At 45.3% G+C, this 57671-nt stretch carries 54 protein-coding genes, 2 pseudogenes and 1 other annotated feature (2 of these 57 only partly in view); of the genes and pseudogenes, 38 read left to right on the top strand and 18 right to left on the bottom strand.

Going from position 1 to position 57671, the window contains the following annotated elements; all coding sequences use genetic code 11:
- Together ACMX2I_RS20850 and ACMX2I_RS20845 are read right to left on the bottom strand one after the other, a co-directional pair.
- Window positions 1-805, bottom strand: the 5' portion of a protein-coding gene (locus ACMX2I_RS20850) for a serine/threonine protein kinase (RefSeq protein ID WP_414958226.1). It extends 11 nt beyond the left edge of the window; only the first 805 of its 816 coding nucleotides appear in the window; its start codon is at window positions 803-805; its stop codon lies beyond the left edge, outside the window.
- Between the two features lie 123 nt (window positions 806-928).
- Entirely contained in the window at window positions 929-1786 is an 858-nt protein-coding gene (locus ACMX2I_RS20845) for a hypothetical protein (protein WP_414958225.1), read from the bottom strand.
- Window positions 1787-1918: 132 nt separating this feature from the next.
- Between ACMX2I_RS20845 and ACMX2I_RS20840 the strand changes: the two genes are divergently transcribed.
- The 4 genes from ACMX2I_RS20840 to ACMX2I_RS20825 all read left to right on the top strand — a co-directional run bounded on the left by ACMX2I_RS20840 (window position 1919) and on the right by ACMX2I_RS20825 (window position 5343).
- A complete protein-coding gene (locus tag ACMX2I_RS20840) occupies window positions 1919-3103 on the top strand; it encodes a DUF4885 domain-containing protein (RefSeq protein ID WP_414958224.1) in 1185 nt (394 codons plus the stop codon).
- A gap of 284 nt (window positions 3104-3387) precedes the next feature.
- The gene (locus ACMX2I_RS20835) at window positions 3388-4776 is read left to right on the top strand and encodes an amino acid permease (RefSeq protein ID WP_414958223.1); all 1389 of its coding nucleotides are present in this window, start codon (window positions 3388-3390) and stop codon (window positions 4774-4776) included.
- Window positions 4777-4887: 111 nt separating this feature from the next.
- The gene (gene csgA, locus ACMX2I_RS20830) at window positions 4888-5136 is read left to right on the top strand and encodes a sigma-G-dependent sporulation-specific acid-soluble spore protein CsgA (protein ID WP_003234887.1); all 249 of its coding nucleotides are present in this window, start codon (window positions 4888-4890) and stop codon (window positions 5134-5136) included.
- A gap of 15 nt (window positions 5137-5151) precedes the next feature.
- Entirely contained in the window at window positions 5152-5343 is a 192-nt protein-coding gene (locus ACMX2I_RS20825; RefSeq protein ID WP_414958222.1) for a DUF5370 family protein, read from the top strand.
- A gap of 30 nt (window positions 5344-5373) precedes the next feature.
- Here ACMX2I_RS20825 and ACMX2I_RS20820 read toward each other — a convergent pair.
- Window positions 5374-6147: pseudogene (locus ACMX2I_RS20820) on the bottom strand (penicillin-binding transpeptidase domain-containing protein).
- A 61-nt stretch (window positions 6148-6208) separates the two neighbouring features.
- Here ACMX2I_RS20820 and ACMX2I_RS20815 point away from each other — a divergent pair.
- On the top strand, window positions 6209-7462 hold the full coding sequence (locus ACMX2I_RS20815) for a cytochrome P450 (RefSeq protein ID WP_414958221.1): 1254 nt from the start codon (window positions 6209-6211) through the stop codon (window positions 7460-7462).
- 40 nt (window positions 7463-7502) lie between these two features.
- Here the strand turns inward: ACMX2I_RS20815 and ACMX2I_RS20810 are convergent, their stop codons facing one another.
- A complete protein-coding gene (locus ACMX2I_RS20810) occupies window positions 7503-7763 on the bottom strand; it encodes a hypothetical protein (protein WP_039075993.1) in 261 nt (86 codons plus the stop codon).
- 362 nt (window positions 7764-8125) lie between these two features.
- Here ACMX2I_RS20810 and ACMX2I_RS20805 point away from each other — a divergent pair, with 362 nt between their 5' ends.
- Complete coding sequence (locus ACMX2I_RS20805) at window positions 8126-9754, top strand: Na/Pi cotransporter family protein (protein WP_176365284.1); 1629 nt, start codon at window positions 8126-8128, stop codon at window positions 9752-9754.
- 16 nt (window positions 9755-9770) lie between these two features.
- Here the strand turns inward: ACMX2I_RS20805 and ACMX2I_RS20800 are convergent, their stop codons facing one another.
- Entirely contained in the window at window positions 9771-10670 is a 900-nt protein-coding gene (locus tag ACMX2I_RS20800; protein WP_414958220.1) for a glycerophosphodiester phosphodiesterase, read from the bottom strand.
- A 100-nt stretch (window positions 10671-10770) separates the two neighbouring features.
- Complete coding sequence (gene glpT, locus ACMX2I_RS20795) at window positions 10771-12105, bottom strand: glycerol-3-phosphate transporter (protein ID WP_087991785.1); 1335 nt, start codon at window positions 12103-12105, stop codon at window positions 10771-10773.
- 292 nt (window positions 12106-12397) lie between these two features.
- Here glpT and ACMX2I_RS20790 point away from each other — a divergent pair, with 292 nt between their 5' ends.
- The 3 genes from ACMX2I_RS20790 to ACMX2I_RS20780 all read left to right on the top strand — a co-directional run bounded on the left by ACMX2I_RS20790 (window position 12398) and on the right by ACMX2I_RS20780 (window position 14905).
- Window positions 12398-12646, top strand: coding sequence for a YbeF family protein (locus tag ACMX2I_RS20790; RefSeq protein ID WP_003241403.1), 249 nt, complete (start codon window positions 12398-12400; stop codon window positions 12644-12646).
- A 91-nt stretch (window positions 12647-12737) separates the two neighbouring features.
- Entirely contained in the window at window positions 12738-13655 is a 918-nt protein-coding gene (locus ACMX2I_RS20785) for a bifunctional helix-turn-helix transcriptional regulator/GNAT family N-acetyltransferase (RefSeq protein ID WP_414958219.1), read from the top strand.
- Window positions 13652-14905 (top strand): MFS transporter, encoded by a 1254-nt coding sequence (locus ACMX2I_RS20780; RefSeq protein WP_289348996.1) that lies wholly within the window; start codon window positions 13652-13654, stop codon window positions 14903-14905. The genes ACMX2I_RS20785 and ACMX2I_RS20780 overlap by 4 nt, the downstream gene beginning before the upstream one ends.
- Window positions 14906-14924: 19 nt before the next feature.
- Here the strand turns inward: ACMX2I_RS20780 and ACMX2I_RS20775 are convergent, their stop codons facing one another.
- The 6 genes and pseudogenes from ACMX2I_RS20775 to ACMX2I_RS20750 all read right to left on the bottom strand — a co-directional run bounded on the left by ACMX2I_RS20775 (window position 14925) and on the right by ACMX2I_RS20750 (window position 21170).
- Window positions 14925-15350: a hypothetical protein gene (locus ACMX2I_RS20775; RefSeq protein WP_414958218.1), complete on the bottom strand. Its 426-nt coding sequence runs from the start codon at window positions 15348-15350 to the stop codon at window positions 14925-14927.
- Window positions 15351-15485: 135 nt separating this feature from the next.
- Window positions 15486-16405 (bottom strand): annotated as a pseudogene (locus tag ACMX2I_RS20770) (DMT family transporter).
- A gap of 2 nt (window positions 16406-16407) precedes the next feature.
- Window positions 16408-17235 (bottom strand): AraC family ligand binding domain-containing protein, encoded by an 828-nt coding sequence (locus tag ACMX2I_RS20765; protein ID WP_414958217.1) that lies wholly within the window; start codon window positions 17233-17235, stop codon window positions 16408-16410.
- Window positions 17236-17398: 163 nt separating this feature from the next.
- Window positions 17399-18409: an ADP-ribosylglycohydrolase family protein gene (locus ACMX2I_RS20760; protein ID WP_414958216.1), complete on the bottom strand. Its 1011-nt coding sequence runs from the start codon at window positions 18407-18409 to the stop codon at window positions 17399-17401.
- Between the two features lie 12 nt (window positions 18410-18421).
- On the bottom strand, window positions 18422-20464 hold the full coding sequence (locus ACMX2I_RS20755) for a T7SS effector LXG polymorphic toxin (protein WP_414958215.1): 2043 nt from the start codon (window positions 20462-20464) through the stop codon (window positions 18422-18424).
- A 121-nt stretch (window positions 20465-20585) separates the two neighbouring features.
- A complete protein-coding gene (locus ACMX2I_RS20750; protein WP_414958214.1) occupies window positions 20586-21170 on the bottom strand; it encodes a helix-turn-helix domain-containing protein in 585 nt (194 codons plus the stop codon).
- 515 nt (window positions 21171-21685) lie between these two features.
- On the opposite strand from ACMX2I_RS20750, the gene purT reads away from it, so the two are divergent.
- The 11 genes from purT to ACMX2I_RS20695 all read left to right on the top strand — a co-directional run bounded on the left by purT (window position 21686) and on the right by ACMX2I_RS20695 (window position 31282).
- Window positions 21686-22840, top strand: coding sequence for a phosphoribosylglycinamide formyltransferase 2 (purT, locus tag ACMX2I_RS20745; RefSeq protein ID WP_414958213.1), 1155 nt, complete (start codon window positions 21686-21688; stop codon window positions 22838-22840).
- Window positions 22841-22984: 144 nt separating this feature from the next.
- Window positions 22985-23923, top strand: coding sequence for an extracellular metalloprotease Mpr (gene mpr, locus ACMX2I_RS20740; RefSeq protein WP_414958212.1), 939 nt, complete (start codon window positions 22985-22987; stop codon window positions 23921-23923).
- Window positions 23886-24284 (top strand): YbfJ family protein, encoded by a 399-nt coding sequence (locus ACMX2I_RS20735; protein ID WP_414958211.1) that lies wholly within the window; start codon window positions 23886-23888, stop codon window positions 24282-24284. Before mpr ends, ACMX2I_RS20735 begins: the two co-directional genes overlap by 38 nt.
- Before the next feature lie 174 nt (window positions 24285-24458).
- Window positions 24459-25343 carry an alpha/beta fold hydrolase gene (locus tag ACMX2I_RS20730; protein WP_414958210.1) on the top strand — a complete coding sequence of 295 codons (885 nt, stop codon included), beginning with the start codon at window positions 24459-24461 and terminating at the stop codon, window positions 25341-25343.
- 199 nt (window positions 25344-25542) lie between these two features.
- Complete coding sequence (gene pssA / locus ACMX2I_RS20725) at window positions 25543-26076, top strand: CDP-diacylglycerol--serine O-phosphatidyltransferase (protein ID WP_087991794.1); 534 nt, start codon at window positions 25543-25545, stop codon at window positions 26074-26076.
- Window positions 26067-26555, top strand: a complete 489-nt coding sequence (locus tag ACMX2I_RS20720) for a DedA family protein (RefSeq protein WP_087991795.1) — start codon at window positions 26067-26069, stop codon at window positions 26553-26555. Before pssA ends, ACMX2I_RS20720 begins: the two co-directional genes overlap by 10 nt.
- Window positions 26548-27339 (top strand): phosphatidylserine decarboxylase, encoded by a 792-nt coding sequence (locus ACMX2I_RS20715; RefSeq protein ID WP_414958209.1) that lies wholly within the window; start codon window positions 26548-26550, stop codon window positions 27337-27339. Before ACMX2I_RS20720 ends, ACMX2I_RS20715 begins: the two co-directional genes overlap by 8 nt.
- Window positions 27340-27394: 55 nt before the next feature.
- Window positions 27395-27685 (top strand): hypothetical protein, encoded by a 291-nt coding sequence (locus ACMX2I_RS20710; protein ID WP_414958208.1) that lies wholly within the window; start codon window positions 27395-27397, stop codon window positions 27683-27685.
- Between the two features lie 93 nt (window positions 27686-27778).
- Complete coding sequence (locus tag ACMX2I_RS20705; RefSeq protein ID WP_414958207.1) at window positions 27779-29119, top strand: erythromycin esterase family protein; 1341 nt, start codon at window positions 27779-27781, stop codon at window positions 29117-29119.
- Between the two features lie 107 nt (window positions 29120-29226).
- Complete coding sequence (locus ACMX2I_RS20700) at window positions 29227-30114, top strand: helix-turn-helix transcriptional regulator (RefSeq protein ID WP_414958372.1); 888 nt, start codon at window positions 29227-29229, stop codon at window positions 30112-30114.
- Window positions 30115-30313: 199 nt separating this feature from the next.
- Window positions 30314-31282, top strand: a complete 969-nt coding sequence (locus tag ACMX2I_RS20695; RefSeq protein WP_087991800.1) for a rhodanese-related sulfurtransferase — start codon at window positions 30314-30316, stop codon at window positions 31280-31282.
- A 140-nt stretch (window positions 31283-31422) separates the two neighbouring features.
- Here the strand turns inward: ACMX2I_RS20695 and ptsG are convergent, their stop codons facing one another.
- Window positions 31423-33318: a glucose-specific PTS transporter subunit IIBC gene (gene ptsG / locus ACMX2I_RS20690; protein WP_414958206.1), complete on the bottom strand. Its 1896-nt coding sequence runs from the start codon at window positions 33316-33318 to the stop codon at window positions 31423-31425.
- Between the two features lie 20 nt (window positions 33319-33338).
- Window positions 33339-34088: a glucosamine-6-phosphate deaminase gene (gene nagB, locus ACMX2I_RS20685; RefSeq protein ID WP_414958205.1), complete on the bottom strand. Its 750-nt coding sequence runs from the start codon at window positions 34086-34088 to the stop codon at window positions 33339-33341.
- Window positions 34089-34306: 218 nt separating this feature from the next.
- Between nagB and gamR the strand changes: the two genes are divergently transcribed.
- The 3 genes from gamR (at window position 34307) to ACMX2I_RS20670 (ending at window position 36625) form a co-directional block, all read left to right on the top strand.
- Window positions 34307-35014 carry a transcriptional regulator GamR gene (gamR, locus tag ACMX2I_RS20680; protein WP_087991803.1) on the top strand — a complete coding sequence of 236 codons (708 nt, stop codon included), beginning with the start codon at window positions 34307-34309 and terminating at the stop codon, window positions 35012-35014.
- 56 nt (window positions 35015-35070) lie between these two features.
- Window positions 35071-35346: a DUF1648 domain-containing protein gene (locus ACMX2I_RS20675; protein WP_087991804.1), complete on the top strand. Its 276-nt coding sequence runs from the start codon at window positions 35071-35073 to the stop codon at window positions 35344-35346.
- A 211-nt stretch (window positions 35347-35557) separates the two neighbouring features.
- Window positions 35558-36625 (top strand): branched-chain amino acid aminotransferase, encoded by a 1068-nt coding sequence (locus ACMX2I_RS20670; RefSeq protein ID WP_333519106.1) that lies wholly within the window; start codon window positions 35558-35560, stop codon window positions 36623-36625.
- 36 nt (window positions 36626-36661) lie between these two features.
- Here the strand turns inward: ACMX2I_RS20670 and mmuP are convergent, their stop codons facing one another.
- From mmuP to ACMX2I_RS20650, 4 genes are all read right to left on the bottom strand, one after another.
- On the bottom strand, window positions 36662-38074 hold the full coding sequence (gene mmuP / locus ACMX2I_RS20665; RefSeq protein ID WP_414958204.1) for an S-methylmethionine permease: 1413 nt from the start codon (window positions 38072-38074) through the stop codon (window positions 36662-36664).
- Between the two features lie 118 nt (window positions 38075-38192).
- On the bottom strand, window positions 38193-39140 hold the full coding sequence (gene mmuM / locus ACMX2I_RS20660) for a homocysteine S-methyltransferase (protein WP_414958203.1): 948 nt from the start codon (window positions 39138-39140) through the stop codon (window positions 38193-38195).
- A gap of 125 nt (window positions 39141-39265) precedes the next feature.
- The gene (locus ACMX2I_RS20655; RefSeq protein ID WP_414958202.1) at window positions 39266-40702 is read right to left on the bottom strand and encodes an alanine/glycine:cation symporter family protein; all 1437 of its coding nucleotides are present in this window, start codon (window positions 40700-40702) and stop codon (window positions 39266-39268) included.
- A gap of 23 nt (window positions 40703-40725) precedes the next feature.
- Complete coding sequence (locus tag ACMX2I_RS20650; RefSeq protein WP_414958201.1) at window positions 40726-41709, bottom strand: glutaminase; 984 nt, start codon at window positions 41707-41709, stop codon at window positions 40726-40728.
- A gap of 296 nt (window positions 41710-42005) precedes the next feature.
- Between ACMX2I_RS20650 and ACMX2I_RS20645 the strand changes: the two genes are divergently transcribed.
- From ACMX2I_RS20645 to ACMX2I_RS20575, 15 genes are all read left to right on the top strand, one after another.
- Complete coding sequence (locus ACMX2I_RS20645) at window positions 42006-43238, top strand: ATP-binding protein (RefSeq protein ID WP_333519240.1); 1233 nt, start codon at window positions 42006-42008, stop codon at window positions 43236-43238.
- 9 nt (window positions 43239-43247) lie between these two features.
- Window positions 43248-44183: a DNA-binding domain-containing protein gene (locus ACMX2I_RS20640; protein WP_394716514.1), complete on the top strand. Its 936-nt coding sequence runs from the start codon at window positions 43248-43250 to the stop codon at window positions 44181-44183.
- 229 nt (window positions 44184-44412) lie between these two features.
- Window positions 44413-45339 (top strand): 5-dehydro-4-deoxyglucarate dehydratase, encoded by a 927-nt coding sequence (gene kdgD / locus ACMX2I_RS20635; RefSeq protein ID WP_414958200.1) that lies wholly within the window; start codon window positions 44413-44415, stop codon window positions 45337-45339.
- Window positions 45340-45371: 32 nt separating this feature from the next.
- Window positions 45372-46838: an alpha-ketoglutaric semialdehyde dehydrogenase GucD gene (gene gucD, locus ACMX2I_RS20630; protein ID WP_414958199.1), complete on the top strand. Its 1467-nt coding sequence runs from the start codon at window positions 45372-45374 to the stop codon at window positions 46836-46838.
- An 84-nt stretch (window positions 46839-46922) separates the two neighbouring features.
- Window positions 46923-48290 (top strand): glucarate transporter GudP, encoded by a 1368-nt coding sequence (gene gudP / locus ACMX2I_RS20625; protein WP_414958198.1) that lies wholly within the window; start codon window positions 46923-46925, stop codon window positions 48288-48290.
- A 36-nt stretch (window positions 48291-48326) separates the two neighbouring features.
- Window positions 48327-49694, top strand: a complete 1368-nt coding sequence (gene gudD / locus ACMX2I_RS20620) for a glucarate dehydratase (protein WP_414958197.1) — start codon at window positions 48327-48329, stop codon at window positions 49692-49694.
- A 69-nt stretch (window positions 49695-49763) separates the two neighbouring features.
- Window positions 49764-50465: a FadR/GntR family transcriptional regulator gene (locus tag ACMX2I_RS20615; RefSeq protein WP_087993087.1), complete on the top strand. Its 702-nt coding sequence runs from the start codon at window positions 49764-49766 to the stop codon at window positions 50463-50465.
- Window positions 50466-50557: 92 nt separating this feature from the next.
- A complete protein-coding gene (gene garD, locus ACMX2I_RS20610; RefSeq protein WP_414958196.1) occupies window positions 50558-52090 on the top strand; it encodes a galactarate dehydratase in 1533 nt (510 codons plus the stop codon).
- A 276-nt stretch (window positions 52091-52366) separates the two neighbouring features.
- Window positions 52367-53287, top strand: a complete 921-nt coding sequence (mphK, locus tag ACMX2I_RS20605; RefSeq protein WP_289346383.1) for a macrolide 2'-phosphotransferase MphK — start codon at window positions 52367-52369, stop codon at window positions 53285-53287.
- Between the two features lie 56 nt (window positions 53288-53343).
- Window positions 53344-53591, top strand: a binding site (T-box leader).
- A gap of 96 nt (window positions 53592-53687) precedes the next feature.
- Window positions 53688-53846, top strand: coding sequence for an anti-TRAP regulator (gene rtpA / locus ACMX2I_RS20600; RefSeq protein ID WP_414958195.1), 159 nt, complete (start codon window positions 53688-53690; stop codon window positions 53844-53846).
- Between the two features lie 20 nt (window positions 53847-53866).
- Entirely contained in the window at window positions 53867-54802 is a 936-nt protein-coding gene (locus tag ACMX2I_RS20595) for a DMT family transporter (RefSeq protein WP_414958194.1), read from the top strand.
- A 96-nt stretch (window positions 54803-54898) separates the two neighbouring features.
- Window positions 54899-55579 carry a response regulator transcription factor gene (locus ACMX2I_RS20590; protein WP_202328878.1) on the top strand — a complete coding sequence of 227 codons (681 nt, stop codon included), beginning with the start codon at window positions 54899-54901 and terminating at the stop codon, window positions 55577-55579.
- Window position 55580: 1 nt separating this feature from the next.
- Window positions 55581-56516 carry a HAMP domain-containing histidine kinase gene (locus ACMX2I_RS20585; protein WP_087993090.1) on the top strand — a complete coding sequence of 312 codons (936 nt, stop codon included), beginning with the start codon at window positions 55581-55583 and terminating at the stop codon, window positions 56514-56516.
- A gap of 94 nt (window positions 56517-56610) precedes the next feature.
- Entirely contained in the window at window positions 56611-57534 is a 924-nt protein-coding gene (locus ACMX2I_RS20580) for an ABC transporter ATP-binding protein (RefSeq protein ID WP_414958193.1), read from the top strand.
- Between the two features lie 18 nt (window positions 57535-57552).
- Window positions 57553-57671, top strand: the beginning of a protein-coding gene (locus tag ACMX2I_RS20575; protein WP_414958192.1) for an ABC transporter permease. 568 nt of this gene lie beyond the right edge of the window; only the first 119 of its 687 coding nucleotides appear in the window; the start codon lies at window positions 57553-57555; its stop codon lies beyond the right edge, outside the window.

Here is a 57671-nt window from a genome sequence, read left to right as displayed (position 1 = left end):
AAGTTCTTGTTCCGCTTTTGGGACAAGGGTTTTTTTGTGTGGCCGATTGAATGGCACGGTTTAGGTCTTCACGGATGGAAGCGGTGTGCTGATACTCTTCATCAATGCCCAATAATTTTTTCAGCAGCAAGGTTACTTCTTTTGTCAGCGTTAATTCCTCCAGCCAAGTACCGTTTTTCTTCTTTTTTCCTTTATATTGAGAGTACAGCAGGAATAATAGTGTTTCTCCGAGATCAAAAAAGTCATCCTGTTTCCTCACTTTTACTTCCTCCGTTTCTTCAGTAGTCAATTGCTTTGCAAGGCCGAAATCGATGAGGCAGAGCCTGCCATTATTGATGATGATATTAGGCGTTCTGATATCGCTGTGAAAAATCAGGTGATCATGCAGGTATTCTACAATCTCAAGCAGCTGCGAAATCAGCAGTAACGCCATAAGCTCTGTAAATGGCTGTTTTCGAAAAAATAATAATTCTTCTATATTATCTCCTTCAATGAACTGCATGGCGTAATAAGCCTGTCCGTCTATGATGAAATCTTCTATGAAGGCTGGGATTTGCGGGTGGTGAATGCTTTTGAGCAGCTTCATTTCCTGCTGGAAGCGGACTCTTTCTTTTTCCTTTTTCGCTTTTGTCGGCCGCAGCTGTTTTAAGACATAAGGTGTTTGCGTATGGAGATCCGTGCACAAATAAACCAAGCCATAGCCGCCCATGCCGAGGCATTCTTCAATTTTGTATCGGTTGTTCAGGATAACGCCGTCCTTTAGAGGGCGGTCAAATAACAGTTTTTTCAGCTGTTTTAATGCCATGTCTGCACTTCCCTTGGTTGTACTGATTTTAGTTTATCAAAACAATGGCATTCTGGGCTAAATAATGGGGAGCTTAGCATAAAAAAGAGCCGGCCCATGGAACTTGAACCAGCTCTGTATGAATTAAAACTGTTTTGTGACATCGTATTCATAATCTATTTTTGCTTTGACATTACTCATCGTCGATCTAGCAGTCGCTAATGTATTGTATTTAAAACTCCATACTTTTGCGACACTGAGTTGATCTGACAAAGAGATATCATAAGACCCTGATGTTGAGCTATTCACAAGGGCACGGCGCCATTCGTTGTTTTCGCTCGTCATGATCATATGGCGTGTATTTCCCTGGCTTGGTGTTTGAGTGGCGGTTGTTTGTACTCTAGTTACAATGGCATCGCGCGGTATTCCGGATTGGTTTGTTAAATCAACCTTGATCACGCTGGAGTCAGAACCTGAGGGGCTAAGGGCTGTATTTCCTTTATTATCGGCAACACTGCTGAATGAGAACGTTCCGCTGCCGGATTTGATCCGATTTTCAATTGAAAGTGTAAAATACATGTTCCCGGTATAAGTGCCGCGTGACACTTTGACATAGAAGGTATCCGTGGTGTTTTGGGCGTCAGCATTGGCATAAATAAAAGAAGAGAAAGTATTGGGGTTAATGACTTCTGTGCCTTGCGAAACAGGAACTCTGTTCTTATCGTAAATTTCGATTTTCATCCCTGTGTACGCGTTCTGGTATGTACTTCTTACGTATACTTTTTCTCCCTTATAAGCTGTAAAGGTAAAATAGGCTTCATCTTTTCCGGCTTCCAGTATCGTTGTATCGATATTCTTATATTTCCAATAACCGATTGGCGTTGCGGTATCAAATGAATTGTTTCCTGTAATAGCAGTGACTCCGGCGGCTGATGCCGAATGCGTAAAGGTGAAGAAGACAGACAGCATAATAGCGAATGGAATGAGCCATTTTTTCGTCATGTAAACAACCTCCTTTTATTTCCATCATACATAATAACGCTTTGGGTGTAAATAAATGTTTTTTGAGGTTAATATATACATTGGTATTGCCGATAAAAAAGAGTAAGAGAGAATTGTTCAGGGGGGAATCCAATGCGTCTGAATCGGCAATTTATCCGCACACAGCTGATGGTACAGAACATATTGAAACAGGATCCGGCTGCCAAGCGCGAGAATACGTCTGAAAATACAGCGGCGGTGCTGGAAAAGGCATACAGCAGGCTTGAGTCACGATCTGCCAATAAGGGAATCAATCAGTTCAATTATTCTAAAACCAGCGTGGCTGGAAACAGCGGAACGTTCAGCAAAGTGTATCAATCAGCAAATGATCGAACAGTGAGGGACACAGGGGAAGAAACAGTGATTCAATCCAATAACCCCTATGAATCTGAGAGTGATATCAGAATCAAAATACTGGATGAAAAATACAGCAGGATAAATGCGATTAACAAAACAAAGTCTGATCCATTAGGCTATATTAAGGATAAATATCAAAATTCAAAGTCGCCTTATTTCAGAAGTGATCTGTCAGCTGCGGAAAGACAGGCTGCTTACGATAATGAAACAGAGTGGCTATTCAAAGGGAAGGCGCAAAACTATAACCTGCAGGCTGCTGCGTTTCGCAATGTCACGTTTCATGGGGAAGTGGAAGCTGAGAATGAAAAGGTGTATCAGCGGAGCCAGGTCAACCAGCAGCTGCAAGTGCTGTTGAATCGAAACGATATTCACATTCCGGAGGGGACAGAGCTGACGTTTACGATTACGCCGATTGACTATAAGGTACAGGTGAGCGGGACGAAAGATGAGGCACTCATAAAGCAAATTGAGCAAGCGCTGCAAGCTGGAGACAACAGCAAAGAGCTATTTTTACATATCATGAAAAGCCAAAGTATTGACTCGACACAATATTCCGAAGAGGCATATCAAAAGTATCAAGCTGCTCGTGAGATGTACGACGTCACAGGCTATCAGTTGAAGGATCTAGAAGTGATCGACGGGCGGTACGTAACACCTGATGGACGTGACTTATTAGACGTATATAAAGAAGAGCTCGAAAAAGATCCTGTGCAAAAACAAACGGCTTCCTATGCTATATCTCACTATCGTTCGGAGCTCAGTAAAATGGCGGAAGCCGGGTATGATGCCATTCCGGATTTCATCCTATCAATTGATTACAGCAATGGATCTCTTAGAGATGTGGGGCAAAGCAAGAGCTACGGCACCGGAGATACCGAGTGGCTTGAAACATTAAAGCGTCAAACTGGCGCGACTTATTAGAAAGCTGTTCATTGTGAACAGCTTATTTTTTATGAGAATTTTAGGGATAATAACATTCAAACAATTTAATTATATTTATATAAAAGATTTTAAATGAAGTGTAGATGAAAAACTCTGACTAAAGGTGTTTACCTGAAAAAAACAATTGTATTTTCCAGAGAAATTTATTATGATGAAATAAGTAATTTTGGAGATTATATAACAATATTAAGTTTGAATTTTCAGATTGTTATAATTGATTGTTGAGAAAGATGTCGAGTATTTTGTTAAGAGGAGGAAGAGGAGTGGCAAATCAAGAATTAAAGAGGGGCTTGGGCGCGCGTCATATTCAGATGATCGCCTTGGGAGGTACGATTGGTGTTGGCTTGTTTATGGGTTCTGCCAGCACGATTTCATGGACTGGTCCGTCTGTCCTTTTGGCTTATGCAATATGCGGAATTTTTATCTTTTTTATCATGCGTGCGATGGGTGAAATGCTGTATGTCGAGCCGAGCACGGGTTCTTTTGCGACATTCGGCCATAACTATATTCATCCGCTGGCAGGTTATATGACAGCCTGGAGCAACTGGTTCCAGTGGGTTATCGTCGGCATGTCAGAAATTATCGCTGTCGGTTCGTATATGAAATATTGGTTCCCGGATTTGCCTGCTTGGATACCTGGTATCGTGGCAATGGTGATTCTCGGGGCGGCGAACTTAATTTCTGTTAAGTCGTTTGGTGAGTTTGAGTTTTGGTTTGCGATGATTAAAATCGTGACGATTATCTTGATGATTATTGCCGGAATCGGGATCATTTTCTTCGGATTTGGCAACGGCGGAGATGCGATCGGATTGTCGAACCTGTGGTCTCACGGAGGATTCTTTACTAACGGCTTCTCTGGCTTCTTCTTTGCGCTGTCTCTCGTTATTGCGGCCTATCAAGGGGTTGAGCTGATCGGGATTACAGCCGGTGAAGCGAAAGACCCGAAAAACACGCTAAGAAGTGCGATTCAAAGTATTATCTGGCGTATTTTGATTTTCTATATTGGTGCTATCTTTGTGATCGTGACAGTGTATCCTTGGGATGAGCTCAATTCACTTGGAAGTCCGTTTGTGTCTACGTTCGCGAAAATCGGAGTTACGGCAGCGGCCGGCATTATTAACTTTGTCGTGATTACAGCGGCAATGTCCGGCTGTAACAGCGGTATTTTCAGTGCAGGACGCATGCTCTATACACTTGGGGTAAATGGACAAGCACCGAAATTCTTTACGAAGATTTCACGCAATGGAGTGCCGCTCTACGGCACAATTGCTGTAATGATCGGTTTGGCTGTCGGTGTTGTGCTGAACTATATCGCGCCGCCGAAGGTTTTTGTGTATGTGTACAGCGCAAGCGTGCTCCCTGGTATGATTCCTTGGTTTGTCATCTTGATCAGCCACATTGGATTCAGAAAAGCGAAGGGCGCTTCATTAGATAAACATCCATTTAAAATGCCGTTTGCACCTTTCACAAACTATGTGACGATTGCTTTCTTGCTGATGGTTCTGGTCGGCATGTGGTTTAACGATGATACTCGTATTTCTCTGATTGTAGGCGTGATTTTCTTAGCGCTTGTGGTTATTAGTTATTATGGGTTTGGGATTGGCAAACGTACGCAGGCGAATGTGACAAAAAGCGATCAAGCGGTTGAATAATATGGAAAAGAGACATTGACGGATGTCTCTTTTTTTCATTTTTGGCGTATGGATTTTTCCTATTTTAGCAAGCTATAGGATAAAGATAGCGGAAGGAAAGGTGTTCATAAAATGGATGTTACACTCGGTTATTTGCGTGAATCACTTTCGAACCATCTTGAAAATGAAGTCTGCCAGCGGATTTGCAAGAAGATGCTGGCGAAGCGGTATGCGAATGAAGAGGAATTTGTAAAAGACTTAGATGACAATGAAATGTCTTTTTTGAATCATGTGTTAGAAAAAGAAATTAAGTATGCCCAGAATGAACAGGATCAAAAACGGGCCAAGGAATTAAACGAGGTGTATGAATTACTGCTTTGAAAGGCGGGGTAAGAAATGGGAGCAATTGAACGAAGCGGATATACATTTCAGCCGGAGTTTAGCGTCGTCCGTCAAAATGGGGCCATCCATGTGTATCATCACGGCGAATTTGTGGAAGAAATTGAATTTGAATTTAACGGGGAATTTCCCGATCATGATTTGATTGAAGAGCTTGTGAATCATTATTGTTTTGGGCATGAGATTTAGAGCCTTGCCTATTTGCTAGGGCTCTTTCATTTATGATGTGATCAGGCCATGCTTCACTGTGATGTTTTTAGCTTTTGTGCCGGAATCAAACATTGGTGCAAAAATACATGAGCCATGCTCTATGTTGATGAATCCGATAAACCAGCCTAACCCCATATCTGTCAGGCGGGTGCAGGTTTTCCCATAGAACGTGTAATGATCGCCTTCTTCTTGAATCATCATGAGCATAACTGTTTTCATCACTGATTGATCAAATGGAAGCGCCACTTTTTAAAAGCTTCTCCAAAAAGGCTTCTTGTGCCAGCGGAGAAATTGTCAAAGAGCTTTGCAGCCAAAATTGCGTTGTCGTAAGACAATGTATGAAGCCATGTTTTCATTCTTTCCTCGCCGATGTCTCTCGCTAATCCTGATAATACCAGACTGCGGATTCGCGCTTGGCCGAGCCAAGCGTATGGTCTCGGTTCCATGATTCAAATTCACGATTGACCCCGTCCCGCCGTTTGACATCGTATTCATCCCGAACAGTTTTTACCTGCAACTTGATTAAGGGTTTACGACTTTAAAGGTGGACTGCGGAGTTTTTGTCTTTTGTTTGACCGTTCTCTGTTGCAGCCAAATGTCTGATCCTTTTGCATATCGTGCAGGATGAAGGTTCCATCCGTATTATTAAATTCGTCATCGACATTCAGAGAAAGCTGTGTGGATGGAAAAGCTGCCGATCCCTGCAATGCGCAGAGCAAGTACAACTTTTTGCTTTTCTTCTTTAAAAATAATGAAAAAATGCTTAGAAGCAAATACTGTCATTGGGTTTATCATCGTGAGATAACGTGAAAAAAGAGGGTAAAAAGGAAGGTAGGGTTGCGGGATGAATGAGCAGATTCCACATGACAAAAGCCTCGATAACAGTCTGGCTTTGGTGCGGGAAGGATATTTGTTTGTAAAGAATAGAAAAGAGCATTACCAATCGGATTTGTTTCAGGCGCGTTTGCTTGGAAAAACATTTATTTGTATGAGCGGCGCGGAGGCCGCGAAGGTATTTTACGATACGGAGCGATTTCAGCGGCAGGGTGCTCTCCCGAAACGAGTGCAGAAATCCCTGTTTGGCGTTAATGCAATTCAGACAATGGATGGTGAAGCTCATCTTCATCGGAAGCTGCTTTTTCTGTCATTAATGACACCGCCGCATCAAAAGCGTTTGGCTGAGCTGATGACAGAGGAATGGGAAGCGGCAGTCACGAGATGGGAGAAGGCAGATCAGGTTGTGTTATTTGAAGAAGCAAAAGAAATCTTATGCCGGGTAGCGTGCTATTGGGCAGGTGTTCCGCTGAAAGAAACAGAAGTTAAAGAGAGAGCTGATGATTTCATTGATATGGTCGACGCGTTCGGTGCGGTGGGGCCGCGTCATTGGAAGGGACGAAGAGCAAGGCCGCGTGCTGAAGAGTGGATTGAAAGAATGATTGAAGATGTTCGTGCCGGCTTGCTGAAAACATCTGCCGGAACAGCGCTGCATGAAATGGCGTTTCACACACAAGAAGATGGAAGCCAGCTGGATTCCCGGATGGCAGCCATTGAGCTGATGAATGTACTGCGGCCTATCATCGCTATTTCTTATTTTCTTGTGTTTTCAGCTTTGGCGCTTCACGAGCATTCTGCGTATAAGAAATGGCTGGGTTCTGGAAGCAGCCGGGAAAGAGAAATGTTTGTGCAGGAGGTCCGCAGATATTATCCGTTCGCACCGTTTTTAGGAGCGCTTGTTAAAAAGGATTTTGTATGGAATAACTGTGAGTTTAAGAAGGGTACATCTGTATTGCTTGATGTATATGGAACGAATCACGATCCCCGCTTATGGGATCATCCTGATGAATTTCGGCCTGAACGATTTGAGGATCGGGAGGAAAATCCGTTTGATTTGATTCCTCAAGGCGGAGGTGACGCGGAGAAAGGGCATCGTTGTCCGGGGGAAGGGATAACAATTGAAGTCATGAAAGCAAGCTTGGATTTTCTCGTGAATAAGGTACAATACGACGTTCCGGAACAGTCGCTGCATTACAGTCTTGCCAGGATGCCGTCATTGCCTGAAAGTGGATTTGTGATGAGCGGGGTCAGACGAAAAGGGTAAATTTAAAAGCTCTCTTCCTTTATCGAAGAGAGCTTTTAGATTACTTCTTTTTTTCATCGTAATATTGGACGGGATACATGGAGCCTTCGGATACCATTTTGTTATCCTCGATATCTTGCGGGTGCGGGTGGCCGGCTTTATCGACTGGGAACTTCTCCATTTCAGGCTGTTTTGTCATTTTCATTTTCATGCTGTGAATGAATTCTCTTGCTTTTTGGCGATTTGACGGGTCCTTTAATAGATAAGAAGTGATGCCGACAGTTGAAACAGCGAGACCTGAAAGTAACAGCTTTTGTTTCATGGTGATACTCCTTTCTATAATTGAAGAGTAGTGTTTCCTGTATCATTCCCGTTCTCATTATTGTTAAACCTTGCCGGTTGTCTTACTCAGGAGAACTGTAAAGCGAATGTTGTTTCTGTATACGGAAAGCTGGAAAGGGAAAGAATAATTGCCATGATAAAACCTTGTGATGATGTAAGAATTTTGTAGTCGATTGGTCATGTTCATCGGCGAAATATTACACGAATGTAAACGTTAAATAGGACCATAAGGCTGATTGTTAAGTTATTGTAAATTCAGCGGTTGTTTTATTTACAACCAATTGAACTTGAAACATAATCGAAGTGAGTTTGCTGAATAATGTCTAAACAGAGGTGAACATGTTGGCGATTGATTTACAAACATTACTGTTCGAATTTCTCGGAGGTCTCGGTATTTTCTTGATTGGGATTAAGTTCATGGGAGAGGGACTTCAGAAATCGGCTGGAGATAGATTAAGAAATATTTTAGACCGTTTTACAAGCAATCCGCTGATGGGCGTATTGGCGGGGATCATTGTGACGGTTTTGATTCAGAGCAGTTCCGGAACCACGGTTATTACCGTAGGGCTCGTCAGTGCGGGCTTTATGACGCTTCGCCAGGCCATTGGGGTCATTATGGGGGCCAATATTGGAACGACGGTTACCGCGTTTATTATCGGAATCGACATAGGGGCCTATGCCTTGCCGATTATTGCTCTCGGCGGATTTTTACTGTTTTTCTTTAAACATAAAAATATACAAAATGCTGGCCAGATTGTGTTTGGATTCGGGGCTCTGTTTTATGGATTGGAGTTAATGAGCGGCGGCATGAAACCGCTCCGTTCACTTGAGGCCTTTCATGATTTAACGGTTAGTATGAGCACCAATCCGGTTTTAGGTGTTGTCATTGGGACTTTGTTTACGGTACTCGTGCAAAGCTCCAGCGCCACGATCGGTATCCTGCAAGGTTTATTTTCAGATGGTCTGATTGATATTAACGGCGCACTTCCGGTGTTATTCGGGGACAATATCGGAACGACGATCACAGCGATTCTCGCGTCTCTAGGTGCATCTGTTGCCGCGAGACGTGCTGCGGCTACTCATGTGCTGTTTAACCTTATCGGGACAGCGATTTTCCTGATTTTGCTCAAGCCGTTTACCTCTTTGATTCTATGGTTGCAGGCTTCAATGGGGCTTGATCCCAAAATGACGATTGCCTTTGCGCACGGAATCTTTAATACGTCCAATACACTCATACAGCTTCCTTTTGTCGGGATATTGGCTTTGATCGTAACAAAACTGATTCCAGGCAAGGACTCAATGGTGGAATACAAGTCGCATCTTGATCCGATTTTTATTGAGCAATCTCCATCTATTGCTCTCGGGCAAGCAAAAGAAGAAGTTCTGCAAATGGGGAACTTTGCGGTGCAGGGGCTGGAGGTTACAAAACAGTTCTTGGTCACAAAACAGCCGAAATACGCGGCAAATGCTTACCAGTTAGAGGATGCGGTTAACAATCTTGATCGGAAAATTACTGATTATTTGATTGAGCTTTCTTCAAGCTCTCTCTCAGAGCACGAGTCTGAGGAGCATCATATGCTGATGGATACAGTCAGAGACATTGAAAGAATCGGAGATCACTTCGAAAATGTGATTGAACTGATTGAATATCAGCAGGCGCATCGTGTGGTTCTTACTGAATCTGCCATGGCGGATTTAACGAAAATGATGGATTTGACGATTTCTACTGTGAAGGCGTCCATGGATGCTCTGCACCAGAATGATGTGAAGATCGCTGATCAAGTCATTGAAAAAGAAGATGAAATTGACAAAATGGAACGGAAGCTTCGCAAAAAGCATATTATCCGTCTGAATGAAGGGCTGTGCACTGGACAAGCGGGCATTGTCTTTGTCGATATGATCAGCAACCTGGAGCGTATCGGCGATCATGCGGTCAATGTTGCAGAAGCTGTTATTGGTGAAAATCAATGAGAAAAAGCTTAGAATCCTAGGATTCTAAGCTTTTTTTGTAGTCTTTTTTCACATGCTGAAAGACATCAGGATAATTTGTGAACACTCCTGTCACTCCCCAGTCAAGCAGGCGGCGCATATCTGCTTCCGTATTGACTGTGTAAGGATGAAGCAGGAGGCCGTGGCTGCGGATCATGCGGACGTTTTCTTGATTCAAGGCTTTATAATCCGGACCTGCACCGACAGCGTATGTTTTGATTTCTTCTAGGTCAGCATCTGTCATTGACGCCATTTGTTTGGCTTCCAGCAATTGAACAGTTGGCAGGTTTGGCTGTAATTGCTTGACTTTTACCAGGCTTTCTTTGCTGAACGATTGAATGATCACTTGGCCGGGCTTAGAACGTTTGCCCAGTAATTTATGCTTCTGCAAAGAAGCGATCAGTTTTTCTTCCATACCTGGGTAGGTGTCAGGCGATTTTGTTTCGATGTAGTAGTTTGCGTGTTTTCCGAAACGGTCTAATACTTCGTCTAATGTAGGAACTTTAAGGCCGGCGTACTGCGGCTTTGCTTTTTTCGGATAGGCTTCATTAAACCAAGAACCGGCGTCAAGTTTCTTAATGTCTGCGAGTGTATGGTCTTTCACCCAGCCTGTTCCGTTTGTGGTGCGGTCCAGTTTTTCATCGTGCATGACAATCAATTTGCCGTCTTTTGTCATTTGCAGATCCAGTTCAATATAATCTGCTTTCAATTTCTGAGCGGTTTCGTAAGACAGGATCGTGTGTTCAGGCACATATCCGGAAGCCCCTCTGTGCGCGACCGTCAGGATACGGTCAGGTGACAGCAGGTTTCCTTTTGACGCTGCCGACACTGGTGTTACCATAAATGAGAGTAAGCCCAGCGACAGAAGAACCAAGGCTAGTATTCTATTTTTCCGCATAATTTCTCCTCCTTATAGATAAGCCATACCTCTGCCTTTCATATTAAAAAACAGATGTAAACAGCGTGTTGGAAAACGATTAATCTTTTGTTTTTCTTTCTTAAACGTGCTCCGCCCGTTTTCCTGTATTCCACGTCAAAGCTAAGAAGACGATGGCAAGAATGCAGGAAGAGACCAGCATGATAAAGCCGCCGTTCCAATCATATCGATCAACGACAAAGCCCATAATGGCGTTGGCGAAAGCGGATCCGCCGATGTATCCGAAAAATCCGGTCAGACCAGCCGCCGTTCCGGCTGCTTTTTTCGGCGCAAGATCAATCGCTTGCAGGCCGATCAGCATAACAGGTCCGTAGATTAAGAAGCCAATGCTGATCAGGGCGATGTTGTCTACAAGCGGATGACCGGCGGGATTCAGCCAGTACACCAATACGGCAATGAAAACGCCCGCCATAAACAAAACGCCTGCCGGTGCCCGTCGGCTTCTGAAAAATCGGTCGCTAATCCAGCCGCACAGGATCGTTCCCGGTATGCCGGCGTATTCGTAAAGAAAATACGACCAGCGCGAGTCCTCAGGAGAAAAGCCTTTGGCTTCTGTTAGGTAAGTAGGTGCCCAGTCAACAACGCCGTACCGCACAAAATAGACAAATACATTCGCAAACGCGATGTACCAAAGAAATTTGTTGTTCAGCACGTATTGAAAAAGGATTTCTTTTGTTGTTAATTCTTTTTCCTGATTTTTAAAAGCGTGTTTGGGATAGTCATTACGATACTCTTCAATTGGCGGGAGTCCGCAAGATTGAGGCGTATCGCGAACCAATAAAACAATCAAAAATGAAATGATAATGGCGATGATGGCTGGGAAGAAAAACACGCTTTTCCAAGTCGCGAACATCGCAATGCCAAGAGTGACAAGCGGAGCAAGAATACCGCCGCCTATGTTATGGGCGACATTCCAGATCGACATTTTTGTCCCGCGTTCACTAATGGAAAACCAGTGGGCCATTGTCCTGCCGCATGGCGGCCAGCCCATTCCCTGAAACCATCCGTTGATAAACATAAAAATGAACATGATGGTGACGCTCGAAGTCACCCAAGGCATTGAAACGAAAAGAATGTTAACGATTGCTGATAAAAATAGGCCTGTCGCGAGAAAATATCTCGGATTGCAGCGGTCAGACACCATGCCCATGATGAATTTACTGAAGCCGTACGCAATGGACACAGCGGCCAGCACCAAGCCCAGTTCCGTTTTTGAAAATCCCTGTTCCTGCAGATAAGGAATGGCAAAGGCAAAGTTTTTCCGCAGCAGGTAGTAGCCTGCGTAGCCGATAAAAATACCAATGAATACTTGGAGCCTAAGCCTTTTATAAGCCGCATCCGTCTTTGAATCATCCAGTCTCTCAATGTGAGGAGCCGGTTTAAACATGTGAAACATCAAAATCATCCCCTTTGCTGTTTGTGCTGGATGTGTGGCGTGCCTCCTTTCCGAAAAACAAAAAGAGCCAGAAAACACCCCTTGTTTAAAAGGGGGTGGATTCCTGGCTCTCCTCATCTCCATCCAAGCTATTAACTTATCATGATAGCGCTTTCTTAAATTATCATAGTCCGGAATGAATGTAAACGGGTAATTTTCAAATGTAGATATAGGAAGTGTAAATTATCCTTTTACTAATTGCGGGTATGTTTTTTTACAAGCAGCATAAAAATCTGGAGGGAGGCTGTTGCAGGTGGATGAATTAGATATTGCATTCGGTATTTTACCGTTAGGGATTATATTGATATCGGTTGCCGGGACTTGTGTTTGTAAAAACGTGTATCTCATGCCAATGCTTAGTCTGCTCATTTCTTTAGTGCTCACTTTTACCATTTTTAACGAATCATTCTTAGGGTGGGTTGTTGTCTATAGCTTGGTTTCGCTGGCTTTATCCTATATCACATTGATTGTGATCAGGAAAAGAAAAGCTTCAGGAAAATGAAAATGCCCCACTTTCTAATATATTGTTGACTATGGCAACTATATTTGATTATAATTGACTTAATCAACGATATAAGAAAGTGGGGATGAGTTTGAAAACCAGCGAATCAACTGTCGGTTTAAAATTCAGAAAGTTCAATCGATTCTATACAAATGTTCTTGGCTTCCTTAATGAGCACATTTACGACAGTCCGTTTTCCTTAACAGAAACACGGATTTTATTTGAAATTTATAATACGCCCAATTGTACGGCAAAAGCCCTTCAGGATAAGCTTGGGCTTGACCGGGGATATGTCAGCAGGATGTTGAAACTGTTTGAAAAAGAAGATTTGATCTATAAACAGAAGAGCAAAGCTGATGCGCGCCACCATTATATTTATGTCACGGAATCAGGAAAAACGATTTATAAAAAGTTGGAGGAGAAAGCGAACGAACAAGTAGAACTGATGCTGAAGGAAATTGACCAAAAGGACCAGCACAAGCTTGCGGAGGCGATGGCAGAAATTGAAGCGATCCTTTCACAGTCACTAACTTCCAGAACGTCAGACATATCGATTAGAGATTATTTTCTTTCGGATGATCTTCAAATCCTCATTGAAAAACATAGACAATTTTATGCGGAGGCGCATGGCTGGGACGACACGTTTTTAGCTTATCTTCATGAGACATTTGATGCGGAAATCGAAAACATATGGATCGCGGAAAGCGGCGGGAAATTTGCCGGCTGTGTGGGCTTGGTCAAACATGATGAAAAGACTGTGCAGCTCAGATGGTTCCTGGTTGATGACGATTTTCGGGGCAGACGGCTCGGCACTCAATTGCTTGAGCATCTGGTTGCATACTGCAGGGAAATGAGGTTTGAACGCATTTTCCTTTGGACGGTGAGCACCATGGCTGAGGCCCGTCCGCTCTACGAAAAATTTGGATTCAGGGTAAGTGAAGTGAAAGAAGAAGCGCCATTATGGGGGCAGCGTCTGACAGAAGAACGGTGGGATTTGGATCTATCATGAAAAGGCTGCATTATGCTTGGATCATCGTTTCCGTCACCTTTTTGATCTTATTGGCCGTTCAGGGGGTGCGCTTGTCGTTTGGTGCGTTTGTGGAGCCGTGGGAACGGCAATTTTCAATGGATAGAGGCACCATCTCGCTGATTTCTACGATAAGCTTTATTGTCTATGGCATATCTCAGCCTGTGATCGGGCGGCTTGTGGATAAATGGGGTGCTCGGGCTGTTTTGTCATGGAGTGCGCTGCTGACAGGAGTCAGTATTTTCTTAACATACTTTGTCACTTCGCCTTGGCAGCTGTTTTTGCTTTATGGATTAGGTGTCTCGCTTGGAGTTGGCGGGGCATCAAATGTGGCAGCAAGTGTGTTGGTCGTCAATTGGTTCAGCAAAAAGCGGGGACTAGCTTTTGGGATCATGGAAGCAGGCTTTGGCGCTGGGCAAATGCTTCTCGTTCCCGGCTCACTCATGCTGATCCATTGGTTTAGCTGGAAGTTGACGGTTGTGGTGTTAGGGCTGCTGTTAATCGTGATTGTCTTTCCGGCTGCAATGCTGATGCTGCGAAACAATCCTTCAGAAAAGAATGCAGAGCCGATAGGCGGGCTTGCGGCTGCGGAAAAAGAAACAGCGCCCAAAACAACTGCTCTTTCAGTGACCGGGATGTTTCGGATGAGGCAATTCTGGTTTTTGATGTTGCCGTTTTTGATCTGCGGATTTACGACCGTGGGGCTGATGGATACTCATTTGATTCCCTTTTCTCACGATCACGGCTTTTCAACGACAGTCACCAGTGCCGCTGTCAGTCTGCTTGCCGGCTTTAATATCGCTGGCATCTTACTGTCCGGAATTGTAGCGGACCGGTGGAGCAGCCGGAAAATCCTGTGCTATTTATATGCGGTGCGCGCGCTGTCGATTGTGATTTTAATTTACAGCCACGAGCCTTACTTGCTTTTAGGCTTTGCGATTTTGTTTGGATTAGTGGACTTCGCCACGGTAGCGCCGACTCAAATGCTCGCCACCCAGTACTTTCAAAACTACTCGATCGGCCTCATGATCGGCTGGCTGTCGCTCGCCCATCAAATCGGCTCGGCACTCGGCGCGTATATACCTGGCGTCATCTATACGGTAACGGGTGAATATACACTGGCTTTTTATTTGTCGATCGGGATGCTTGTGCTGGCGAGTGTGATGAACGTGTTGCTGAGGGAGCCCGCGGCGGTCACGCGTGACAGTGCGGCTGTGGTGGAGAAGCTGTAAGAGAAAAGCATCTCTTCTTTTATTCAGAGATGCTTTTTTTGTATTTCTGTTCTAATACGAAGTCAATCATTCCGACAATGCGGGTGTTTTCGGATTTTTGTTTGAAGCGGTCAGAGATTTGAACTTTTCTTGAAAATGGGAAAACAACAAAAACCCAAAAAAGGCCGATCAAGGCAAAAAACATTTGTACAGTTAATTCTATTAATTCATTAAAACGAGTGCTGAAAAAATAAATATATAACGTTACGAATGTCACGAAACAAACGATTTTGACGGTGTGTTTGAATGTGAGTTGTGGTTCGCTAAAGAATACTTTTAATTGATTCAGCATGATGGAGTCATGTTTGTTTAGGAAAATCAAAAGTTCTTTATCATCTTTTGCATGTTCTAAAATAAACTTCGCTGCTGTATCGGTTTCTTTATATGTGTGTAGGTCTTTATTCAATACATACATCTCCTAAGTATAGAAATTGCGCATTTTATTTTCTTATTTCAAGGTGAAACAATTTGATGTTAACTAGTATAATAAGCAAAGCCAGTAACATAGCAGATAGTTCGGTAGAATAAAAAATAGATGCCGTTAAGCATCCATATGACATCCGTTCTCCACCAGCTTCGCTTTCGGTTTCAGCTCTGAAATGTAGAGGCCTAAAAGTGTAAGCGCACCTCCTGCGAGAGCGATCCAGGTCATGTTTTCGTGCAGGATCAGGATGGAGGCGGCGATTGTGATGACTGGGACCATGTAAATATACGCGCTGGATTTGACGGCGCCGAGCACGCCGACTGAGTAATTCCATGTGGCAAAGCACAGGGCGGAAGCGCCGATGCCGAGGAAGAGCATGTTGAGTACATTTGAAGCAGATGAAAATCGGCTCAGGTCAAAATGAAAATCGAACAAAAATAAAGCGGGAACCATAAACAACAAACCGTACAAAAACACTCTCTGTGTCAGCTCGATGATATGAAAATCGTAAGCGCTTAATTTTTTCATGAATATCGAATAGCCTCCAAACACGATAGCGGCTCCGACTGCCATGATGTCACCGAACGGATTCAGCCGCAGTACGACATTGCCATTGAACGTAATCAATAAAAGCCCGATCAGTGCCGCCCCAAAACCAATGAAAAAAGTCAGCCGCAGTTTTTCGCCTTCAAGCAGAAAGTGGGCCAGTACAGCCGTGATCATCGGGATAATGGACACGATCATGCCGACATTTGAAGCGTATGTATACGTAAGGGCTATATTTTCTAATAAAAAGTAAAGTGTTACGCCAAATAAACCTGCCCCGGCAAATAACAGCTCCTGCCGCCAGTTTTTGAACGGTATCATTTTGGGACGTACGAGAATAAGAGCAATAAAGCCCATCAAAAACCGGTAAAATAATATTTCCATTGGCGTAAAGTCAGTCAGCAGAACCTTTGTCGAAATAAAGGTGTTCCCCAAACCAGAATGGTCGCAATGGCTGCGGTATGCCCGGCCGTTTCTCTTTGTGTGCTCAAGCTCATCTTTGAAGCTCCTTTTCAAAAATCTTCATGTATTGCTTCGGCGTCAGCCCCACCTGCCGTTTGAAAAACTTCGTCATATGGCTTTGATCGCTGAATCCTGTCTGAAAAGCCGCATCGATCGGTCTTACCCCTTGTTCAAGGAGTTTTTTCGCTTGATTAATCCGGATTGTCTCCAGGTAACTATTAGGCGTAATTCCTTTTTGTTTTGTAAATGAACGCAATAAATGATATTTGCTCCATCCTGTTAATTCACTCAAATCATTGAGCGTAACGTTCTCAGCGTAATGTTTTTCTAGAAATCCGCAAACCATTTTGACCTCGTCGGACGGTTCGGGAATGCTGCTGAGGAACGTGACGTCAGAATAACGGCGGATCAGCTCTTCCAGCAGGTGAAGAAACAGCTCCTCCTTGCGCAAAGCCTGCTTTTCTCTGGATATCAACATATGCAATTCCTGCAGGCTGGCTGTCAGCTCGTGGCGGAATAACACATGCTGGGAGAAATACGGGAGATGTCCTGTGCCAGTAATCTCTTCCACCGCCTTCTCCATGACATCAGGCATCACATTGATACACCGATAATCAAGCGTCCGCCCGTCAATCTGCTCACAGCTATGCGTGTCACGGGGGTTAAAGAGGAGAAGATCACCTGGATTGATGACGTATTCTTGACCCTGACAGGCCAGATACCGCTGTCCTTTTTCAATAAAGCCAATCACATAATAATCGTGAAAGTGGTTCGGGAATTTTTGCATAATCCCTTTAAAGCGGTAGGCTTCTATATGAAGGTGCGGGTCAAGCTGCAATGTGCGTGTTTCGTTTTGCATGGGATGCCTCCTGTCGGTGTGATGGTCTTGGGTTAAGTGTAGCATGATTTTTGGGGATTTCTTGTATGATGTTGCTGTTTGGAATAGAGAAAGCAGACCGTGATTGGTCTGCTTTCGTTACCTTGTATGATTAAGTGTTTTAACAAAAATCAATATTTCCATATTACTCGATAATCGCTTTATCTGCACAATACTCGTAGAAATTGTTTATTAACTTATCAATATCTTGCTTACGAGCCATTTCGTTTAACCAATCTTCTGGGATTGCATCCATCTTATAATACATACCCGCTATCGATCCTGTTATAGATGCTACCGTATCAGTATCTTCTCCTAGGTTGACTGCAGTCAGTACTGCTTCGGTAAATGAAGAGGTAGTGCCGAAACACCATATTGCCGCTTCTAAAGTATGAACGGCATACCCGTCTGATCGAATTTCTTCTCTTGGTGTATTCAAAAAACGTTTGTCAAAAATTCTTTCATAATGGGTTAGCTCTTTATGGTATATATGTTCCTTTGCAAAATTCTCATCGAAAAGCTCTTTCACTTCTCTTAAAGATGTATCAATTGAATTGTTATAGTATAGCCTTAGTAATAGCTCAACATAAATAATGGAACCAACTATAGCACGCGGATGGGCATGGGTTATTTCAGTGTATTTCTTGATCATCTCCGCTTTTTTTACAAAATCAAATTCTTTATGTAAAATAAACACTAATGGTGAAATTCTCATTAATGCTCCATTTCCGTTATCAAACTCTGACTGACCGCCGCATTCTTCTGACAGAACACCTTTCCTAAATCGGGTAATCGCTTCAGCAGTCGTCCTTCCAATGTCAAACATTTCGCCATACGGCGTCCAATAGCCTTCGTCTTGATACTGTTTAAATTTCTGCATCAAATTGTTGGTACTTCCTTCTTCAACTACATTCTCCATCAGACACAAAGTCAGCGATGTATCGTCAGACCAGGTTCCGGGAGGTTGATTATATGTGCCGTATCCAACTATATCCTGTATATGAAATTCTCCTCTTGTTTTAAATTCAACTGGAACTCCTAACATATCTCCAATAATGCCACCGTATATTGTTGGGAGTACTTTGTTTTTTATATTCAGTTTAAGGAAGCTCTTATTGTCATCTTCCCATCTATCTATCATTCTTCTGCCTCTCATTTTTTCACCCACTTAAATTAAGTCTAAAACAATATGTAACTTATTGCTGCTGTCAACATGTGCGCTTTTAATTACCATCTCTTGTCCAAAATTTAAAAGTAACTCAGCTTCATTTGGGAAATGACTTATCTTTCCGAGATAAGCTGCATTAGCTCCTGCTGGAATATTTATTTCCCATGAGACTTTCATGTGTTCAAAGGATGATTCTTTAACAATTGCAGTACTTACAAAACCGTTGTCTCTAAAAGTCTTCCCAATTAGTGATTCAGCATTAATGTCTCCATATTTGTCAACTTCAATTAATGACTCTAAAGGTCTGAGGTCTGTCCCTCTATAAACTTGTAAATTGTGTGGAACTCTCGCTTTATCCAGCCCATTCTTTATATTATAGATTGTATCTAAATCAATGCCATCTAAAGAATCACTAATTCCTCTTAAATAATCATTTATTTTCTTATAATCGTCACCAGTATATTGCTTAATAGCATGTTGTTCACGTGGAGTTAATGAATTAATCCAATCGTCATAATGCTTGCTTCCCCATTGGTGTGCTTGTTCTACTGTATTAATATCACGTGTAATTTTAGAATTTTCACTTGGTCCTACGCCACCTGATTTGCTTTGATCGCTACTATTAATATTGACAAAGTTTTCATGTTTGTTATCAAAATTCTTCTCAAGTTTCGATATAGGGTTTTCAATATTCCCAGCACCCTGTATTGCAGGTTCTAGATGATTGTTACTTGGCAATGTGAAATAAGGTTTTGTTTTATCAGTAATGTTCTTTGCTAAAGATTTATGATCGTTCACAAAAGCTTTTGTTTCCTTTGTCACGAATTTCCCGGCTTTTGTTGCTGATGCCACTTTTCCGAGTCCTTTGGCTCCAAAAAGGGAAGCAACTGCGTAAGTGATGTAGTGGGAGCGGCTGTAAACATCACCATGAACCATATTGTCGTTCCAAGATGTTTTGAATGAATCGACCATGTATTCAAAAGTTTCGGGCGCGCTATAAATGACATTTTGGAGTTCCTGTCCGGCTTTGACTTGTTCTTCGATGCCCATCCTACCCTGTGCTCTATACGACCATACAGCAAGATCGTAAGCACCGACTGCGAGGTTGCATGCACCGGTGACGATATCTTTTCCGGCATCCCAGAGCCCGACAATTACACCTTTTCCGCCTTCGACAAGCATTCTTCCTGTTTCCTGCTGGGCTTTCATTTGAACAATGCTTGAATAATATTGTAATTGCTCAGCGCTCAGGTTGTCAGTGCCAATCTTGTCTGCAATTTTCAAGTATTCATCAGGGTCAGTAGTTTTGTCGAGTTTTTTCTTGAGATACTCGATTTCTTCCTGTTTTTTTGCTTTGATGAACTGCTGGGCTTGTTTGTGAATATCTTCTTTGTTTTGATAAGCGTCTGTTTCGTGAAAGGCTTTTGCGTTAAAGCTCATTGGATTTGTGCTTCCGCCTTTGCTGGTGGCGCCTGTCAGTGCTTCGAAAAATGCCTGAACCTCATGTTCCACTGCTTCGGAGGCCTCGTAATCACTGTTTAGTTTCTCATCAAGGTCATGCAGATGTGTAATCGTTTTTTTTCGTTTTTTATCTGTTTTATCCAGTTGATAAGTGACTGTGGAATTGTCAAAGAGGGACAACGGCAAAATGTCATCAATTGAATTCAGGATTGATTTTATTTCTTTATGCTGTGCATCTATAATGCCGTCTGCTTTAACAAGACCGTTATGCAGTTCATTATCGAGATAGGATTCCTCAACGTATGCATCGTCACCGAATGTTGCTTTCTCAATTGCGGCTGGCATGTTTTTGAAAAAGGCGATTCTCATGTCAATGAGGTCCAGCCACAGATCCGCTCCTGCCGCTTGTTCCTTATAGAATGCTTTAATTGCGTTAGCACCCTTGCCTGTCATGGCATCATCCAAGTTTGCCATCTCTTTGAACTGTTTCTTTAGAACAGCCATATGCTCTCTCAATGTTTGATAGGCTTTAAGGCGCGTTTCGGCAGTTTCTAAAATCGTATTTGCTTCAAATATTTTCAATGTACTGTGTCCTTTCGCCTGAATTTCCCTGTAAATATGGTACCATGGTGAATTCAGGAAAGGAGTGAAAACTGAAAAAACAAGAAAAAAGGTACTTTTTTACTGATTCTTTTTAATCATTTTACTCATAGACAGGAAAAGCTGCTGGAATCAACATCCGCACCAATTTTCGCCGGCTTCCCGCCCTGGTTTTTGTGAAAATGGATTTCAGGTGATCCTGCACGGTATATGCGGAAATGTGCAGTTCACCTGCGATTTCTTTTGTGGAAAGCCCTCTGATCACACAGCTGGTGATGTCTTTTTCACGTTTTGTCAGATTGAATGCATCAGATAATATCATCAAGGTTTCGGCTGGGGACGCTGGTTCGAATGAGACGGCGATTTGTTCCGTGATTCCAGTCAGCCGGCTTGCTTTCAAGGAGAGGCAGGGCTGGCCGGGGATTGTCATGAGAACCTTGGCTGTTTCAGTTGTTCTTGCTTTCGTGCTGACGGCGCGAATCGGTTTAGGCAGTATATCTTCGTTTATATTCTCCCACTCACGCAGGATATTGAGCCAATGGCGGGCAGGCTGGTTATAGGAGAGGATGTCAAGTGCGTGAGAAAGAATCAAAATACCCGCATCAGGTGTTTGCTCAGATATATTTGGAGAAAGTGCGAGCCTGAACCGGCGCATCGCTTGGCCGATTAGCGGGACCAGATCTGCCATAACACGGCGTTCTTCTTTTTGAAAGTGAGGTTCCTTAATCCCGCGGAACAGGGACAGATGACCCCAGTATTCCCCTTGGTCCATGAAGACAGCCCGGAGCTCATCGCCAAACCCGGCAGGCTGTAAGATATCCGTATAGCGCTTGCTTTTCTGTAAATCACCGCCTGTCGCTTCACTTAAAACGGCCGCCGTTTGTTTTGTGTGTATGAGCGCTGTGTACTGGTTATAGTCCTGCTGCCCATACTCGGATTCAAACAGCTGCGGATGGATGCTTTCGATCTGGCTGTCTGTGATGGCTCCGGTCGAAAGCAGTGTATCCGGATCAACGGCGGTGAAGCAGGATGCGGCGAATGGGATAGATGTTTTGAGTTCAGCAATGACCGCTTGTATATAGGGTGGAAATGATGCGGAAACCTGCTCCAGCTTAAGTTTTTCTTATTTTGTCTTTTTTAATAAAAATTTATTTTTCGAATATTTCAGTTATAATGGTTGGGAAACAGATAGGAGGGGCAGAGATGTACCAATCGAAGAAGGTTTTGTTGTTAGGTTCAGGTGAGTTAGGAAAAGAGGTAGTGATTGAAGCACAGCGTCTTGGGGTGCATACGGTGGCGGTTGACAGTTATGAGCATGCTCCGGCGATGCAGGTCGCGCATAACAGCTATGTCGTTGATATGCTGGATCGCGAGCAGATCAGAACTATCGTTGAGAAAGAAAAGCCGGATTTGATTGTGCCTGAGGTTGAGGCGATCGCGACGGATGAATTGCTGAAGCTTGAAGAGGAAGGATTTTACGTCATCCCAAATGCGCGTGCGGCGAAGCTGACGATGGATCGGGAAGGCATCAGGCGGCTTGCGGCGGAAACGCTCGGACTTGCGACGGCTGGCTATGAATTTGCGAATACATATGACGAATTTGTACAAGCGGCAGCTCAGATCGGCTTCCCTTGTGTCGTTAAACCATTGATGAGTTCTTCTGGAAAAGGCCAAAGTGTATGCCGCTCTGAAGCGGATTTAGCAAGCTGCTGGGAGACGGCGATGGAAGGCGGACGGGTGAAAAACGGTCGCGTGATTGTTGAGGAGTTTATTCCATTCGAATCAGAAATCACGCTCTTAACCGTACGTGCTGTCAACGGGACGACATTTTGCGAGCCGATCGGCCATGTGCAAAAGGACGGAGACTATATCGAATCATGGCAGCCGCATCATATGACAGAGCAGCAAAAGGTAGAAGCGAAGCATATTGCGAAAGCCATTACGGATGAGCTTGGCGGATACGGTCTGTTTGGCGTTGAGCTGTTCCTTGCGAAAGATAAAGTGTATTTCAGTGAGGTATCTCCTCGTCCGCATGATACGGGTCTTGTCACGCTGGTGACGCAAAATTTGTCAGAATTCGCGCTGCATGTCCGGGCGATTCTCGGTTTTCCGATTACAGAAATCACCCAGCTTTCTCCTGGCGCCAGCCGGCCCCTCAAAGCACCGGAAGAATCAGCGGACTACACTGTTGAAGGCCTGGAAAACGCGCTGGCAGTACCGAAGACACAAGTTCGCGTCTTTGGCAAGCCGATAACGAAAGCCGGACGCCGTATGGCGGTTGCGCTTTCTGGGGCAGATACAGTCGAAACAGCGAGAGAGAACGCAAAGAAAGCGTTGGATCAGCTATCTATAAAGTAGAGTTTAAGCGGGCCTTTGTCATGTACAAGGCCTGTTTTTTTCATCCTCCATAAAAGTTTTATCATAAGAATCAGAAATGTGATTATAATGTAAAAGTCTTCCATGTATAAGAGTGGTTGACACAAAGGGAGGGAGATGGCTAAAATGAAATTAGTTTCAACATTCAGAAAAAAATGGTTCACTGGTTTAACGGTTTTATGTTTGGCATTGGCAGCAGCGGTATCTTTCGGCGCACCGGCCAAAGCGGCAGAGAATCCGCAAACTTCTGTTTCCAATACCGGTAAAGAAGCTGATGCCACGAAAAATCAACCATCAAAAGCAGAACAGGTTTCCGCCCCTTATGAGGGAACCGGGAAAACAAGTAAATCGTTATACGGCAGCACGGAACTGGCAAAAGACATTCAAGCCTTACAGCCTTCAAGTATCATCGGAACCGATGAACGCACCAGAATCTCCAGTACTACTTCTTTTCCTTACAGAGCAACTGTTCAACTTTCAATCAAGTATCCCAACACTTCAAGCACTTATGGATGTACCGGATTTTTAGTCAATCCGAATACTGTCGTAACGGCTGGACATTGTGTGTACAGTCAGGATCACGGATGGGCTTCAACGATAACAGCCGCGCCGGGCCGCAATGGTTCGTCATATCCATATGGAACTTATTCTGGCACGATGTTTTACTCCGTCAAAGGGTGGACGGATAGCAAAAATACCAATTATGATTACGGAGCTGTTAAATTAAACGGTTCTCCTGGAAACACGGTTGGCTGGTACGGCTACCGGACAACAAACAGCAGCAGTCCCGTGGGTCTTTCCTCGTCAGTGACAGGATTCCCGTGTGACAAAACATTTGGCACGATGTGGTCTGGTACAAAGCCGATTCGATCCGCTGAAACGTATAAGCTGACCTATACAACTGATACGTACGGCTGCCAAAGCGGCTCGCCTGTGTATCGAAACTACAGTGATACAGGACAGACAGCTATTGCGATTCACACGAACGGGGGATCGTCATATAACTTGGGAACAAGGGTGACGAACGATGTATTCAATAATATTCAATATTGGGCAAATCAATAAATACAGCAAATTAGCTATTTTCATGTCTATTTTGTTTTTATGCGGATGCAGTTCACAGACGCATTCTGCTCAGAAAGAAACCCCTATACCTGTCACTCTTCATGTGGAGGATGCCAAGGGGCTGCCGGTTGAAGGGGTTCAAGTGACGATTGTCGCAGCACCGGTCTCAGATCAGGAGCCGAGTATAGAGATTGGCGAGATACTTGGCAAAACAGACAAAAATGGAGACATCAAATGGGATACCGGCAAAAAAGGTGACTACTCAGTCGCTTTGACGAAGGGTGAAAAATCAGTAACCCATCACATCTCATTAACTGAGGATAAAAAAGATAAGGTCATTCCATTAGTTTTCAAAGAATAGGCGGTTTCCTTGATTTCGAGGAAACGGCCTTTTTTTATCACAGAAAGCCAAACTATATATATATACTGGAAATTTATAATATGAGATAATGATAAATAGGTATTTTTTCTTACGAGATAAAAGGAGCATTATCCTTTATTTTATATCAATCAAACCCGGAGGAAAAAGAAGAAGATGACACAAGATTCGATGCAGCTTGCCTCGGCTGAAAGCGGTCTTCGCTTTTACCAGGCATATGATCAAAGCCTTTCTTTGTGGCCGATTGAGTCGGAAGCATTCTATGTTTCTACTCGTTTTGGCAAAACACATATCATGGCAAGTGGGCCAAAGGACGCACCTTCGCTCGTTTTGCTTCACAGGGGGCTCTTCAGCTCTCTTATGTGGTATCCGAATATCGCGGCGTGGAGCAGTCAATATCGTACATATGCGGTCGATATAATAGGAGACAAAAATAAAAGTATACCGTCAGCTGCTCTGGATACGAGAGCAGGTTGCGCAGAATGGCTGAAAGACGTCTTAGATTCGCTTGAACTTGAGACCGCACACTTGGCAGGCCTCTCGCTGGGGGGTTCCCATATCGTGAATTTTTTGCTCCAATCGCCTGAAAGAGTAGAGCGGGCGGTTGTGATGAGTCCTGCTGAAGCATTTATATCATATTATCCAGATGTCTATAAATTTGCTGCGGGCCTTACGGGATCAAGAGGAACTGAGGCCTATATCGAGTGGATTACGGATAGCCGTTATGATCTGCATCCTGCGCTGCAAAGACAAATTGTGGCGGGTGTGGAATGGCAGGATGAACAAAGAAGCCTGAAGCCGACAGAAAACGGCTTTCCGTACGTGTTCACAGACCGGGAATTGAAATCGATTGCGGTCCCGATGCTGCTGATGTTCGGTGAGCACGAGGTCATGTACCATCAGCAAATGGCTTTAGAGCGGGCTTCAATATTGGTGCCGGGAATTCAGGCTGAAATCGTGAAGAACGCCGGGCATTTGTTATCTCTGGAGCAGCCAGAGTACGTCAATCAACGAGTCTTGTCCTTTTTGAACGAAGAATAAAATTGTCAGAAACATGAAAAGAATGGCATTCATTGTTCAAAAGGTAAAAAATGTTGTATAATAATAGAATTTGAATGCTGCTTTTTGCGGGGCATTTTATGTTATCATGCTTAATAGAGAAAATTTTTCCTGTAACGCTATTCGATCCATAACGTCGAATAATGATAGATGGTTTTACAATTGGAGGTTTGGTTACACTGTGAATTATATCCCCTGTATGATTACGATAGGAAATTTTATTTGCGGACTGCTGGCGATTCATTCCTTGTTATATCACAACATTCATTCAGCAGTGCTCTTCATTTTTACCGGCATGCTTCTCGATTTTTTTGACGGGATGGCTGCACGTAAGCTGAATGCCGTTTCTGATATGGGAAAAGAACTGGATTCGTTTGCCGACCTAGTGACGTTTGGCGTGGCTCCTTCAATGCTTGCTTACAGTGTCGCATTATACTCTCTTCCATTTATCGGGATTTTATGCGCATTGACGTACAGCATTTGCGGAATGCTTCGCCTCTCTAAATTTAACATTGAACAAAGTAAGCTTCCGACATTTATCGGAATGCCGATTCCATTTGCGGGCATGTGTCTTGTGATTCTCAGCTTTACCTATAACCCGATCCTGCTGGCGATCGGCACTTGCGGACTTTCATATTTAATGGTGAGCAAAATTAAATTTCCTCATTTTAAAAAACACGCGGCAGAAAACCTGGAGTCCGGGAGATGGAATTAGTTCAGCAGCTCATAGCGGATTACGGTTATCTCGCTATTTTTTTGATGCTCGTATTAGGGATTGTTGGATTGCCGATACCCGATGAAGTGATGATGACTGTCGTCGGCTACTTTACGCATACGGACGTGCTGAATTATGAGCTTTCGATATTCATCAGTTTTGTCGGGGCTTTGTCAGGTATGCTGATCAGCTACATGATCGGCAGAAAAGCCGGTCGCCCATTTATCGACAAGTACGGCAAGTGGGTCGGATTAAAAGAAAAGAGAATGATGAAAGTGGAAAAATGGATGAAGAAATACGGTCCATATTCGCTTATTTTAGGTTATTTCATACCCGGCGTCAGACATATGACGTGCTACTTTTCGGGAATCGGCAAAATGGAGCTGAAAACGTATATTGCGTTTGCGGCAATCGGCGCCTTTTTATGGTGCTTTATTTTTATTACAATCGGAAGGGTTATAGGGATTATTCATGTTTAACACAGCTGTAAAGATTCTGTATCGTTCATTGATAGAGCTGACGAATCATCGTCTGTCATCCTATCTGATTAAAGGATTTTGCGAGTCTAAAATCAGCAAACCGGTCATTCCGCTTTTCTCAAAACATTTTCGGCTAAATTGGGATGATGTTGACGGTACGGCCGCTGATTACGGTTCGCTGTCCGAATTGTTCATTCGACATATTAATCTGGAGCGGCGCCCTGTTTCAAAAGAGTTGCAGGCGGTGGTCAGCCCTGTTGACGGTGTGGTGCAGACGGTGGGAAAAATCAACCCGAATCAAACCTTTACGGTAAAGGGAAAAGATTATTCATTCGCTGAGCTGACCGGCTGTAAACGCGCGGACCATCAATACAACGGCGGTTACTTCGTCGTGCTGTATCTAAGCCCGCGGCATTATCACCGTTTCCATTCCCCAATCAGCTGCAGGTATCAAAAGCTGGCCGAGCTCGGAAATCGTTCATACCCGGTAAATCAATTAGGGTTAAAATACGGAAAAGATGTGCTGTCGAAAAATTACCGGTTTGTGTACGAGCTGAATGGCGGCAGTCGAAGTGTCCTGATGATTCCTGTCGGCGCGATGAATATTAATTCTATCGTGCAGACGAGTACACGGGACGAGCTGGAGATCGGCGAAGAGCTGGGATACTTTTCATTCGGCTCAACCGTCATTTTGATTTTTGAAAAAGACGCGTTCAAGCCGGCCGCCAATTTAACAGAAGACCAGGAAGTCCAAGTCGGAGAACTGATAGGTTACGAAGAGTAAAAAGAGGGGCTCGTCTAAACGAAGCGCCTCTTTTTTTTGGAAGGAAGTGAGACTCATGGAGAAACAAATCGCCAGCTGGATCACAGATTATCAGAAAACAGGAGATGAAGCCGTCCTGCGGAAAGTGCGGGAGGCGTGCTGGCCGATCATTGAAGCGATTCTGCAAGAAATGGCAACGGATGAGGCACTGGCGAGCGACCTGCACAAGAAAGGAATCGAGCGGTTTCCGTTTATCATCAGCAAATACCAAGCGGATGTGCAGCTTTCAGTAGAAACATTTTTACGAAATACGTATCGGTTTTACTTTCATCAGGTGATGAGAGAATCCAGTGAAAGCTTCTTTTAATAAGAGAGGCTTTTTTTGCTGGTGGAAAAAGGAAACTTTTTCTATATCAATCTCGTAACTACTAGAGAACCTTGCAGAAAAGGAGAGATAGAATTGAAACGAATGATAGTGAAAATGGCTCTGCCGCTGCTGATTGTCTGTCTGGTGTTTTCTTTTTTTTCAGCCTCAGCCCGTGCTGCTTCTGAAGAAAAACATTGGGAGCGCTGGATTGAACGATATGCGCGTCCACTGGATTCTTCCGATGCTTCAAACAAAGACCTTCGCTTTCTGAAGAAGGTGCTGAAGGGAAAACGAATCGTTCAGTTAGGAGAAACCACACACGGCGCTGGCGAAATCAATGCAACAAAGGTCCGCATGATCAAATACCTCCATGAAGAATTAGGATATGATGTTTTGGCATTCGAGTCCGGATTTTCGGATACAAATACATCCTACCTTAATATGGGCCAATCCACCTCTAAGAGCACGATGAAAAACTCCATTTACGCCGTTTGGCACACAGAAGATGTCGTTGAACTGTTTGATTACATGAAAGAGCAAAAAGAGAAAGGCGATCCGCTGATCCTCACTGGCTTTGATATTCAAAGCATGAAGAATTCATTCAATGATGCTGCGAATCAATGGGTGAAGGCGGTGAACCCGGAAAAAGCTGAGCTGCTTTCCCAATCAGAAAACGATTTTTCAGAATTGGTGACTGGCAGCAGCACCTTTGAGGAATTTACGCAAAAGAAGGAAGTGCTGGTGAAAAACTACGGTGAGCTTATTCAATTCGCAGAAACACATGCATCGAAGTTAAAAACACAACTACCGAAAGAGCCGAAAGCTTATGAGATGTTTATGCATTCTCTCCAGCTGCGAATTGACGTAATGGAAACGTATATGCCTCAAGAAATGAAACAAAAGCTAGAGGATTATCCGGAGAATTTAGAGGAGTTTCCTTTCGTTTTAAGAGACCGCATGATGGCTGAACAATTTCAGTGGGTAGCGGAAACCCTTTATCCGAAAAAGAAAATCATTGTCTGGGGCCACAATTACCATCTCCGCAAACAGAATACGAAAATGGTTAAGGATATGACACAGGCAAACACTCCTAATATGGGTGATTATTTGCCGGAGCGGCTGAAAAAACAAACATATACGATTGGCATTTATGCATATTCAGGCGCCAGTCTTGATAGCTCAGACAATAAGACCGTTACGCCGGTCACAAGCCCGCCGCCGACTGGAAGTCTCGAAGCATTGCTGAAGGCTGCGGACCATCCAGCTGTGTTTGTTGATTTTCTCCATACAAAAAACAAGAAAGGCACTTCGTGGATGTATACCCCGCGGACAGCACTCTATTGGGGGTTCATGGAAGAGCGAATGATCCTAAAGGAGCAATATGACGGTGTCATTTGGCTGGAGCATATCACGCCATCTGTCATTATCAAGTGAGCGGCGTCCCCTGTGATAAACAGGGGATTTTTACATATCGCAAAAATCATCAAAACATATAAGCCGTGATCCATTATTCTAAAAAAGAAAGGAGATTGAAGCGTGCAATGTACTATGAAAAAGCTGTCCAGAAAACGATTGATTGGATTGAATCACATTTACATGAGCAAATATCAAATGAGGATATTGTAAACGTTTCAGGCTTTTCAAAATTCCATTTTCATCGGATTTTTCAAAAAGAAGTCGGCATGTCGGTTGCTTCTTATATTCGGTTAAGGCGTCTTGCGAATGCAGCGGCAGCTTTGCTTTATACAGATCTTCGCATTATTGATATTGCTTTGTATTATCAGTTTGAATCTCAAGAAGCATTTACGAGGACGTTCAAAAAGCTGTATCACATGCCGCCTGGCGCATATCGAACATTTATGAAGCGTTTTACTTCAAAAAAGGAGGAATCTTACATGGAGAAAAAAATGAAGAGCTGGGTTTTGAGCGGGAGCCATCCGTTCCAATTCGAAATGGGAGTTGACCGGGAAAATGTACATCAGGGAAAAGCTTCAGGGTATTTAAAATCAACGATGGTACAGGATATCGGTGAATTTGCGACGATGATGCAGCAATTTAAAGCAGATCGCTATCTAGGAAAAAGGCTTCGTCTATCAAGTTTTATCAAAACAAAAGAAGTGCAGCATTTTGCCTCACTTTGGATGCGGGTTGACAGTGCTGCTGATGACGTTCTCCAATTTGATAATATGAGCAACAGACCTATTACCGGAACAACCAATTGGAATCATTATGCTATCGTTTTAGATGTTCCTGAAAATAGCGCTGTGATATCCTTTGGTGTCCAATTATCTGGGCCGGGTCAGGTGTGGATGGATCATGTTGTTTTTGAAGAGGTAGATGAGAGCGTTCCTTCAACAAACCTTGAAATGCCGGGAGAACTTTTAGATGAACCGGTAAATTTATCTTTTGAAGAGGAACTACAAAAATAGTTTTCAGATAACTACTGTTATTAGTAAGTTAATGGAAAATACTTTTCGCTATTAATAAACCCTTGTGCCGCGTGGGTTTGTAAGAGCTTGGATATTTTTATCAGTCTGTGCGGATATGTTCATCTTTGCGGCATTTTCCTGTATGATATAGTAAGAGTGTGCATAGCAACTAACTATAATTGAACAGGGTGTTTAAATCATGGAAAAACAATACAGAGTATTACTTTACTATAAATATGTTCCGATTGAAGATCCAGAGGCGTTTAGAGAGCAGCATTTGGCTTTTTGTAAGGAGCTTGGTTTGTTAGGCCGTATTCTTGTTTCTTCTGAAGGAATTAACGGTACGGTATCAGGTACCGTTGAACAGACTGAAAAATATATGCAAACAATGAAAGCTGATCCTCGTTTTGCGGATATGGTATTTAAAATTGATGAGGAAGAAGGCCATGCGTTCAAAAAAATCTTCGTCCGCCATAAGGAAGAGCTTGTAACGCTACGTCTTGAGGATGATGTGGATCCGAATGAAACAACGGGACAGCATTTGAAGCCTGCGGAATTTTACGAGAAAATGCAGGACCCAAATACAATTGTGCTCGACGCGCGTAACGATTACGAGTATGATCTTGGCCATTTCAGAGGTGCTGTCCGTCCTGACATCGAAGCCTTCCGTGAATTGCCTGAGTGGATTGAAGAAAACAAAGAGCTGCTTGAAGGCAAACAGATTTTAACGTACTGCACGGGCGGCGTGCGCTGTGAAAAATTCTCAGGATGGCTGATGAAGCAAGGTTTTGAAGATGTATCACAGCTTGACGGCGGAATCGTGACATACGGAAAAGATCCTGAGGTGCAAGGCAAGCTTTGGGACGGCCAGTGCTACGTCTTTGATGAAAGAATCAGCGTGCCTGTCAACCGTGTCGAGCATGTGGTTGTCGGAAAAGACTGCTTTACAGGTGAACCGTGTGAGCGTTATGTGAACTGCGCAAATCCATCTTGCAACAAAAAAATGATATGCACACCGGAAAATGAGTATAAGTATATGCGCAGCTGCAGCCACGAATGCCGCACGAACTCAAGAAACCTGTATGTCAAAGAGCACAATATGACAGAAGAAGAAGTCATCGCAAGACTGGCAGCGATTGAAAAAGAAGATCACGCTGCTGCTGAATAAGAGAAAGAACACCTTGTATTCAAGGTATTCTCAGATGTTGACAAAATCCTAAAACATTTCGTTTCGGGATTTTGTCCTTTTTTATTTTGGCGGTGAAGTTTTCATGTGCCAACGAAAACATCACCAGCAGGAGGGATTTTTTACTTTATTTGAATGTGCTTCATCTCTTCTTCAGATGCATTTGTGAAAATGACCGGTGTTACAGCTGAAGCGGCATGCTGTTTGATGTAATCAAGATCAAATGTGAGAAGCAGTTCGCCTTGTGTGACGGCTTGTCCGCTCGTGACATGTGCTTCGAAGCTTTTCCCGTTTAATTTGACTGTATCAATGCCGACATGAATCAGGATTTCAATGCCGCCGGCGCTCATAAAGCCGATGGCGTGCTTTGTCGGAAAAATGGAGACGATTTCGCCGTCTGCTGGGGCAATGACTTTTCCTTCTGATGGATCAATCGCAAACCCCTCGCCCATCATTTTTTCTGAAAAAACTGGATCCGGCACGTCCGTTAAAGAGACTGTTTCTCCTTTGAGCGGATAAATAAAGGATTCGTCAGAAGCGGGAATCTGTTGTATGTCAGTTTCCGCATCCAGCGCGGCGGCTGTATCAGGCACACCTCCAGCCATGATCGTTTTGATGTCGTCTTTTAAGGCGTCGGATTTTGTTCCGAATATCGCCTGGAAGTTGTTGTTGACTTCCAGCACACCTACTGCGCCAAGCCGTTTTAATTCATCCTTGCTGACTTGGTTTGGCTGATGAACGGTCACACGGAGCCTTGTAATACACGCATCCAGGTTCGCGATATTTTGCTGTCCGCCTAAGGCCTGCAGCACATGAAAGGCAAGCTGGTCTTTTGCAACAGGCGCTTTTGCCTCATTCTGATCGGCTTCATCTGTTTCACGGCCCGGCGTTTTTAAATTCCATTTCAAAATCGCAAATCGGAACAAATAATAATATATGAAAGCAAATACGATCCCGACAGGAATGACAACCCAGCCGTTTGTCGACAATCCGTAGTTTAAGACGTAGTCAATTCCGCCGCCTGAGAACGTATAGCCATGGCGGACATGGAATAAATCACAAACGACAAAGATGACGCCGGCGAGAATAGAGTTAATCAAATAGAGCACGGGCGCAACGAACAAGAAAGAAAATTCAACCGGCTCTGTAATGCCTGTCAGCATAGATGTGAGCGCGGCAGAAATCATCACGCCGGAGATCATTTTCTTCTTTTCCGGACGCGCGGTATGGATAATGGCAAGTGCAACTGCCGGCAGACAGAAAATCATGTAAGGGAAATCTCCCATCATAAAGCGCCCGGCTGTCGGATCTCCCGCGAAAAACCTTGTCAGATCGCCGGTTATGGTATTTCCTGTTGACGGGTCTGTGTATTCTCCCATCATAAAATAGAAAGGTGTATAAAAAATATGATGCAGGCCAAAAGGAATCAGCAACCGATAGATCGTTGCATAAAAGAACAGGCCGACCGTTGAATCGGCAATTAAACTGCTGGCAGCGTTAATCCCGTTTTGGATTAGCGGCCATACCAATGAGAAAATGACGCCGATCACCAATGAACTGATGGAAGTGATAATTGGGACAAACCGTTTTCCTGAAAAAAATCCAAGGACAGGATGCAGTTCAATTGTTGAAAAACGCTTATATAAAAAGGCGGCAAGAAGCCCGATGATGATTCCTCCGAATACGCCCATATCAATCAGGTGCTCTGCTCCTTCATACGGAGGCTGAAGGCCAAGTAATTTCCCCATGTTGTCGAGGGTAACGGTTAAAATTAAATATCCGATGACAGCGGCAAGTCCGGCTACACCTTCGCCGGCGGCTAAACCGATCGCGACCCCCACGGCGAAAATCAGCGGCAGATTATCGAATACAACACCGCCCGCATCCTTTATAATAGGGATATTCAGTAAATCCTTGTCACCGAAACGGAGCAAAAGACCGGCTGCCGGCAGGACGGCAACCGGGGTCATCAATGCACGGCCAAGCTGCTGCAGAATTTGAAATGCCTTTTTAAACATGATAATCTCCTTTTATTGTTTTATGAGTAGGATGTATTCTTTAATTTGCTGGCTGCTTTTTGATCTGTGATAACGGTTACATGATTGTGTTTTTGAAGAATGGAGGCCGGTACATCTGTCGTGACAGGGCCTTCAGCCATCTTTTGAATGGCATCTGCTTTTTCCTCGCCGTTCGCTAAAAGCACAATATGTTTGCTGAATTTCATGATGGTTTTAATGCCCATTGAAATTGCGAGTCTCGGCACCACCACAGGATCACCGCCGAAGAATCTGGCATTTGCCTGTATCGTGCTTTCTGACAGCTTAACAACTCGTGTTCGACCCTCAACATCAGAACCCGGTTCATTAAAACCGATGTGGCCGTTGGCGCCGATGCCGAGAATTTGAACATTAATGCCTCCCGACTGACGGATGAGATCCTCGTAGATCATACATTCAGCCTCAAGCTGCGGATTGTCTCCTTGCGGGATATGGATATGGTCAGGCTGCATATTGATATGCTGAAAAAGGTGCTCATGCATAAAATTGTTATAACTTTGCGGATGAGATGGAGAGAGGCCTGCATATTCATCCAAATTAAATGTAGTAACCTTTGAAAAATCAATTTCGCCTGACTGATAGTCTGAAATCAGCTGCTTGTACAAGCCGACCGGCGTGCTTCCTGTTGCCAGGCCGAGAACGACATCTTTCTTTGCCTGTACATGTTCCTTGATTATGTTAGCGCTTAGCTTACAGAGTTCTTCATAATGCTCGGCGACAATAATTTTCATGCGACACCCCCCAAAGAGATAGACAAGCACCATATTTGTTACAATCAATTTATGATAGTTATCATTACGAATTTAGCACCATAATCATTAAAGTGTCAATACAAATTTTTGAAAATTTGTTATAAAAGAAAGATACAAATCTTTCATCATTATGAGATAAAGTGGTATGATGGTCTCAATCAAAAAGAACGGTTTGCATACAGGATGGGGAGAATGAAATGACAGCTTTATATTCTGTTATCAAGTTTAAAATCATTGAATTAATTAAGTCGGGCAAATATCAGGCGAATGATCAACTGCCGACGGAGAGCGAGTTTTGCGAGCAATATGATGTCAGCAGAACAACTGTGAGATTGGCTCTGCAGCAGCTTGAGCTTGAGGGATATATTAAACGGATTCAAGGAAAAGGAACATTTGTATCGGCGGCAAAAATACAAACGCCGATTCCGCATCAGATTACGAGCTTTGCAGAACAAATGAGAGGCCTGCGTTCTGAATCAAAAGTGCTTGAACTCGTGGTGATCCCTGCTGATCACTCCATTGCCGAGCTTTTGAAAATGAAAGAGAATGAACCTGTCAATAAGCTTGTCAGAGTCAGATATGCCGAGGGGGAACCTTTGCAGTACCACACCTCATATATTCCATGGAAAGCGGCACCTGGTCTGGCTCCGGAAGAGTGCACCGGCTCGCTTTTTGAACTGTTAAGGACAAAATACAATATTGAAATCAGCAGGGGCACGGAATCGATCGAACCGATTTTAACCGATGAAACGATCAGCGGCCACTTATTAACCAATGTGGGAGCACCGGCGTTTTTAGCAGAATCCCTCACCTATGATAAAAATGAAGAAGTCGTGGAATATGCGCAAATTATTACGCGGGGAGACCGAACGAAATTCACCGTAGAACAGTCATATCATTCATAAAGCAATGCGTATGAAAGAAAACGCCTGATGGTTATGAAGAAAGGAATGGTGGTTCTATGTTTCTATTGACGAATGGAAAAGCGCTGTGGGGGTCTGTGATTGCTGCTTTCGTCCTTTCAATGGTGTTTTATCCGTTTCTTCCGGCGGAGATGCCGATTCATTATGATGGTACAAACAGCCCGGATTTGACAGTGAACAAGCTGGCGGGGACAGTGATACTGCCTGTCATGATGTTGGTGTTCGCATGGGCGCAGAAGATCAATTGGCAATTTGTGATCGCGGTGTATATTTTGCTGATTTGCCATATTGCCGTCCTTTATTTAGCAGTCTAAAATCAGACAGCCGGAATGAATCTGGCTGTTTTTCTTTTATTTTTTCTTCATTTGATAATGGATGTGGTGTATAATAGCTGATGATCATAAAGAATATTCTGAAATTTATAGTTTAAAAGCGGCGTATAATCAAAGAAGCGGCTGAAGTTTTTGCAGCTTTAAAAAGACTGAATATTTAAACAACTATGATGTGAAAGGTGTGCTGATCAGATTGAATAAGCTTATCGAACGAGAAAAAATTGCATTTCATAAGGCGAAGCCTGACCCGTCATTCTTGGAATTCGGGAAATATTTTACAGATTATATGTTTGTGATGGATTATGAAGAGGGAATGGGCTGGCGCCATCCTAGAATAACGCCGTACGCGCCGCTTACGCTTGATCCTTCTTCATCTGTCTTTCATTACGGCCAGGCTGTTTTTGAAGGATTAAAAGCGTACAGAACAGAAGATGGCAGAGTGCTGCTGTTCAGGCCGGACCAAAATATCAAACGGCTGAACAGATCATGTGAGCGCATGAGTATGCCTCTTTTAGACGAAGAGCTTGTGCTTGAGGCATTGACGCAATTAATTGAGCTGGAGAAAGATTGGGTTCCCAAGGAAAAGGGGACGTCACTGTATATTCGTCCCTTTATCATCGCCACAGAACCGAGTCTTGGGGTGAAAGCATCCAAAACCTATACATTTATGATCGTGCTTTCGCCTGTCGGCTCATACTATGGCGATCAGCTGAAGCCGGTGAAAATCTACGTCGAAGATGAGTATGTGCGGGCGGTAAATGGCGGAGTCGGATGTGCAAAAACGTCGGGAAACTACGCCGCCAGCCTTGAAGCGCAGCGAAAAGCGAATGAGCGGGGCTATGACCAGGTGCTGTGGCTGGACGCGATTGAAAAGAAATACGTGGAAGAAGTAGGGAGCATGAACATCTTTTTTGTCATGAACGGGGAAGCTGTCACACCGGCTTTAAACGGGAGTATTTTAAGCGGGATTACACGTGCGTCTGCGATTGAACTGATTCGCAGCTGGGGCATTCCGGTTCGTGAAGAGAGAATTTCGATTGATGAGATTTATGCGGCCTCTGCGCGCGGGGAATTGACAGAGGTCTTCGGCACGGGCACGGCAGCCGTCGTAACGCCTGTTGGTGAACTCAATATTCGTGGAAAAACGGTGATTGTAGGCGACGGACAAATCGGGGACATCTCGAAAAAATTGTATGAAACGATAACAGATATTCAGCTTGGCAAAGTGAAAGGGCCGTGCAACTGGACAGTGGAAGTCTAAAGATCGAAAAAGAACCTGCTCTGAGGCAGGTTCTTTTTACTTTGAATGAGTCATATCAGCTGTCGGCTTGTTTATGCGGTTTTTCGCATAATACACTGCGTAGCAGATGGCCATAAAAGAAATGCCGCAATACAGCGCGATTCTTTGATTTGGATCAAAGGCAATGCCGAGTACGGATGCCAGGCATAATAGGAACGCGGCAATCGGCACGAACGGATACCAAGGGGTCCGGTACTTTAAATCGGCGACCTTGTTTCCAGCTTCGATATACCGTTTTCTGAACATGAATTGAGAAGCTGCGATTCCCATCCACACGACAACGACCGCAAAACCGGAAATCGACACGAGCACAACGTATACAGTGTCTGGCGCAAATACGCTGGACAGCAATGAGAGAATGCCGCCGATCATGCTGAACACCAGCGCGTTAAACGGGGTTCCTTTTGATGTCAGCTTTGCAAATGCCGGGTGAAGCGTCTTTTCTTTTGATAAAGACCACAGCATCCGGGAAGAAGCGTAGAGTCCGGAATTAGCCGCTGACAGGATCGCTGTCAGGATGACAAAGTTCATGATATCGGCTGCGTATGGCACACCGACTCTGTCAAAGACAGCGACAAACGGGCTTTTGATGACGCCTGCTTCTTGAATCGGAATCAGCCCTGACAGGACAAAAATGGTTCCGATAAAGAAGAGTGAAAGACGCCAGACCGTTGTTTTAATCGCTTTTGGTATCGTCTTGTCGGGATCGACGCTTTCTCCGGCGGCAATTCCGATCAGTTCAGTCCCCGAAAAGGCAAAATTGACAGACAGCATCGTCATCAAAATCGGGACAAATCCATGTGGAAAGAGCCCGCCTTCCGCTGTGAAATTGGACAGCATCGGAGCGGCATCTCCGCCTTGAATCGGAATGATGCCGAACATGGCAGAGCCGCCTAAAAGAATAAACAATACAATGGCTAAAACTTTGATGCTGGAAAACCAAAATTCCGATTCAGCGAAAAACTTGACCGAAAATGCGTTAAGCAAGAAAATCAGCAGCGCAAAGACGGCACTCCACATCCAAACGGACGTATGGGGGAACCAGCGCTGCATTAACAGGCCGGCTGCTGTGAATTCCGATCCCAATGCCACGGTCCATGTCAGCCAGTACAGCCAAGCGACCGTAAATCCAGTTCCCGGTCCTATGTATTTGGTTGCATAGGTGTGAAAGGCGCCTGTCACAGGCATGGCTACAGACAGCTCACCGAGGCATAGCATGACCAAATAGACGATTCCGGCGCCGACTAAGTAGGCGAGTATCGTTCCCGCCGGGCCTGCCTGCTGAATGGTATAGCCGGAGCTTAAAAACAGTCCGGTTCCGATGACACCCCCTAAGGAAAGCATAAAGAGGTGCCGGCTTTTCATACTTCTCTGAAAGTTTGTCTCATTCTTGTTGTGAGCAGATTTCATCTTTTTCCAACTTTCTATCGGCGATTTCTTTCCTTTAATAAAAAATCCCATGTCAGCGAGTGACACGAGACTCCGGCGAACCGGCTTTAAGATAGAATATACAAACAATTCCGATAAGTCAAGTTGTTTTTAAAGAGCGCGCCCAAGCCGCGATTTCTTTAATATCTTCGGGTTTTGTCCGGCAACAGCCGCCAATCAGCTTCGCTCCTTTTTCATGCCACGCGCGGGCGCTTACTCCGTAAGGTTCTCCGCATGCCGCCCCGTTCCACGTTTTTGTCTCCGGATCATACTGCTCGCCTGAATTCGGGTAGACGATGATCGGTTTTGATGTGTGCTTTTTTAACTCCTCTATTAGAGAAGGGATAAGCTGAAGCGGCGTGCAGTTGATGCCGAGCGCTGCAATTTGGCGGTGCTCATCAAGCCATGACGCGCAGTCAGCGGCAGGTGTTCCGTCACTAATATGAAGGCTGTCTTTTGCACTGAAGCTGATCCACGCATACGTTTCAGGAAACTCCTTCAGCAGCCGCGCAATCGCTTTTGCTTCGCTCAGACACGGAATCGTTTCGCATGCCAACACATCAGCCCCGGCTTCGATCAGCGCCTTCAAGCGGGGACGATGAAATTCAACAAGTTCATCCTCTGAGATTCCGTAGTCCCCGCGATACTCAGAGCCGTCTGCAAGATAAGCGCCATAAGGCCCTACAGAAGCTGCAATGATCGGCTTTGGCCGATTGACACGGTTTTCTTCGAGCGCCCAAAATTCATCACGTGCTTCAGCTGCGATGCTGACGGACATCTCGATGAGCCGGCGTGCTTCCGCTTCGCTCAGCCCGCGTGCGGCAAAGCCTTCAAACGTAGACTGATAGCTGGCGGTGATTGCACAGTCAGCGCCTGCCGCAAAATAATCAGTATGCACTTGTTTAATCAGATCCGGCTCTTCCATCAGGATTTTTGCCGACCAGAGACTGTCGTTCAAATCACAGCCCTTGCGTTCAAGCTCGGTCGCCATGGCGCCGTCTAGCACAATAAGCGGGTATGTATCTAGTATGTGTTGGATAGGATTCATAGAATGTACCGATGCCTTCTTTCAGATTTTTTGAAAAGATATGAAAATCGTAAGGGAGGTTTACGTGTTTGTCAATAAACACAAAAGGGAAAGGTGTTCAGCCCGTCTATCTGAACACCTTTTTTTTATGATATTTGTTTGTTGTGTGTGTCAGCCTGTTTGTCAGAAAGCGGCCAGCATTCAATGCCATTGTGGTTTTTGAGCACATTTTTATAAAAGACTGGATCTTTGCCCGCTTTTTTCTGACGTGTATAGTCTTGCAGCGCCGCAAAAACGACCTTTGATAATAAGAAAATCGCAATTAAATTCACGATGACCATCAAGCCCATGAACAAATCAGCCAGATCCCAGACGAGCTGGACTTTGGCAACACAGCCAAACACAATCATCGCCAGCACGCCGATACGGTAGACAAAAATCAGTTTTTTACTTTTGTTTAAAAAGCCGATATTGGTTTCCCCGTAATAATAGTTTCCGATTAAAGCACAGAAACCGAATAACAAAATCAGAATGGCGAGAAAGCCTGATGCCCACGATCCGACATGGGAGCTGAGAGAGGCTTGTGTCAACGCGATTCCGCTCAGTCCCGGAGTTTGATAGGCATCCGAAAACAGGATGATAAAAGCAGTGCTTGTACAAATGACTAGCGTATCTGACAGCACACCCAGCGCTTGAATCAGCCCCTGTTTGACAGGATGGCTTGTCGTTGCGGTGGCGGCGGCATTCGGTGCGCTCCCCATTCCCGCTTCGTTTGAAAAGATTCCCCGTCTGACGCCCTGCATTAAAGCCGCTCCCAAAGCGCCGCCAGCAGCCTGGTCAAAACCAAACGCATTTTTCACGATAAGCGCAATCACGTCAGGCAGCTGCGTAATGTTGGTTAAAATCACAAAAAACGCAACGCTGATATACAGGGCAGCCAACACGACGACAATGGATTCAGCCAGCTTCGCAATCCGTTTTACGCCGCCGAAAATAATCGTGCCGAACACAGTAATTAAAATGAGTCCCAATGTCAGGCGGTTTGTGCCGAACGCGTTTTCAAAGGCGAGGCTGACTGTATTTGATTGGACCGAGTTAAAGACGATACCGAACGATAAGGTGATTAATACAGCGAACAGCGCGCCCATCCACCTTTTGTTCAGCCCTTTTTCCATGTAATAAGCCGGTCCGCCGCGGAATCCGTTTTCATCTTTTACTTTATAAATCTGGGCCAGTGTGCTTTCCACAAAGCTTGATGCTGATCCGATAATGGCGATAATCCACATCCAGAAGATTGCACCGGGTCCGCCGAGCGCAATGGCGATGGCAATGCCCGTAATATTTCCCGTTCCGACACGGGCTGCCATGCTGATACAGAACGCTTGAAACGGAGAAATGCTGTTTTTCGATCGGGAGGCAGCACCTTCTTTTAATACCCTGACCATTTCTTTCAGCATGCGAACCTGCAAAAACTTCAGTCTGAACGTAAAATAGATTCCCAGAGAAAGGAGCAATACAATTAATAGCTTTGACCACAAAAGATCATTTGCGATACCGACGACATGTTCCAGAATTTGCTGCATACAATCACCTCTTTTTTTTATTTTTAAAAAATGCTGAGTTCCCACTCCTGTGCCATATGCTTCAGCAGCATTCCGCCAGTGAGGCTGTTGCCGTATTCATCAATGGCCGGTCCGTAAATGCCGATCCCGCAACCGGATGGAAAAGGCTCTTCTCTTCTGGCGCTTGGAGGAACCAGTGCCATAATGCCGCCGGAGACGCCGCTTTTGGCCGGCACGCCGACAAACGCCGCATATTTGCCTGAAGCGTTGTACATGCCGCACGTCAGCATTAACGCCTTGGCCAATTTTGCCACGTCCTTTGGAATCACTTGCTTGCGGTGAATCGGATGATAGCCGTCATGGGCAAGGATCAGGCCGATCAATGCAATATCTTCAGTGGTGCTTTCCATGGCGCAATGCTTCAAGTAAACCTCAAGCGTTTCTTCTACGTCTGCTTCTAAAAAGTTTGTTTCTTTTAAATAGTAGGCCAGCGCTCTGTTGCGGTGGGCGGTTTCCCACTCAGACCGGAACACTTCCTCATGAATTCTCGGCTGTTTTCCTATTAAGGTTTCTATTACCGAGTTAAGAAAATCGAGCTTATCGTGTGCCGACTCTCCGGGAAGAAGCGAGGCGATGGTGAGAGCACCCGCGTTGATCATAGGATTGAATGGCTTTCCCGGCTTGTTGATTTCGAGCCGAATGATGGAATTAAAGGCGTCACCTGTCGGCTCGACATCTACGCGGTCCAGTACATAGGGAATGCCGCGGCTCATGCAGGCGGCGATAAAGCTGATCACTTTTGAAATGCTTTGCAGGGTAAAAGGGACGTTCCAGTCGCCGGAGTGTATCATCGTTCCGTCAGGCTCCAATATACAAATGCCGAGCTGTGAATCATTGACTTTTCCTAAAGCGGGGATATAATTTGCACTTTGTCCATTAGCGGCAAATGGGCGATAGTGCTCCACCCAATCATGCAGCTGGGACGCCGGGTCTATTTCTTTCCGGGGCTCTTTTATCAATTCTTTCATCAAATTCCTCCTCACTGTTTTTTTAAAGGACTATGGTTTACCAAAACGAAGGATGAAGGGGCATTAAACGCTTTCACTAAAGCGGAGGGTATATTTACTGTATAATGACGACTACAGAATCATACAAAATACGACAAAAATATTTTGAAAATAAGCCGTAAGATTTATAAAAACCTTATGTTCTGGGTCAAAAGAAATTTGCAGGTTTTCTGCCGTTTCTCCAAAATAAAAGCGAGGATGTGATCATCATAAAACTGGAGCGTTTTTTTGAAAAAGATGGATATATATTGGCTCTCATGCTGATGACGGTGCCGTTGGCCGGTGAACTGAAATTTTATCCTCTTAATGAAGAGTTCCGAATCAGCTTTGGCGCACCGGTTTTTTTCTTCTTCTTGTCGCTGCTGCGGCATGTGCCCGCTGTGCTGCCGGGTTTTCTGACTGGAGCGGCAGTACTCGTCTTTCGTGTCTTTCTGGAATTGTGGCGCGGGGGACACGATGGACTGACTCCGATTCTGTATGACCAAGCGTCTGGCTTTTTCTTTTATATGACTTACGCCTGCCTGTTTTCCGTATTGAAGGCTAATCGTTTCCGTGAACGGCCGTTTATGCTCGGTTTTGTCGGATTTATGATTGAAATTGTGGCAGATTGTGTCGAGCTGGCTGTGCAGTTTCTCATGTTCCATACCGTCGTCACGCCTGAGGAAATCACCGACCTCGCGGTGATTGCGATTTCTCACACATTTATCGTGATGAGCTTTTATAGTGTGCTGAAGCTGTATGAAACACAATCGAGAGAAAAACAGACAAGGCGGCAGCACGAGCATATGCTGATGATCGTTTCCAATTTATATGAAGAAACGGTGCATCTAAAAAAGACGCTGAAAACGACAGAACAAGTGACGAACGATTCGTATCAGCTCTATCGGGAGGTAAAGGGCAAAGATGATCAGCTCAGCGGCAGAATCCTGAGGCTCGCCGGAGAAATTCATGAAGTGAAAAAGGACAACCAGCGGATATTCGCCGGGCTTTCAAAACTGATTTCTAATGAGAGCTTGAGAGATTATATGAGGGCGTCTGATTTGCTGCAGCTTGTGATTCGCATGAATGAGAAGTACGCTGAAGCACTGGGAAAGCAGATTGATTTTCACTGCTTGATAGAGGGGGAGCATGAAGAATATCACGTATTTATCGTGCTTTCGATTATTAATAATCTAACGGCGAATGCGGTAGAGGCCATGGGGGAAGAGGGAATGATCAGCCTGAGGCTCCGTAGGCCAAATGAGAATATGGTAGAATTCCAGGTGGAAGACAATGGTCCCGGCATTTCTGAGAAAATCGGAGAGATTGTGTTTGACCCGGGCTTTACCTCAAAATATGACGAATATGGCACGCCTTCTACGGGAATCGGACTTTCCTACGTGAAGGAAATCGTGACAGAGCTGGAAGGGGATATCACATTTGATAATCAGCAGCGTGGAGTGGTGTTTGCTGTTAGGCTGCCTGTCCGGCATTTGATTCAGAAAGGGTGAACCGAAGCTATGCGTTTTTTTATCGCTGATGATGACCGTGCGGTACGGTCGATTTTAAGGCAGATCATTGAGGATGAGGATCTCGGGGAAGCTGCTGGTGAAGCGGAAGACGGGAGCCAAGTGGAAGGGCATATGCTGCAATTCAAGCAGATTGATATATTATTAATTGATCTGTTAATGCCTGGAAGAGACGGCATTGAGACGATTCGCCAGCTCCAAAATACGTACTCCGGCAAGATCGTCATGATCTCTCAAGTGGAAGCGAAGGAAATGGTCGGAGAAGCGTACTCACTCGGCATCGAATATTTTATCCATAAGCCGATTAACCGCATTGAAATTGTCACGGTTCTCCAAAAAGTGAAGGAACGGATCGAGCTTGAGCACTCAATTGGGGCTATTCAGCTCTCTCTCAGCCGGCTTGTCAATCGGAATGAACGGAAAACGCGTCCTCAGCAGAATAGTGACAGCGGCTTAAAAGAAGCAGGAACATTCCTATTGTCCGAGTTGGGCATGATGGGGGAAGGCGGCGCGCATGATCTCGTGGCGGTGCTGCAGTATTTAGCAGAACATGAGCCGTACGAAAAACATATCCCTTCGCTAAAACAGATCTTCACTCAAGTAGCGGAACGGAAGCTGGGGGCAGGGGCATCCCAAACGGAAGTCAATCGCGAAATGAAAGCCTCGGAGCAGCGCATTCGCAGAGCGATTATCCATTCACTGCATCATTTTGCTTCACTGGGCACAACTGATTTTTCAAATCCGAAATTTGAAACCTATGCATCGAAATTCTTTGATTTTCCGGTTGTCAGCCAGAAAATGAAAGAACTCCAATCCAAGGATGCAAAACCTCTCGCCACTGCGAGAGTGAATATGAAAAAATTCATCCATGTGTTCTTTTTGGAGGCGAAGCTTTTGCATGAGGCGATGAAACAAAGAAGGGTGTAAAACCAAACAGCCGGCTGTCCCGGCTGTTTTTTTGCTGCGCCAGAACCCCGGAGGTACAGCGGTTTACCTTCTTTTTATAAAATATCAGAAAATAAAGATATTGACTTATTGTTTATTTGTCTTACAATTAAACAAAAGGAAGTATGGGAAGGAGCGGATGCGAAACAAAAAAACTAATAAAAGCGCTTTCAGTCAGGGCGGTTTACACGAATAACAGGAGGTTATGTTGATGAGCCGTATGAGAAAAGCACCCGCTGGAATTTTAGGTTTTCCGGTTGCTCCTTTTAACACACAAGGAAAACTGGAGGAGGAAGCTCTTTTTCAAAACATTGAGTTTTTGCTGGAAGAAGGCTTAGAAGCGATTTTTATCGCTTGTGGGTCTGGTGAATTTCAATCTCTCAGCCAGAAGGAATACGCGCAAATGGTCGAAGTCGCAGTCTCGGCAGCCGGAGGAAAGGTTCCGGTTTACACGGGGGTGGGGGGTAATCTCAGCACAGCGCTTGAATGGGCGCAGCTGTCGGAGAAAAAAGGCGCCGATGGCTACTTGATCCTGCCTCCGTATTTGGTACATGGCGAACAGGAGGGGCTCTATCAGTATGCGAAAACGATTATTGAAAGCACTGACCTGAATGCGATTCTTTATCAGCGCGATAACGCCGTTCTCTCTCTTGAGCAGATCAAGCGGCTGACCCAATTGGAACAGCTTGTCGGTGTGAAGGACGGGGTGGGGAATATGGATTTGAATGTTAATCTCGTCTATACGCTCGGCGACCGCTTAGGATGGCTCAACGGAATGCCGATGGCTGAAGTGACGATGCCGGCTTACCTGCCGATCGGATTTCACTCTTATTCTTCAGCGATTTCAAATTATATCCCGCATATTTCCCGGATGTTCTATGACGCATTGAAAAACGGAAATGACGAGCTGGTGAAGGAGCTCTATCAGCATGTGATTCTGCCGATCAACGACATTCGCAAAAAACGAAAAGGATACGCCGTATCTTTGATTAAAGCGGGCATGGAGATCATGGGATTAAATGTGAGAAACACAGCCAGACCGCCTGTCGGCCCGGTTGAAAAAGAGCACTATCAGCAATTAGAAGCGATTTTGAAGCAGGCGGCTGACCGTTTTCCGAAAAAAGCCGCGACGGTTTGATGAACAGAAAAAACATGAAAGGGGCAATGGGCATGTCTGTGATCACGGAACAAAACACGTATCTGAACTTTATTAACGGAGAGTGGGTGAAGTCTGAGTCAGGCGATATGGTCAAGGCCGAAAACCCCGCGGATGTGAATGATATTGTCGGCTATGTACAGAATTCAACGGCTGAAGATGTGGAACGGGCCGTCGCCGCCGCCAATAAAGCCAAAACGGCTTGGAGAAAGCTGACGGGTGCCGAGCGGGGCCAATACTTATACAAAACAGCGGATATCATGGAACAGCGCTTGGAGGAAATCGCCGCCTGTGCAACGCGTGAAATGGGAAAAACACTGCCGGAAGCGAAAGGAGAAACGGCTCGGGGTATTGCGATTCTGCGCTATTATGCCGGAGAGGGCATGCGCAAAACGGGTGACGTCATTCCGTCTACTGACAAAGACGCGCTCATGTTCACAACTCGTGTTCCGCTCGGTGTGGTCGGCGTGATTTCTCCGTGGAACTTTCCGGTGGCGATTCCGATTTGGAAGATGGCCCCGGCATTGGTGTACGGCAATACCGTTGTCATCAAACCGGCGACAGAAACAGCCGTGACATGCGCGAAATTGATTGCCTGCTTTGAAGAAGCGGGGCTGCCGGCAGGAGTCATCAATTTCGTGACAGGCCCGGGTTCTGTTGTCGGGCAGGGACTTGCTGAGCATGACGGAGTAAACGCCGTTACGTTTACCGGTTCAAATCAAGTCGGCAAAATCATCGGGCAGGCCGCTTTAGCGAGAGGAGCCAAATATCAGCTTGAAATGGGCGGCAAAAACCCGGTCATCGTAGCTGATGACGCTGATCTTGAAGCTGCGGCAGAAGCTGTCATTACGGGTGCCTTCCGTTCAACCGGACAGAAGTGTACCGCGACAAGCCGCGTCATTGTGCAAAGCGGAATTTACGATCGTTTTAAAGAAAAACTTCTCCAGCGCACAAAAGATATTACGATCGGAGACAGCTTAAAAGGGGATGTCTGGATGGGACCGATTGCCAGCAAGAATCAGCTTGATAACTGTCTGTCGTACATTGAGAAAGGCAAACAGGAAGGCGCTTCCCTTTTGATTGGAGGAGAAAAGCTGGAGGACGGAAAGTATCAAAACGGCTATTATGTTCAGCCTGCCATCTTTGACAATGTGACATCTGAGATGACGATTGCCCAAGAAGAAATTTTCGGCCCGGTGATCGCCCTGATCAAGGTGGACTCGATGGAGGAGGCGCTGGACATCGCCAATGATGTGAAGTTTGGTTTAAGCGCATCCATTTTTACGCAAAACATCGGCAGAATGCTTTCATTCGTTGATGAAATTGACGCCGGGCTTGTCCGGATTAACGCAGAAAGCGCGGGTGTTGAGCTTCAGGCGCCTTTTGGCGGCATGAAGCAGTCAAGCTCCCACTCCCGTGAACAGGGTGAGGCGGCGAAGGACTTTTTCACGGCGATCAAAACCGTTTTTGTGAAGCCGTAATGGTGCTGGAAAGAGGCGGACGTCTCTTTCCCAGCTTTATCACAGCCAGCATATGATTCTCTACTTTGAAAAGGAGAAGATACTATGAAAAAAGACTATGCGAATGTTTCACCGGCGGGCAAAAAAACGTCTGTACGCTGGTTCATCGTTTTTATGCTGTTTCTTGTGACCTCTATTAACTACGCGGATCGGGCGACGCTTTCCATCACGGGAGATTCCGTCCAGCATGACCTGGGATTGGACTCGGTCGCCATGGGATATGTCTTTTCTGCTTTTGGCTGGGCCTATGTCATCGGGCAGCTTCCGGGCGGCTGGCTGCTGGACCGTTTTGGTTCAAAGACGGTCATTGCGTTAAGCATTTTTTTCTGGTCGTTTTTTACGCTGCTGCAAGGGGCGATTGGTTTTTTCTCCGCCGGCACAGCGATTATCCTGCTGTTTGCACTGCGTTTTCTGGTCGGCTTGTCCGAAGCGCCTTCATTTCCCGGAAACGGAAGAGTTGTTGCCTCATGGTTCCCAAGCTCCGAGCGAGGGACAGCTTCAGCCTTTTTTAATTCAGCTCAATACTTCGCAATCGTCATTTTTTCTCCTTTAATGGGCTGGCTCACCCACTCTTTCGGCTGGCATTCCGTCTTCGTTGTCATGGGTGCCGCGGGCATTCTTCTGGCTGTCATCTGGCTAAAAGCGGTGTATGAACCTAAAAAACATCCGAAGGTCAATGAAGCCGAGCTTGCATATATCGAACAGGGCGGCGGGCTGATTTCCATGGATGACAGCAAAAGCAAGCAAGAAACAGAATCGAAATGGCCTTATATCAAACAGCTGTTGACGAACCGCATGCTGATCGGCGTGTACATCGCGCAATATTGCATTACAACTCTCACCTATTTCTTTCTCACATGGTTCCCGGTATATTTGGTTCAGGCCCGCGGAATGTCTATCCTTGAAGCGGGGTTTGTCGCTTCCCTGCCGGCGCTATGCGGATTTGCCGGCGGTGTGCTTGGGGGCATCGTGTCAGACATCTTGCTCAAAAAAGGCCGTTCTCTGACCTTTGCAAGAAAGGCGCCGATCATTGTCGGCATGCTGCTGTCTTGCAGTATGATTGTCTGCAACTACACGGATTCAGCGTGGCTTGTCGTTGTCATTATGTCACTCGCGTTTTTCGGAAAAGGCTTCGGCGCATTGGGATGGGCTGTCGTGTCGGACACGTCTCCGAAAGAGTGTGCAGGATTAAGCGGCGGGTTGTTCAACACATTCGGAAACATCGCCTCGATTACGACTCCGATTATTATTGGTTATATTGTTAACGCTACAGGATCTTTTAATGGAGCGCTTGTGTTTGTCGGCGCTAATGCGATTGCGGCGATCCTCAGCTATTTGTTGCTGGTCGGGCCGATCAAACGGGTCGTGTTAAAGAAACAAGAGCAGGACCCCGATCAATCATTGCCTGTCTAATAATTATGAAAGCGCTTTATAAAAGGAGGATAAAACATGAGTTCACCAATACAAGAGCAGGTTCAAAAAGAAAAGAGATCGAATATTCCCTCAATTTGTGAGATGAAGGTGATCCCTGTTGCGGGACATGACAGCATGCTGCTGAATCTGAGCGGCGCGCATAGCCCATTTTTCACCCGAAATATTGTGATCTTAACTGACAGCAGCGGAAATCAGGGAGTTGGCGAGGTGCCTGGCGGAGAACAGATACGCCGTACACTCGAGCTGGCAGAGCCGCTTGTTGTCGGAAAGTCTATTGGCGCGTATCAGGCGATATTGCAGACGGTCAGAAAGCAGTTTGCCGATCAGGACAGGGGAGGGCGCGGCATCCAGACGTTTGATTTGCGCACCACGGTACATGCCGTCACAGCGCTGGAAGCGGCTTTGTTAGATTTGCTTGGAACGTTTCTTCAGGAACCGGTCGCGGCCTTGTTGGGCGAAGGGAAGCAGCGCGATGAAGTGAAAATGCTCGGCTACCTCTTTTACATCGGTGACCGAAAGCGGACGACCCTGCCGTATCAAGGCGATGAGCAGTCAGGTTGTGAGTGGTTCCGTCTTCGCCATGAGGAAGCACTGACGCCTGAGGCTATTGTACGCCTTGCCGAATCCGCGCAGGAGCGCTACGGCTTTCAGGATTTCAAGCTGAAAGGCGGGGTGCTGCGGGGAGAGGATGAAATCGAAGCTGTCACCGCATTATCAAAACGTTTTCCTGAGGCGAGAATTACCCTTGATCCGAACGGGGCGTGGTCATTAGAGAAAGCTATTACATTATGCAAAGGAAAGCATGATGTGCTTGCGTATGCGGAAGATCCGTGCGGGGATGAGAACGGCTACTCCGCCCGTGAAATAATGGCTGAATTCCGCCGTGCGACAGGGCTTCCGACCGCGACAAATATGATTGCGACCGACTGGCGGGAAATGGGTCACGCGATCCAGCTTCACGCGGTGGATATTCCGCTGGCTGATCCGCACTTCTGGACGATGCAGGGTTCGGTGCGGGTGGCGCAAATGTGCCATGATTGGGGTTTGACATGGGGCTCCCACTCCAACAACCACTTTGATATTTCCCTTGCGATGTTTACCCATGTGGCTGCAGCGGCTCCGGGACGCATTACGGCGATTGATACCCATTGGATCTGGCAGGACGGGCAGCGTTTAACGAAACAGCCTTTTGAGATTGCCGATGGCTGTGTCAAGGTGCCGAATAAGCCCGGTCTTGGCGTTGACATTGATATGGAACAAGTTGAAAAAGCGCATGAGCTCTATAAGAAAATGAATTTAGGCGCCCGGAATGACGCGATCCCTATGCAGTTTCTGATCAACAACTGGGAGTTCGACCGGAAACGCCCGTGTCTTGTGCGATAAGATTGATTGTAAATATTGTCACCTTGGCTGTTTTGTCTTACAATTGAACAACTGAAGGGAGAGTTGTTCGTGTACGAAGGTTTAGAGGATCTGAAAGTCGATACAGTCAATCGGAAAACATTAGCCAAGCAGGTCATTGAACGAATTGTCCATTTATTGTCGAGCGGACAGTTAAAGGCCGGAGACAAATTGCCGACAGAAATGGAACTGATGGACATTTTGCATGTCAGCAGGCCGGTGCTTCGGGAGGCGCTGAGTTCACTTGAAACGCTGGGCGTCATTACGAGAAAAACCCGCGGCGGCACGTATTTCAACGATAAAATTGGCATGCAGCCATTTTCCGTCATGCTTGCCTTGGCCACTGATAATCTTCCGGCCATCATTGAAGCGCGAATGGCGTTAGAACTCGGACTCGTGACGATTGCCGCGGAAAAAATCAATGAGGATGAACTCCAGCGTTTGCAGAAGACGATCGACGACATCGCCAGCAGCACTGACAATCTTTATGGTGAAGCGGATAAAGAATTCCATCGAATTATTGCGTTAAGTGCCAATAACCCCGTTGTCGAAGGGATGATTCAGTCTCTCTTAATTACCCATGCGAAAATTGACAGCCAGATTCCGTACAGGGAGAGAGATGTAACGGTCGAATATCACAAAAAAATCTACGATGCACTTGCTAAAAGAGACCCTTACAAAGCGCATTACCACATGTATGAGCATCTGAAATTTGTCCGTGACAAAATTCTAAAGGGCATGGATGAGAAATAATTGCAGAGACAGCCGCAGTTGAAACGAAAGAGCTGCGGCTTTTTTGAACCGATTAAGAAAGCGTTTACTATGATATAAGGAGTGATTTTCATATGGCGATGAACCTCAGGCAGAACCAAGCGCCCCTTTACATCAAAGTGAATGAAACAGATAACACGGCGATTATTGTCAATGACGGGGGACTTCCAAAGGGCACTGTTTTTTCATGCGGGCTCGTACTTGAAGAGGATGTCCCTCAAGGCCATAAGGTGGCGTTAACCGATCTCAATCAAGGGGATGAGATCGTGCGTTACGGAGAGGTGATCGGATTTGCCGATGAGACGATCAAACGCGGGAGCTGGATAAGGGACGCCCTCGTAAGAATGCCCGCTCCTCCCGCTTTAGATGATCTTCCTCTCGCAAACAGAGTGCCCAAACCGCTGCCAACTCTTGAAGGATATACGTTTGAAGGGTACCGAAATGCGGACGGCAGTGCCGGCACGAAAAATATTCTCGGTATCACCACAAGTGTTCAATGTGTCGTTGGCGTTTTGGATTATGCGGTCAAACGGATCAAAGAAGAGCTGCTGCCGAAATATCCAAATGTCGATGACGTTGTGCCGTTGCATCATCAATACGGCTGCGGCGTGGCGATCAATGCGCCTGACGCTGTCATTCCGATTCGCACGATTCAAAATCTGGCGAAGCATCCGAACTTCGGCGGGGAAGTGATGGTGATCGGATTGGGTTGTGAAAAGCTCCTCCCGGCAAGGATTGCGCCTGAGAAGCATGATGATATCCTCTCACTCCAAGATCACCAAGGTTTTGCGGCGATGATTCAATCCATTTTGGAAATGGCGGAGGAACGGTTAATCAGGCTGAACAGCAGAACCCGTGTGACCTGCCCTGTTTCGGATCTGGTTATTGGCCTGCAATGCGGAGGCAGTGATGCGTTTTCGGGCGTGACGGCGAATCCCGCGGTGGGGTATGCGGCTGATTTATTGGTTCGCGCAGGTGCAACGGTTTTGTTTTCTGAAGTGACAGAGGTGCGGGATGCGATTCATTTATTAACACCGCGGGCTGTGAGTGAAGAGGTCGGACATACGCTGATCGAAGAGATGAAGTGGTATGACAGCTATCTGCGGCGGGGTGAAGTGGACCGAAGCGCGAACCCGTCACCAGGCAATAAAAAAGGCGGGCTATCCAATGTTGTTGAAAAAGCGTTAGGTTCGGTAGCGAAATCAGGCACAAGCCCCATCTCCGGCGTGCTCGGACCAGGTGAAAAGGCGGAGCAAAAAGGCCTGCTGTTTGCGGCGACACCGGCGAGCGATTTTGTGTGCGGAACCCTGCAACTGGCGGCAGGCATGAATCTGCAGGTTTTTACGACAGGAAGGGGAACACCGTACGGCCTGGCCGTTGCCCCGGTGCTGAAAGTATCGACACGGCATTCATTATCAGAGCATTGGGCGGATTTAATCGATATCAATGCCGGACGAATCGCGACAGGAGAGGCCAGTATTGAAGACGTAGGCTGGGAAATCTTCAGGACCATTCTGGCTGTGGCGAGCGGCCGCAAACAAACGTGGGCGGACCGGTGGGGCCTTCATAATGATTTGTGCTTGTTTAATCCTGCTCCGGTGACTTGAATCTTTTTTTATAGCGATGAGATGGAATATGCTGTAAAATACAATTAACGTATAGGAAACGGAGGGGTTACAGCATGGCATTCAGAGATTCCGATTGACACGAATTCAATAGTGAATAACTTTCGCCTGAATGCGAGAGAATCGGGATGAATCTGCCTATGTATGAGCCCTTATATTGTAATCAAAAAAGAGGGTGGCGATGCCCGCCCTCTTTTTTGTGCCTTCAAACATCCACACTCTCTGCTACAGGCCGGAGCATGAGAAAGGGGAAATGGGATGACAAACCTTACAGAAAAACAGGTTATCACGGAGATTGTCGGAGTTGCACGCATGCGAGGTTTGACAGTTCACTCTGAGAACGCGCAATTGAATGAAACCGGAATGGACTTTCAAGTTGTATTTGCCGAGGACGATACAGGTATGCAATGGGTGCTGCGAAAACCTCGCCGAAGTGATGTAGTTGAAAGAGCGTATGCGGAAGGCAGAACGCTTGCTTTTCTCCGCACGAATCTTACAGCTGATGTGCCGGATTGGAGAATTCATACACCTGAATTGATCGCTTACCCCATGTTAAAAGGAACGCCGGCGGCTGGGATTGATTTGGAACAGAAGCAATATGTATGGAACATGAATCATCAGCCGCCGTCAGACAATTTTGTCCACACACTTGCCGGCATACTGGCAGAATTACATGGCACGAATCAAACAGCTGCCGGACAATCCGGAATAGAAGTGATAATGCCGGAAGATTTCAGGCGAATGACAGCAGAATCTATGGTTGATGTGAAGAATAAGCTTGGCGTATCTAAGCAGCTTTGGGAAAGGTGGCAAACGTGGATAAATGATGATGCATATTGGCCGGGTTTCTCTACCCTGATACACGGGGATCTCCACCCGCCGCATATCCTTATCGACCAAAATGAACGTGTCGCAGGTCTTCTGGATTGGACAGAAGCGAAAGTTGCCGACCCAGCCAAGGATTTTGTTCTTTATCAAACCATTTTCGGAGAAAAAGAAACTGCCCGTTTACTTGAATACTATAATCAAGGAGGCGGCCGAATATGGGCAAAAATGCACGAACACATTTCAGAAATGCAGGCGGCGTATCCGCTGGAAATTGCCAAGTTCGCTCTGCAAACAAAGCAGGAGGAACACATCAATATGGCGCTGGAAGCACTTGGCGTCAAACCGGGTTAAGAATTGACTTCATTTCATTAACCAAGTATTATAAACTTTACAAATAATAGAACGGATCAACAATCGTGAGGAAGAGTAAGTACGCATCGGGATGGAGGTTCAGAGAGTCGGTGGCAGGTGTGAACCGATCCTCCCCTGATGCCGAATGGGCTTCTGAATTGCTTTGCTGAACGGATAGTAGGCGATGCCGGGATTCTCTCCCCGTTACCAAGAGAGGAGTATCGAAACGGATGTTTTCTGTACTGAGAGTGAACGGCTGTAAAGCTGTTAATAAAGGTGGTACCGCGAGACCCTCGTCCTTTGAATAGGACGGGGGTTTTTTGTGTTTCTTAAAGGAGGTGACGGCCAATGGATGATGGCTGGTGGTGCATAACAGATGAATAGGAAAGGAGGATATCAAATGGTTATTGCAACTGATGATCTTGAGGTCGCATGCCCCAGATGTGAAAGAGCTGGAGAAATCGAAGGAAAACCCCCGGCCTGTAGCGGGAAAGGTGTTATTCTGACTGCTCAAGGATATACGCTTCTGGATTTTATACAAAAGCATTTGAACAAGTAAAGGAGAAAAGCTGAGCTGAGATGAGAGCAGAAGAGAAGAGTAAGAGTCGAGAGGCCGCATTAGGTACAATTTTTTTGCTGATCGGAACGGTTTGTTTTGCGTCTAAGTCAATTTGGATTAAGTGGGCATATCAAATGGGTGCTGAGCCAGACGCGGTATTGTTATACAGACAGCTATTTGCTGTTCCGCTGTTTTGGCTGATTTTTTTGTTATACCGTCCTTCAATGCCAGACGGCAATAAAAAAGGAGACCTACTGAAGGCCTGTGTCGCGGGCGTGTTTTGTTTTTTTCTGTCTCCCTTGCTTGATTTTATCGGGCTGAACCATGTATCCGCAATGGTTGAGCGTATTTTGCTGATGAGCAGTCCGATATTTGCAATCGTATTTACCGCATGCCGTGACCGGAAAATGGTTTCCATTCAGGATTTTTTCACAGTGCTGGCAGTCATGTTAGGTCTTTTCTTTGCGCTTGGCGGCTGGGATACTGAGCTCTTTCAGGCAAATATGATTGGATCTGCATTCGTTTTGTTATCCTCAGCCGTCTATGCTGGTTATCTTGTCCTTTCCGGGTGGCTCGTACATCAAATCGGAGGCATCCGTCTTAATGCGTACGGGATGACAGCTGCCGGGGCGGCCATGATGCTTTACATTGGCATCAAATCGACGATCGGTCTGAATATACCAATAGCAGCATATCCGCCTGCTGTCTATGGTTTGTTTTTGTTGATCGCAGTCGTGACCACTGTGATTCCATTTGTGCTGATGCTTGAGGGCATAAAACGAATAGGAGCACAGCGAGCAGCCATCATTTCAATGGCAGGACCTGTCCTGACGATTTTCTATGGGGCTTTATTTCTTGGTGAACGGCTACGGCTTACTCAAGCCATCGGATGCGCAGCCGTATTTTTGATCATTACGGGCATGGAATACAGGAAACTAAAAACAGGAAAAAAATAATTTTTGTAAAACACACACGTTTTTCAATTACAATAAGTGTAATTACGTGTGTGTTTTTTGATTTTGCAAAGGTTAGGTGAGAAGATGCAGCGCATATTGCTTGTAGAAGACGACCATTCAATCAGTGAAATGGTGGATCATTATTTAACAAAAGAAGGTTTTGAGATGGTGCATGCTTTCGATGGAGAAGAAGGCATCCGGCTGTTTCGTCAGGATTCATATGATTTGATTCTCCTTGATATCATGCTCCCGAAGCTGAACGGCATGGATTTTCTGAAAATCATCCGCGAAAAAAGCAACATTCCAGTTTTAATGATTTCGGCAAAAGACGGAGATGTGGATAAGGCATTGGGACTGGGGTTTGGGGCGGATGATTATATCTCCAAACCGTTTTCGATGATTGAGCTGACAGCTAGAGTAAAGGCCGCGATACGGCGGGCGACGCAATATTCGGCAGAGGAACCGGCTGAGAATAAGGTGATCCAGATTCAACAGCTTACGATAGATACAGATAATGTCTCAGTGTTGAAAAGTGGGAAGCCGCTTCAGCTAACGTCAACAGAATGGCAGCTGCTGTGCCTGTTTGCGGAAAATCCTAAAAAAGTGTTTACGAAAGAACAAATCTTCCGTTCGGTCTGGAATGACGAGTACTTTGGCGATCAAAATATCATTAACGTACATATGCGGCGTCTTAGAGAAAAGATTGAAGACGATCCCTCTTCACCTCAATACATTAAAACGTTATGGGGCATCGGTTATAAATTAGGAGAGTTTTAGCATGACAGTGTTATGGATGGCCGCTGTCATCGTTCTGGTATGTCTGAATGTCATTCAATTCATGATGAAAAAGAAGCGGGATGGGAATTTGGCATACATGGCTGAACAGCTCGGAGCCATGCTCAATCGGGATTCGGCAGGGCAAATTTTGCTTCATACAGACGATCAGGCGGTGAAAGACCTGCTTGTCAACACCAACCTATTCGTTGAGAATCGTCAGCAGATCAGCGCCCGGTTTGCCAAAACAGAGCAGTCTATGAAGCGAATGCTGACCAATATGTCACACGACCTTAAAACGCCGTTAACAGTCATTCTCGGTTATATCGAAACCATTAAAAGTGATCATGACATGCCGGACGAAGAGCGGGAGAGATTGCTGGGTAAGCTCGGCCAGAAAACAAATGAACTCATTCAGATGATCAACTCCTTTTTTGATTTAGCGAAATTAGAATCTGAAGATCAAGACATCCCGATCACCAAAATACATATGAACGAAATATGCAAACGAAATATCCTGCACTATTATGACGCCGTTCAGTCAAAAGGCTTTCAAGCTGCCATCGATATCCCGGACACGCCGGTGTTTGCGCAGGCGAATGAAGAGGCATTGGACAGAATCCTGCAAAACCTCTTATCCAATTCGATTCAATATGGCGCGGCCGGCAAGTTTATCGGCATGACGCTGTCGTATGATGAGACGAGCGTTGCCATCACTGTATGGGATCGCGGAAAAGGGATCGGTGAAACCGATCAGCAGCGTGTGTTTGAGAGGCTGTACACACTTGAAGAATCCAGAAATAAAGCATTTCAAGGAAGCGGTCTCGGTTTAACCATTACAAAACGGCTTACGGAAAAAATGGGAGGCACTATATCCATTCAAAGCAAGCCGTACGAACGGACCGCATTTACGATTACATTGAAACGAATGACATACTAGCAAACGTAAGAATTTCTTAAGATTTGAGAAATAAAAATGACAGGGATCGCCGCTACAATAGAAAACAGGAAAAGAGAGGGAAGGAGAAACAAAGTTGACTTATATCGTACAAACGAACGGACTGACCAAAGCGTATCAGGGAAAAGAAGTCGTATCCAATGTCAGCATGCATATTAAAAAAGGTGAAATCTATGGCTTTCTGGGCCCGAACGGCGCGGGGAAAACAACCATTATGAAAATGCTGACGAGCCTTGTTAAACCGACAAGCGGTGAAATCAGCATCCTAGGGAACAAGCTCACCCACACATCATACGAGGTGCTGGGGAACATCGGCAGCATGATTGAATATCCGATTTTTTATGAAAGTCTGACAGCTGCAGAAAACTTAGATCTGCATTGTGAATACATGGGGTACCACAATAAAAAAGCCATTCAAGAAGTGCTGGATATGGTGAACTTAAAACAAATTGACAAGAAGCCCGTCAAAACATTTTCGCTCGGGATGAAGCAGCGTCTGGGGATTGCGCGTGCCATCCTCACGAAGCCGGATCTGCTTATTTTGGATGAACCGGTAAATGGTCTTGACCCTCTCGGTATCAAAAAGATCAGGCAGTTGTTTCAAGTGCTGAGCAAAGAGTACGGGATGACGCTGCTGATCTCAAGCCACTTGCTGAGTGAAATCGAACAAATTGCGGACACGATCGGCGTCATTCGGGACGGCAGGCTGCTTGAAGAGGTGTCAATGGAAGATGTCAGAGGCCAGAACACTGAATACATCGAGCTTGTCACGCCAAATCAGACAAGTGCCTGCTTTGTGCTGGAGAACGAGCTGCGATTAACCAACTTTAAAATCTTAAATGAGAAAACGATTCGGATTTACGAGGCAGAAGCCTCTCAAGCTGCCATATCCAAAGCGCTAATTTTAAATGATATAGACATTGAATCAATGAACAAAAAGTATACGTCGCTGGAGGATTATTTTATCAGCTTGATCAACGGCAATAGCATCAGTGCGTAAAGGAGGAGAGACACGTTGATGAATTTGATCAGAATCGAATTAAGAAAAATGAAGATGGGCTGGTATGTCAGAGGTGCCCTCATTTCCAACTTGATCATCATGGGCTTTCTGTGGCTGATCTGTTATTCAGAAAAAGC

It is taken from the genome of Bacillus sp. SW14 (assembly GCF_047608225.1).
GTDB lineage: Bacteria > Bacillota > Bacilli > Bacillales > Bacillaceae > Bacillus > Bacillus subtilis_G.
The sequence above is the reverse complement of the archived record's forward strand: the minus strand, read 5'-3'. Positions and strand labels throughout refer to the sequence as shown.

What these genes read in the sequence shown, in the direction of transcription:
- ACMX2I_RS20750 (WP_414958214.1), bottom strand. Translation starts at nt 21,170, where the DNA reads ATGGCAGATCTGGTCCCGCTAATCGGCCAAGCGATGCGCCGGTTCAGG.
- mmuP (WP_414958204.1), bottom strand. Translation starts at nt 38,074, where the DNA reads ATGAAATCTGCTCACAACAAGAATGAGACAAACTTTCAGAGAAGTATG.
- mmuM (WP_414958203.1), bottom strand. Translation starts at nt 39,140, where the DNA reads ATGAATCCTATCCAACACATACTAGATACATACCCGCTTATTGTGCTA.
- garD (WP_414958196.1), top strand. Translation starts at nt 50,558, where the DNA reads ATGGCGATGAACCTCAGGCAGAACCAAGCGCCCCTTTACATCAAAGTG.
- ACMX2I_RS20810 (WP_039075993.1), bottom strand. Translation starts at nt 7,763, where the DNA reads ATGAAACAAAAGCTGTTACTTTCAGGTCTCGCTGTTTCAACTGTCGGC.
- ACMX2I_RS20650 (WP_414958201.1), bottom strand. Translation starts at nt 41,709, where the DNA reads ATGAAAGAATTGATAAAAGAGCCCCGGAAAGAAATAGACCCGGCGTCC.
- ACMX2I_RS20825 (WP_414958222.1), top strand. Translation starts at nt 5,152, where the DNA reads ATGGGAGCAATTGAACGAAGCGGATATACATTTCAGCCGGAGTTTAGC.
- ACMX2I_RS20845 (WP_414958225.1), bottom strand. Translation starts at nt 1,786, where the DNA reads ATGACGAAAAAATGGCTCATTCCATTCGCTATTATGCTGTCTGTCTTC.
- ptsG (WP_414958206.1), bottom strand. Translation starts at nt 33,318, where the DNA reads ATGTTTAAAAAGGCATTTCAAATTCTGCAGCAGCTTGGCCGTGCATTG.
- nagB (WP_414958205.1), bottom strand. Translation starts at nt 34,088, where the DNA reads ATGAAAATTATTGTCGCCGAGCATTATGAAGAACTCTGTAAGCTAAGC.
- ACMX2I_RS20655 (WP_414958202.1), bottom strand. Translation starts at nt 40,702, where the DNA reads ATGCAGCAAATTCTGGAACATGTCGTCGGTATCGCAAATGATCTTTTG.
- gudD (WP_414958197.1), top strand. Translation starts at nt 48,327, where the DNA reads ATGAGTTCACCAATACAAGAGCAGGTTCAAAAAGAAAAGAGATCGAAT.
- ACMX2I_RS20645 (WP_333519240.1), top strand. Translation starts at nt 42,006, where the DNA reads ATGCTGATGACGGTGCCGTTGGCCGGTGAACTGAAATTTTATCCTCTT.
- kdgD (WP_414958200.1), top strand. Translation starts at nt 44,413, where the DNA reads ATGAGCCGTATGAGAAAAGCACCCGCTGGAATTTTAGGTTTTCCGGTT.
- ACMX2I_RS20640 (WP_394716514.1), top strand. Translation starts at nt 43,248, where the DNA reads ATGCGTTTTTTTATCGCTGATGATGACCGTGCGGTACGGTCGATTTTA.
- ACMX2I_RS20780 (WP_289348996.1), top strand. Translation starts at nt 13,652, where the DNA reads ATGAAAAGGCTGCATTATGCTTGGATCATCGTTTCCGTCACCTTTTTG.
- mphK (WP_289346383.1), top strand. Translation starts at nt 52,367, where the DNA reads ATGACAAACCTTACAGAAAAACAGGTTATCACGGAGATTGTCGGAGTT.
- ACMX2I_RS20800 (WP_414958220.1), bottom strand. Translation starts at nt 10,670, where the DNA reads ATGCGGAAAAATAGAATACTAGCCTTGGTTCTTCTGTCGCTGGGCTTA.
- gamR (WP_087991803.1), top strand. Translation starts at nt 34,307, where the DNA reads ATGACAGCTTTATATTCTGTTATCAAGTTTAAAATCATTGAATTAATT.
- ACMX2I_RS20700 (WP_414958372.1), top strand. Translation starts at nt 29,227, where the DNA reads ATGTACTATGAAAAAGCTGTCCAGAAAACGATTGATTGGATTGAATCA.
- ACMX2I_RS20710 (WP_414958208.1), top strand. Translation starts at nt 27,395, where the DNA reads ATGGAGAAACAAATCGCCAGCTGGATCACAGATTATCAGAAAACAGGA.
- rtpA (WP_414958195.1), top strand. Translation starts at nt 53,688, where the DNA reads ATGGTTATTGCAACTGATGATCTTGAGGTCGCATGCCCCAGATGTGAA.
- glpT (WP_087991785.1), bottom strand. Translation starts at nt 12,105, where the DNA reads ATGTTTCACATGTTTAAACCGGCTCCTCACATTGAGAGACTGGATGAT.
- ACMX2I_RS20815 (WP_414958221.1), top strand. Translation starts at nt 6,209, where the DNA reads ATGAATGAGCAGATTCCACATGACAAAAGCCTCGATAACAGTCTGGCT.
- ACMX2I_RS20585 (WP_087993090.1), top strand. Translation starts at nt 55,581, where the DNA reads ATGACAGTGTTATGGATGGCCGCTGTCATCGTTCTGGTATGTCTGAAT.
- ACMX2I_RS20730 (WP_414958210.1), top strand. Translation starts at nt 24,459, where the DNA reads ATGACACAAGATTCGATGCAGCTTGCCTCGGCTGAAAGCGGTCTTCGC.
- ACMX2I_RS20715 (WP_414958209.1), top strand. Translation starts at nt 26,548, where the DNA reads ATGTTTAACACAGCTGTAAAGATTCTGTATCGTTCATTGATAGAGCTG.
- ACMX2I_RS20595 (WP_414958194.1), top strand. Translation starts at nt 53,867, where the DNA reads ATGAGAGCAGAAGAGAAGAGTAAGAGTCGAGAGGCCGCATTAGGTACA.
- gucD (WP_414958199.1), top strand. Translation starts at nt 45,372, where the DNA reads ATGTCTGTGATCACGGAACAAAACACGTATCTGAACTTTATTAACGGA.
- gudP (WP_414958198.1), top strand. Translation starts at nt 46,923, where the DNA reads ATGAAAAAAGACTATGCGAATGTTTCACCGGCGGGCAAAAAAACGTCT.
- ACMX2I_RS20735 (WP_414958211.1), top strand. Translation starts at nt 23,886, where the DNA reads ATGTATTCAATAATATTCAATATTGGGCAAATCAATAAATACAGCAAA.
- purT (WP_414958213.1), top strand. Translation starts at nt 21,686, where the DNA reads ATGTACCAATCGAAGAAGGTTTTGTTGTTAGGTTCAGGTGAGTTAGGA.
- ACMX2I_RS20760 (WP_414958216.1), bottom strand. Translation starts at nt 18,409, where the DNA reads ATGAGAGGCAGAAGAATGATAGATAGATGGGAAGATGACAATAAGAGC.
- ACMX2I_RS20675 (WP_087991804.1), top strand. Translation starts at nt 35,071, where the DNA reads ATGTTTCTATTGACGAATGGAAAAGCGCTGTGGGGGTCTGTGATTGCT.
- mpr (WP_414958212.1), top strand. Translation starts at nt 22,985, where the DNA reads ATGAAATTAGTTTCAACATTCAGAAAAAAATGGTTCACTGGTTTAACG.
- ACMX2I_RS20695 (WP_087991800.1), top strand. Translation starts at nt 30,314, where the DNA reads ATGGAAAAACAATACAGAGTATTACTTTACTATAAATATGTTCCGATT.
- ACMX2I_RS20840 (WP_414958224.1), top strand. Translation starts at nt 1,919, where the DNA reads ATGCGTCTGAATCGGCAATTTATCCGCACACAGCTGATGGTACAGAAC.
- csgA (WP_003234887.1), top strand. Translation starts at nt 4,888, where the DNA reads ATGGATGTTACACTCGGTTATTTGCGTGAATCACTTTCGAACCATCTT.
- ACMX2I_RS20720 (WP_087991795.1), top strand. Translation starts at nt 26,067, where the DNA reads ATGGAATTAGTTCAGCAGCTCATAGCGGATTACGGTTATCTCGCTATT.
- ACMX2I_RS20765 (WP_414958217.1), bottom strand. Translation starts at nt 17,235, where the DNA reads ATGCAAAACGAAACACGCACATTGCAGCTTGACCCGCACCTTCATATA.